The sequence below is a fragment of the Bradyrhizobium sp. WBAH42 genome (genome assembly GCF_024585265.1).
GTDB lineage: Bacteria > Pseudomonadota > Alphaproteobacteria > Rhizobiales > Xanthobacteraceae > Bradyrhizobium.
The window spans coordinates 7,526,993-7,582,680 of the sequence record NZ_CP036533.1 but is presented as its reverse complement, the minus strand read 5'-3'; the positions used below and the strand labels follow the sequence as shown (position 1 = coordinate 7,582,680).

Genomic DNA, 55,688 nt, shown 5'->3' with positions numbered 1-55,688 from the left:
CCGATCCCGACCTGCAGCATGCGCGCCATGCGCTGGCGATGCTCGATCATCTCGTGGTGCAGGATCTCTTCGTCACCGAGACTGCGTTCCATGCCGACGTGATCCTGCCGGCCTCGGCCTTCGCCGAAAAGGACGGCTCCTTCACCAACACCGATCGCCGCGTGCAGCTGGCGCGTCAGGTGATCAAGCCGCCCGGCGATGCGCGTCAGGATCTCTGGATCATCCAGGAGATCGGCAAGCGCATGGGCCTGCCGTGGAATTATGCCGGTCCCGGCGACGTCTTCACCGAGATGGCAGAGCTGATGCCGTCGCTGAAGAACATCACCTGGGAGCGGCTGGTGCGTGAGGGCGCGGTCACTTATCCCGTCGACGATCCGAACAAGCCCGGCAACGAGATCATCTTCACCACGGGCTTCCCGACCGCGAGCGGCCGCGGCAAGATCGTGCCGGCCAAGGTCGTCCCGCCGGACGAGATTCCCGACGACGAATATCCGATGGTGCTCTCGACCGGCCGCGTGCTGGAGCACTGGCACACCGGCTCGATGACCCGCCGCGCCCAGGTGCTCGACCAGATCGAGCCGGAGGCGGTCGCGTTCATGTCACCCAAGGACATGCGCAAGAAGAAGCTGGTGCCCGGCGATTTCGTTCGCCTGGAGACCCGCCGCGGCGCCGTCGAAGTCAAGGTCCGCTCCGACCGCGACGTGCCGGAGAACATGGTGTTCATGCCGTTCTGCTACGCCGAAGCGGCTGCGAACCTGCTCACCAACCCGGCGCTGGACCCGTTCGGCAAGATCCCGGAGTTCAAATTCTGCGCGGCGCGGGCCGAGCGCGCCGAGATGCGGGACGCGGCGGAGTAGGGAGAAGCCTCGTCATCGCCCACGAGGCTTGCCACACAAACCGGTGTCATGCCCCGGCTTGACCGGGGCATCCAGTACGCCGCGGCCCATCGATTCAATCGCAAAGTCTCGGAGTACTGGATCGCCCGGTCAAGCCGGGCGATGACAGGGAATGTGTGGTGCCGACTTTCCCACGTCGCTTCGCTCCTCGCAATGACGGTGGTAAATACCGTCCATGTCCAAAGTCACCCCCGCCACACGCGCACTCGCAGCCGCCGGTGTTGCCTTCACCGTTCACACCTACGACTACGATCCCGACGCCGAGAGTATCGGGCTCCAGGCGGCGGCCGCGCTTGGCGAGGACCCTGCGCGCGTCCTGAAGACGCTGATGGCGCTGGTCGACGGCAAGCCGGTCTGCGTGGTCGCGCCGTCCGACCAGGAGGTCTCGATGAAGAAGCTGGCGGCGGCGGCGAGCGGCAAGTCGGCCCAGATGATGAAGCCGCCCGAGGCCGAGCGCGTCACCGGCTACAAGGTCGGCGGCATCAGCCCGTTCGGACAGCGCAAGCCTGCGCGCACCGTGATCGAGCAGAGCGCGCTCGCCCATGACCTGGTCTATCTCAATGGCGGCCAGCGCGGCTTGCAGGTCCGGCTGAAGCCCACCGATGTGCGGGATGTTCTGAAGGCGGCCGTGGCGGATGTGCTGGCGTGAGCGCGATGGAGCGGGATCATGAGGCGGCCGCTCCTGGCGTGGCTCGCGGTGCTGCTCGGCCTCGCGCTTCCGGCGGAGGCACATGAGGTCAACCTCGTCACGGCACGGGTGGCGCTGAGTCCCGATCGCACGGTGAGCGCCGAGCTCGGATTGAAGGGCAGCGACGTCGATCGCCTGATCGGCACGAAGATTTATGATGCGAGGCGGGATGCGGTCGATCCCGCCGCCGTCGAAGCGGCCAAGCCCGCGATCCTCGCCTATATGGGCACGCATCTGGCTGTTACAGGAGGTGCCAGGGCCTGCTCCGCCGGAAATGCAGCGATCCTGGCGGACGGTGACGGCATCGTCTATCGCAACAGCTTTGCCTGCGCGAACGTGACCGGCGACATTGTCTATCGCTCCACGGTGCTGACGGAGAAAGACAGGGCCGCGCGGCAGGTGGTGCTGATCGCGCAGGGCCGGTCCGAGACGCAGGCCTTGCTCGACGCCCACAACACGACGGTGACCCTCTCGACGGCGCCGCCGTCGCTGTCCTCTACGATGCAGCGTTATCTCATCACCGGCGTCGAGCACATCTTCCTCGGTTACGATCACGTCGCATTCCTGGTCGCGATCGTCTTGTGGGCACGCCGGCTCTTGCCGGTCGTCAAGATCGTGACCGCCTTCACCATCGCCCACTCCCTGACGTTGTCGCTGGCGGCCCTGAACGTCCTGGTCATCCCGAGCCGCATCGTTGAGCCCGCGATCGCGGCCTCGATCGTGTTCGTCGCGGTCGAGAACTTCTTTTCGCGCGACATCGACAGGCGCTGGCGTGTGGCTTTTCTGTTCGGCTTGATCCACGGCTTCGGCTTCGCCGGCGCGCTTCGCGAGATCGGCCTGCCGCCTGATGCGATCGTTTCGGCGCTGGCCGCCTTCAATGTCGGCGTCGAGATCGGGCAGATCGCGATTGTCGCGCTGCTGCTGCCGGTACTTGGCGTGTTGGACAGGCTGACCGCGGTCGGCCGGGAGCAGCCGGCGCGGGCGGCGGGGCTGGTTTACGCCATGTCCGGCGGGATCGGTCTTCTGGGCGGATATTGGCTGCTGAGGCGTGTGTTCGAGGCGTGATCGGGCAGACGACTTACTGCTTCTGCAGCAATTTCAACCGGCAGCGGAGAGCTTCGCGGATGTGTGCACGCGCCAACTTCTCAGCCTTGTCGCCGTCGCGCCCGGCGATGGCTGCAATGATGGCCTGGTGCTCGCCGTGACTCGTCTTGGGACGGCCTGCCACCGTGAAAGTGGTCGGGCCGAGCAGGGCGATCCAATCCTGCAATTCGCGCGAGGCGTTGTCGAGATAGCGGTTGCGCGCCGCGCGGCAGATGGCCTCGTGGAAGGCGCGGTTGAGCCTTGCCATCTCGGCGGCATCGGCCGCGGATGCCTCGACAAAGGCCTGCTCGATATCGCGGAGCGCGTCGATCTCCGGCGCTGAGGCGTGCTCGGCGGCGAGGCGCGCGGCGGCGCCCTCCATGATCTCGCGCATGGCGTAGAGCTCGAGCACCTCGGAGATGTCGAGATTGCGGACGATCAGCCCGCGGCCGCCGGCAGGCGCGACGAAGCCGCGTGCGGCGAGCCGGCCCAGCGCCTCCCTCACCGGCGTGCGACTGACCTTCAGCCGCTGGGCGACCTCTTCCTCGCGCAGCCGGTCGCCGGCGCGGTAGCTGCCGGCCTGGAGCGCCTCGCACAGCGAGCGGAACACGGCTTCGCCGAGCGCAACGCCGCCCCCGCGCGCGATCGTCCCACCTGAATTTGCCGGGCGTCTGGCCATTGTCCCTCGATGCGTCTTCTGCCCATGCAGATGCCGCTTGCGCGACTTATGTATATCTTTGTATACAAAGGTACGCAATGGCGAATCGGCGCGATCGAGACCGCCGGCTGGCAGAATGTCTCCAACTTCGCCGCATCGGGCAGATGGGATGAGCAGCAAATACGACGTGCTGGTGATCGGTGGCGGCAATGCGGCCCTGTGCGCGGCGATCAGCGCGCGGCGCGGCGGAGCGTCCGTCCTGGTGCTCGAAGGCGCGCCCAAATTCTACCGCGGCGGCAACACTCGCCACACCCGCAACATGCGCTGCGCCCATGACGCGGCGACCGAAATCCTGACCGGCCCCTACACCGAGGAGGAGTTTTGGGAGGACCTGCTGCGCGTCACCGGCGGGCAAACCGACGAGGTGCTGGCGCGCCACATGATCCGCGAATCCAAGGACATCCTGAACTGGATCGTGGAGCAGGGCGTGCGCTGGCAGCCTTCGCTCGGCGGTACGCTGAGCCTCGGCCGCACCAACTCCTTCTTCCTCGGCGGTGGCCGGGCGATGCTGAACGCGCTGTATCTGACCGCGGAGCGGCTCGGCGTCGCCGTCGAATACGACGCCGAGGTCACCGACCTCGTGATCGAGGACGGCATGTTCCTCGCCGCGCGCCTCAAGCGGCCGATCAAGGGCGAGACCGAGATCCGCGCCACCTCGCTGGTCGCCGCGGCCGGCGGGTTCGAGGCCAACATCGAATGGCTGAAGCAATATTGGGGTGAGGCCGCCGACAATTTTTTGATCCGCGGCACGCCCTATAACCGCGGCTCGATCCTGAAGATGCTGCTCGACAAGGGCGTGCAGGAGATCGGCGATCCCACCCAGTGCCATGCGGTCGCGATCGATGCCCGCGCGCCGAAATTCGACGGCGGCATCATCACGCGCCACGACTCCGTCGTGTTCGGCATCGTCGTCAACAAGCACGCCCAGCGCTTCTACGACGAGGGCGAGGACATCTGGCCGAAGCGCTACGCGATCTGGGGCCGGCTGGTCGCGGCGCAGCCCGACCAGATCGCCTATATCATTTTCGACTCGACCGTCGTGACCAGCTTCATGCCGACGCTGTTCCCGCCGATCGCCGGGCAGACGATCGCGGAGCTCGCCGGCAAGCTCGAGCTCGATCCGGTCGCGTTGGAGAAGACCATCACCGAATTCAACGCGGCGGTGCGGCCCGGGACCTTCGACCACACCATTCTGGACGATTGCGTGACGGAGGGCATCACGCCGCCGAAAACACATTGGGCGCGCCGGATCGAGACGCCGCCTTTTCTCGCCTATCCGGTGCGGCCCGGCATCACCTTCACCTATCTCGGCACGCGGGTGAACAAGGAGGCGCGGATGCTGATGAAGGACGGCATGCCGTCCGCCAACATGTTCGCGGCCGGCGAGATCATGGCGGGCAACGTGCTCGGCAAGGGCTATGCGGCCGGCATGGGCATGACCATCGGCAGCGTGTTCGGGCGGATCGCAGGACGGGAAGCGGCGAAACATGCACGGAACTAGAATTTTGGACGAAGCCGACCGTCTGATGACGGTCTGCAATTCCTGCCGCTATTGCGAGGGCCTGTGCGCGGTGTTTCCGGCGATGGAGATGCGCCGCGCCTTCTCCGATGGCGATCTCAACTATCTCGCCAATCTCTGCCATGCCTGCGGCGCCTGCTACGTCGACTGCCAGTTCTCGCCGCCGCACGAGTTCAACGTCAACGTTCCCGAGACGCTGGCGGTCGCGCGCGCGGAGTCCTATGCGGCCTATGCCTGGCCGCGTGCGCTATCCAGCACATTCGCGCGGAACGGCCTCGTCATCAGCATCACCACTGCGCTCAGCATGGTGGCGTTCATTCTCGGCTTCGCCGCCTTGAATGACCGCGGCGTGTTGTTCGGCGTGCACACCGGGCCCGGCGCCTTCTACAAGCTGATGCCGCACAACGCGATGGCTGCGCTGTTTGGCGCCGCATTCCTTTACGCGATCCTCGCACTTGTCATGAGCGTGCGCGCCTTCTGGCGCGACATCGGCGCGCCCATCGGCGACCGTGCCGATGGCGGCTCGATCTTTCAGGCAATCCGCGATGCCGGCGAGCTGCGCTATCTTCATGGCGGCGGCGTCGGTTGCTACAATGAGGACGACAAGCCCACCGACCGGCGTAAGCTCTATCACCACCTGACCTTCTACGGTTTCATCCTGTGCTTCGCAGCGACGTCTGTTGCGACGCTTTATCACTATCTGCTCGGCCGCGAGGCGCCGTATCCGTGGTGGGACCTGCCCGTGGTGCTCGGCACGCTCGGTGGCATCGGCCTGATCGTCGGGCCGATCGGCCTGTTCGCCGCCAAGATGCGGCGCGATCCCGCGCTGCTCGACGAGTTCAGCTACGGCATGGATGTCGCCTTCATCGCCATGCTGTTCCTGACCGGCCTCACCGGAATGCTGCTGCTGGTGCTGCGCGAGACCGCCGCGATGGGACCGCTGCTCGCGCTGCATCTCGGCGCCGTGTTCGCATTGTTCATCACCATGCCCTACGGCAAGTTCGTACACGGCATTTATCGCTTTGCCGCGCTGGTGCGTTACGCGCAGGAGCGGCGGACGGCGGCGTGACCCGCGCACCGCCCGCTCGGGGCCCGGTGAACCTCCTATGCCACGTCGCGCTCTGGCGCTGATGCCTGCTCGCGGGCCATCGTCGTCGCCGTGACGTAATCGGTCTTGCCGGTGCCGAGCAGCGGCACCTTGTCGACCACCATGATCGTCGCGGGCACGGTCAGCTCGGAGGCGCCGATGGTCTTGGCCTGGGCCTGCATCGCACTGCGTTCGGCATTCTTCTCGGTGGTCAGCAGCACGATGCGCTCGCCCTTGCGCTGGTCGGGGATCGAGACCGCGACGGATGCTGCCTGCGGCCACAACGTCGCCGCGATGGCTTCGACTGCCGACAGCGAGACCATCTCGCCCGCGATCTTGGCAAAGCGCTTGGCGCGGCCCTTGATGGTGATGAACCCGGCCGAGTCGATCGAAACGATGTCGCCGGTGTCGTGCCAGCCGTCGGGCAGCTTTTCGAGCACGCCGGGATTTTCGGCCCGCAAATATCCGAGCATCACGTTCGGGCCACGCACCGACAGGCGTCCGCCTTCCTCGATGCCGGGGACCGGATCGAGGCGGCTTTCCATCAGCGGCGACAGGCGGCCGACGGTGCCGGGACGGTTGGCCATCGGCGTGTTCATCGCCAGCACGGGCGCCGTCTCGGTGACGCCGTAGCCTTCGAGGATGCGGATGCCGTAGCGCTCCATGAACACCTGGCGGGTGCGGTCCTTGACCGCTTCGGCGCCGGCGATCACGAGGCGCAGGGTGCGGAAGTCGTAGGCATGCGCCGAGCGCGCATAGCCGGTGAGGAACGTGTCGGTGCCGAACAGGATCGTGGCGCCGGTCTGGTAGATCAGCTCGGGCACGATCCGGTAATGCAGCGGCGAGGGGTACATGTAGATCGGAATGCCCGCGAGCAGCGGCATCATCATTCCGCCGGTCAGCCCGAAGGAGTGGAACACCGGCAGCACGTTGAACACCTTGTCGTTGGCGTTGGCATCGACCCGCGCCAGCGCCTGCGCCGCGTTGGCGAGGATGTTGCGATGGGACAGCACCACGCCCTTCGGCGTTCCTTCCGAACCTGAGGTGAACAGCACGACGGCGGGATCGTTGGCCTGGCGGGGTACGCGCGGCGTGGTGCCGGCGAGCAGGCCCTTGACCTTGTCGACGGTGCCGATCGAGGCACGGACGTCCTCGAGATAGACCACACGCGCCCCCGCGGAGATCGCGGCCATCAGCTTGTCGAGCTTGCCTTTCTCGATGAAGGCCTTCGAGGTCAGCACGGTCTTGACCTGCGCGGCCTTCATGGCGGCGAGCACGTTGACCGGACCGGCCGAGAAGTTGAGCATCGCCGGCACCCGGCCGCTGTTCTGCAGCGCCATGAAGACGACGGCGACGCCCGCGGAGTTCGGCAGCAGCACGCCGACATTCTCGCCGACGGCGGTGCCGCTCTCCAGCTTCCGGCTCAGCACCTGCGCGCCGAGGATCAGCTTGCGGTAGGTCAGCTTGGTGCCGAGCGCGTCCTCGATGATGACCTTGCCGGTATCGCGGTCGCGATAGGCGTGTCCGAGTGCCTCGAACAGCGTGTGATCGAGCATGGCGTTCTTGACGAGAGCGTCGATCATGACGTCCTGCAGCGCGGCGCCGGCCGCGTTGCGGCGTGCCTTGCCCTTGAGCGCTTCGTCGACCGGAAGCTTGACCGGCGGCAGGATGGTGACCGTCACGCGCGGAAACCACGACCGCTTGATCTGGCTCGAGTTGAGATAGCTGAGATAGGAGCGCTGCGCGCCTTCGATGCGGACCGGTACGACCACGGCGTCGGCCTTGTCCGCGATCATCGCGGTGCCGTCATACACCTTCATCAGCGAGCCAGAGACGGTGATCCGTCCTTCCGGGAAGATCACGACGGGCTCGCCTGCGGCGACGAGCTTGATCAGGTCGCGCGCGGCCAGCGGCTTGGTCGGGTCCATGGTGTAGTGCTTGACGACGCGCAGGAACGGCTTGGCCCACCAGGCCTTGGCGATGCCGGTGTCGACCGCAAAGCTCGCGTCGATCGGCAGCACGGCGTGCAGCAGCGGGCCGTCGATCAGGCTGACATGGTTGGGCGCGATCAGCATGCGCGTGCCCGGAGGCGGCAGGTTCTCGAGCCCCCGCACCTCGGTACGGAACAGGGCGCGGAACAGCAGCCCGCCGGCATCGCGCACGCCTTCCTTGCCCCACTTGGTCAGCACGAACCACACCGCGCCGAAGCTGGCGACGCCGAGGCCGAAGAAGATCCAGCCGACATGGAGACCGGCCGCCTGCAGCAGCGCGACGAACAGCGAGCCGACCACCATGAAGGCGGCCTGCAGCACGTTGCCGGCGGCGATGATACGGGCGCGCTCGGAAGGTTCGGACCAGGCCTGGACCGCGGCAAAGGACGGAACGACGAACAGGCCGCCGCCGAACGCGAAGGCGACGAAGTCGGCCAGCATGCGCAAGCCGGCGAACGAGGTGGCGAAGCCGAGCGCGGTGATGTCCTGCCCCTTGGCGGTGACGCCGATCGCCCAGGCGAGATCGAGGCCGGCAAAGCCCATGATGATGGCGCCGATCGGCACCAGCGCCAGGTTCGGGCGAACATGGCTGAGGCTGGCGGCAAACAGCGAGCCGATGGCGATGCCGATCGCGAAGACGGCAAGGCACAGCGTCACCACGCCCTCGGTGCCGCCGACGACCTCCTTGATCAGCGCCGGCAGCAGCGACAGCACGATGGCGCCGACCAGCCAGAACCAGGAGACGATCACGGTGCCGTCCCACAGCCGATGATCGGCATGCAATGTCTTGAGCAGGCTCACCGTCGAGGTCCAGGGATTGGCATCGACGGGCAGCTCAGGCGCGGAGGGCGTCGTCTGCGGAATGCGGGACGCGAACGCCCAGGACAGCACGGCCAGCACGACCACGGCCGATGCGACCCAGCCCATATGCGCGGAGCCGGCCACGAACTGGCCGCCGGCGACGGTGCCGAGCAGGATCGCCATGAAGGTCGCGCCTTCGACCAGCGCGTTGCCGGTCGCGAGCTCGCCGAGCTCCAGCTGGTCCGGCAGCATGGCGTATTTCACGGGGCCGAACAGAGCGGCGATGGTGCCGAACAGCGCGAGCGCTGCGAACAAGAGCGGCACCGAATGCAGGAAGAAGCCGGCAGCGGCGAAGGCCGCGGCAAAAATCTCGGCGAATTTGAGCCGCCTTGCGACGACGGATTTGACGTATTTGTCGGCGAGCTGGCCGCCGAGCCCGGACAGGATGAAGTAGGGGAAGATGAAGACGGCACCTGCGACCGTGACCAGCGCATCGCCATGGCCGGTCGCCGCGCTGTAAAGCAGGATGATGACGAGTGCGTTCTTGAGCACGTTGTCATTGAGCGCCGAGAAGAATTGCGCCCAGAACAACGGCGCGAAGCGGCGTGACGACATCAATTCCCTGATCATGACCAGTCCTGTTCCAAAAAGGCAGCCTGAGATTGTTGCGTTGTCTGTGAAACGTCACGACCGGAAGCGCATGGGGCGAACGATTGCGCGGCACCGAAGTTGCTGGCCTGCTCTGTCCCCTCGGTTCCTCCGATCCTGTTGGTCTTCAATTGGTCTCGTTAGGTTCGCAAATATCTGGTCGAGGTCGCGGCGGACCCGGGCGGCAGCACCCTCACTCGCCCGGATATGGCGCCGGGCGATGAAGGAAAAGCTGAACCGCATCGCTGAAATCCGCCGGATCGGCCGCGCAGGTCCAGACATGGTGAGTCCATCCTTGCAGTCGGCGATTGCATTCGAACCGACCCGCGCGGGCCTCAAGTGAGATGGGCGAGGTGGCGAAACGGCGAGAGGCGGCCGAGCGGGCTGAACCGCCGCCGCTCCTGACGCGCATGGGCGCGGCTCGCTCGCCACATCCGGAAGGTCGCCCGGCGCTCGGCGAGCACGCCCGCAACGTCGCAAGCCGTGGCGATGCGATTGATCGGCGCCATGGCGAACCGCAGCAGGGCGCGGCCGAGCCCGGTTGCGAGGGCGGCGGCGTCATCGGCGAAGGTGGTGACGAGATCGATAGCAAGGGTTTGCATTTTCCAGGTCTCCAGGTTAGATTGAACAATGTTCACATGAGTAGCTTGAAAATGAACAACGTTCAAGAAGAATCGCGGCGCGACCAGAAAAAATTTCGGCGCCGGCTGCAAATCGTCGAGATTGCGCGCGGCATTATCTCAGCTAAGGGGCTGAGATCATTGAAGGTTCGGGACGTGGCGGAGGCGGCCGGCTGCTCGGTTGGCAGCATCTATAACGAGTTCGGCGACTTCGATGGGGTCATCCTGACGGTGAACCGGGAAACGGTTCAGGCGCTCACAGCCCGGCTCCGGGCTGTTCCTGCCGAGGGTCCGGTTCGCCAGCTCTATGGGCTCGCCGAGACCTATCTCGACTTCTTCGCCGCGCACGCCAATCTGCTGCGCTCCCTGTTCGAGCATCGGATGGAGGACGATCGCCCCTATCCGGACGATATCCTCCAGATGGTGATGGATGCGTTCGCGCTGATGCATCCGCCCTTGGTGCGGCTATTGCCGGATGCGGATGACGTGAAGATCGCGCTGCTGTCGCGCACGCTGTTTTCCGCCGTGCATGGCATCATCTCGCTCGGCCTCGAGGAGCGCATGGTGGCCGTGCCGTCGCAGATGCTGCGCCAGCAGATCGAACAGTTCGTCGACACCCATCTCAGAGGTCTCGGCATTCTGCCGGTCGGTGCAGGGCTGTCTCGATGAGGCGCCGCCGCTACCAGGTGTAGCGCAGGCTCGCGGTGCCGGAATAAGTGGTGCTGTGAGCCGCGAGCTCGCCGTCGAACTTGGCCGACAGGGCAACACCGTTCGAAAATTTCAGCTCGGCACCGGCGGATGCGAGGGCAGCGTCTTTCGCCGGCGTCGCGCCATTTACGATGAAGCTGGCGCCGGGCAGGGCCTGGAACGCGGCGACGAGCGTCGGATCGCTCACCCAATCATGGGCCCACGCGGCGCGAGCCCGTAGCGTCAGGACCGCACTCGGCGAGACCAGCGTCGCCCGGTCGAAGCGTGCGCCGAGCTCACTCCTCGTGTGGGAGGCCGTGCGTCCCTGATAGGTCAGGCCAAATCCGCTGCCGGCCGGATCAGTCTCGGTATAGGTCGGCGTGCGAAATGCCTGCGCCTGCGCAGCCGCGTAGGGCGTGAAGCCGCCGATCGGCGTGGCGAAGCGATAGCCGCCCTCGATGCGGCCGCCGACGGTCTGAGCATCGAACTTTGCGGTGAGCTGGTTGCCGAACGGGGCCAGGCGATCCGTCGACATCCAATGATTGGCCACGGCGAGAGAGGCGGCGAAATAGGCGGGTCCGTTGCGGACCGCGGTGTACACGCCGGCCTGGACCGCATCGCTCTTGCCACCGCCGATCGCCTGCGCCAGATCCCACTTGGTGCCGCCGCCGGAGAGCGCGAAGCCGACGACCGCGTCGCGGCTGACATGATAGTCGGCGCCGGCAGCTACGCCGCCGGCGCGGGCGCTGAGGTCGTGGCTGCCGATCACGACCGGGTCGCCGCTGGTGCGATTGGTGCCGCCGAACGCCGCGCCCCAGGCGGTCCAGCGCTCGGCAAAGGTCGGCGCCTTCGGCGGGGCGCCCAGAACCTTGTTGTAGGCGAGGGCAATATCCTCCGGCAGCGCGGCGCGCTCGGGGCTGAAGCCGAGCGCAGTGTCGCTGGCGCTCGTGGTACCGCGTCCGCTCACGAACGGATCGAGCATGAGGCCGAGGAACTGGCTGGTGAACTGGAACGCGCCCTGCTGCGCGCCGGTGGCAGCTTCGCCTGAGAGCTGATCGAGATTGTAGCGGAGCTGGGCGTCGCTTTGCCCTGCGAAAGACGAGAGGAAGGGCAGATTGGGGCCGAATGCGCTCAGCGCGCCGGCCACTTCCTTTTGGTTTTGCGTCTGTGCGATGGAGAGGAACGCGGCGTTGTTGTAGTTGAGCGTCAGGAAAACGTTGAATCCGTCATAGCTGAGGGAGGACGCGAACAGCTGCGGATTGTATCCGCTGACGGTCACGCCCGCGAAGCTGCCGGTGAGGCCAGCCGTCGTGCTGAGGATGGTATACTGTGTCGAGGGGTTGTAGGCGCCTGCAAGTGTGGTGACGGCGACGGTGCCGCCGGTCAGCGTCGCGCTCACGGCGGCAATCTTGTCTGATTGCCCGGCCGCATTGACCGAGATCGCGTAGGTCGACCCTGACTGGAACGCCGCATTGCTGTTGACGACGAGCTGACCGAGATTGCCGGGCGCGACCGTACCGCCCGACACCACGGTGAGCGATCCGATCATGCCGCTGCCACCGAGCGTGCCGCCGGTCACGACCGTCCCGAAGTTGGCCATCGTGCCGTTGACGATGAGGGTGCCGGCCTGGACGACCAAGGCGGCCGCGTCCATCGTGGTTCCGGTCAGCGTCCAGGCGGAGCTGCCGGTCTTTTCTAGAACCTCGAATTCCTGGAACTGGCTGGTGAAGCCGAATGTGGCGAGGTCGAAAGTACTGTTGACAGTCCCGCCCAGGCGCAGCGTGTCCAATCCGTTGCCGGCTTTGACATATCCCATGACGTTCGATCCGGCACGCAGTTCGAAGACGTCGCTCCCGTCTTTGAGGTCGACAGCGGTGCTGACCCCGCTGCTGCTGATCGCGCCCGAATTGACGATGGTGTCTTGACTGTTCGAGCCCGTAATTGCTGTGCCGACGCTCGAGATCGTGCCGGCATTGTTGATGACGTTGCCGTCAGCCGCGCCGCTGAGATCGATGGCAGCGACATTGCCTGACTTCACGAGGCCGCTCGACAAGATGTTCACCTGGTTGTTCGCCGCTCCAGCGCCGATGCTGATTCCGATAGCTCCGAGGGCGCCGCTTCCCACCGCGCCGGCGATCTCGACGACGTTGTTGCTCGAATTGGCGAGGCCGATGCTCGCCGAGCCAAGGGGTGTCGATGCAACCACCGCCCCGGCATCGATCGTTATGGTGTTGTTGCCTCCACCGCTCACGTCGATGCCGTCGTTGCTGCTGGATGTGACCGACGCGTTGCCGAAGACCCTGACTGCGCTGTTGGATGCGAATTGAAGAAATATGCTCGCAAAGGTGGGGTCGCTCACCGTGGTCGCGGTGGTGCCGTCCCCGATGTTGACGGTGACGCCGGTGACCACGGCTGCTGTTTTGATCTGGGTGTTGTTCCCGACGCAGGTAACTGAATCGCCCGATTGAAGCGTCGTTAGCGTGCCGCTCCCGGTCATCACACACACCGCTTGTGCCGGCGTGATGAACCCCGGCAGCGAGCTGCCCAGGGCACCGATCGTGGTGCTCAAGAGAAGCGCGCGCCGCCGGCGCGTCGTTGCACGAACGATATTGCGCGGGGCGATCAAATCATTCCAAGGCACTTCCAAGCTCCTCTCGGCGCGGTCCGGGCGGATTCGTACCCGCAGCATCGGGCGCACCCATGCTTAGCGAGTGAGGCCCCGGCCATCGTGGACAGGGGCGCAATGCGACGTGTCAGAATGCGAAGGGCGCTGCTTTTTCAGATCGATGTGGCCGCGGCGTCACAACTGTGCCTTGTCACTGCATTGTCTGGCGCGCCGAAATGGATCGGGGCGCTATCGGGTGGGCCGAGGCGAATCAACCTGATTGCGATGGTCGCTGGAGATGAATTCGAGGCCAGGCGGCAATCAGCCCCGTGCAGCGACGACCTCGCGCGGTCGGGGCGCGACCACGACGACATCCGGCCGTCCGCTCTCGACCTGGACACGGTTGCGTCCCTTTTCCTTGGCGCGGTAGCAGGCGGCATCCGCGCGCCGCATCGCCTCCTCGAGCGAGGTATCGCGGTCGGCGATGCAGGTGACGCCGACGCTGGCGGTCACCGCGAAGCAGCGATCGTCCCAGGTGAAGCTGAACAGCTCGAGCGATCGTCGCAGCCGTTCGGCGATGTCGACGGTGCTCGACGGCGAGCACTGCGGCAGGATCAGGCCAAACTCATCGCCGCCGAGCCGGGCCACCAGATCATGCGGCCGCCGGTCCCGTTGCAGGAGGCTGGAGACCTGGCAGAGCAGGCGGTCGCCCGCGAGATGGCCGCAGCTGTCGTTGACGTTCTTGAACTGGTCGAGGTCGAGCAGGATCAGTCCCAGCGGACCCGCCGCGACATTGTCCAGCTCGCCTTGCAGGCGCGCCTCGAAGGCGCGGCGGTTGCAAAGCCCTGTCAACCAATCGTGCGATGCCTGCCAGGCCAGGCGCTCCTTCTCGGCATGCAAGGCGTCTTCGAATGACTGCCGTTGCAGCACCAGCCGCCGCGTATGCCAGATCAGGAGCAGGATCAGCGTCGCGGCGGTGAGGATATTGATGCCCGTCAGCGTCAGCTTGATCGCGCGGGAGCCTTCACCGAGGACGGTGGAGAACCGCTTGGCGTGCACCGTGAACTGGGCATTGAGCTCCGACAGCCGCGACGACAGGACTTGCAGGCGGCCGTCGTCCTGAATGGGACCTTTCTCCAGCTCGGATCGGATGACCTCGCCGAACACGCTGAGCTCCAGCAGCATGGGATCGGTGGCGGCCCATTCCCTGATCGCGTCCTGGAGGAAGCTGACGCGGTTGAAATAGCGAAACAGCCAGATCAGTCCCGGAACATCGTCGGGATGGTTGCCGCCTTGCAGGAAGCCGATGCGGGCGGCCTCGACGTCGACCGGATCGCGCTCCAGCGCCCAGCGCGCGAACTCGTCGCCGATGGGAACGGCGAGTGAAGCCTGATATTGCGCGAACTGGCTCGGTTCGCCCGAATGCAGATAGAGATTGAGGAAATAGACGGCGTTCTTCTGCGAGCGTGACCAGAGTGCTTCGCCGGCGACATAGGCGCGGACCGACGACATCACCTCGAGGCTGAATCCGGCGATCGCCGCCTGCAGCAGGACGACCATCACGAAAGGCAAGACGAGCTTGATGACGTGAAGGAAGTTGCCGCCCTCCGCCGACGCCGCTGTTCTGCGAAACACACTAGTCCCCAAGTCGATCGACGCGCCCCAGAGGGCGTTGCGCCTGCAACGCAAAGTAGACGAGATGGTTGCTTAACTCGACCTGAAAGGCGCGGAGAACTCCGTACCAGGGTGAAGCCGTTGTGAAGCAGGCGCCAGCAACTCGCTTCAAATGCGGTGAACGGGGAACTGGCGCAGCATCGACGAACGTTGCCGCGCATTCGTCATTCGCGATTTACCCAATGGAGAGAATTTGGCGAGGGGCTACACCAGCACCGGCTTGCGCACGCGACCGGCGTCGCCGAACACGCGCAGGTAACGCGCGATCTCCGAGGGCAGGCCGGTCGCCTTCTCCGGATTGTCGGAGAGCTTGACAGCCGGACGGCCGTCGACCGACGAGACCTTGCAGACCAGCGAGATCGGGTCGAGGCTGATCGAGCCGTCCGGCGTGCAGCCGACGAAGTCGTTGGTGAGGTTGGTGCCCCAGCCGAAGGAGAGCCGCACGCGCCCTGCGAAGTGGCGATAGGTGTCCTCGATCGAGCCGACATCCATCGCGTCGGAAAAGACGAGCAGCTTGTCCTTGGGGTTGCGGCCCTTCTTTTCCCACCAGGCGATGATCTCCTCGCCGGCCTGGATCGGCGGCGCGCTGTCGGGGCGGAAGCCGGTCCAATCGGCGACCCATTCCGGCGCATCGCGCAGGAACGCCTTGCTGCCGAAGGCGTCGGGCAGCGCGATCAGGAGGTTGCCGCCGTAAGTCTGGCGCCATTGGTCGAGAATGCGGTAGGGCGCCCAGCGTAATTCCTCGTCGTCCCTGGCGAGCGCGGCCGCCACCATCGGCAGCTCGTGCGCGTTGGTGCCGATGGCTTCGAGATCGTTGTCCATGGCGAGCAGCACGTTGGAGGTGCCGATGAAGGAGGGGCCGAGGCCTTCCTTCACCGCCTCGACGCACCAGCGCTGCCACAGGAAGCCGTGACGGCGGCGCGTGCCGAAGTCGGAGAGCCGCAGGCCCTCGAGCTGGCGCAGCCGTTCGACCTTGGTCCACAGCTTGGCCTTGGCGCGGGCGTAGAGCACGTCGAGCTCGAAGCGGCCGCGGCCCTTCATGGCCGCACGCGAACGCAGCTCGTTGAGGATCGCAAGTGCCGGAATCTCCCACATCGTGGTGTGGGTCCAGGGGCCGTGGAAATGCAGCTCGTACTGGCCCTCGACCTTGCGCAGCTCGTACTCGGGCAGGCGGAATTCCGCCAGCCAGCGGATGAAATCCGCCGAGAACATATGGGTTTTGCCGTAGAAGGTGTTACCGGCCAGCCAGATCAGCTCTTTCTTGGTGAAGCGGATGGTGCGGGCATGGTCGAGCTGGGCGCGCAGCTCGCCCTCGTCGATGATCTCGGCAAGCCGCACATGGCGCGAGCGGTTGATGACCGAGAAGGTCACCTGCTGATCCGGGTAATCCTCCCGAATCATCTGCAACATCAATAGTTTGTAGAAGTCGGTATCAAGCAGGCTGCGGATGATGGGATCCAGCCGCCAGCTGTGATTGTAGGTCCGGCTCGCAATGTCAGTCACTGTCATGCGGGGATTTTAGCGCGGCTCTCCCGGCGCAACCAGTGGGTTTGGGAAGAGCAGTCCCCACGAAGCGCGGCACCTGATATCAGGACTTGAGAACTGGAGGTCAGGACTTAGCGGCCGTCGCAGCGACGGCCTCGAGCTGGCTCCTGACCCAGCGATGGGCCGGGTCCTTCTGGTAGCGCTGGTGCCAGACCATGAACATCGGCAGCTCGGCCAGGGTCTTCGTGCGGGACGCCAGCGGGATCGGTGTTTGCGCAAAGCCTCGCATCACGCCGGAGGCGAGCAGGCTCGGCATGCTCGCCAGCATCTGCGAGCCGCGCAGGAAGGACGGCACGCCGGAGAAGCTCGGCACCGAGATCGCGATGTCGCGGTGAAGCCCGTTCGCTGCGAGCCGGCGGTCGAAGTCGAGCCGCTCATTGTCCGTGTAGACCACGGTGATGTGACGCGCCGCGAGATAGGCATTGCGGCTGGCCGGCGCGGCACGTGCCTTGGCATCGTAGTAGCAGACATAGTGATCCCTCAGCAGCCGCTTCTGCACGATGTCGACGCCCGATGGCGGCAGCGGTGTGATCAGGAGGTCGCAGCGGTTCTCGCGCAGCATCGCCGGCGAAGGCGATTGCGAGGGGATCACGCGCAGGTTCAGGCTCTTCACTTGTGCGGCGACGTGATCGAAGAACCGCGGCAGCAGCAGGTCGCGCTGGAAGTCGTTGGCGGCGATCGTCAGCGACAGCTGAGCCTCCTCCGGCGCGAAGCTGACGCCGCCGGCAAAGCTGCGCATCTCGTCGATCAGCGCGCGTGCCTTGCCGGCCAGCGCCTGTGCATGAGCCGTCGCGACGATGCCGCGGCCTGACTTGGCGAACAGCGGATCGCCGGCGATCCGCCGCAGCTTGTTCAGGGCGTGGCTGACGGCCGATTGCGTCAGGCCGAGCCGCGTCGCCGCCGCCGTGACCGATCCCTCCTCCAGCACGGCCAGGAACAGTTCGAGGGCGTGGCCATCGAGGGCCAAATGATCGATTTCCTTCATGTAATTCATTATAATTCATCTATTTATCTTGAGAATAGGGTGGCTCATGCTCTCCCGATAAGCCGGGCCCGACCCCGGGCTCCCAGGGAGAGACAACGCCGATGAATGCCCAGGCGCCAGCCTTGCGGGATCCCCGCCTCAACCGTCCCGAGCCGTTCACGCCGCCGCTCGGCGACGGCGGCTTCTTCCAGCGCGACCGCGCGATCCATCCGCCGGCACATGCGCCAGGCTACAAGTCCTCGGTGCTGCGCTCGCCGCGCCAGTCGCTGCTGTCCCTTGAGAACTCGATCTCGGAGATGTCAGGGCCGGTGTTCGGGCACAATGATCTCGGCCCGCTCGACAACGATTTGATCCGCAATTACGCCAAGGACGGCGATCCCGTCGGCGAGCGGATCATCGTCCACGGCCGCGTGCTGGACGAGACCGGCCGCGGCATTCCGAACACGCTCGTCGAGTTCTGGCAGGCCAATGCGGGCGGCCGCTACCGGCACAAGAAGGACACCTATCTGGCGCCGATCGATCCGAATTTCGGCGGCTGCGGCCGTGCGCTCACCGACGACACCGGGTACTATTATTTCCGCACCGTGAAGCCGGGCCCCTATCCCTGGCGCAACTACGTCAACAGCTGGCGCCCCGCCCATATCCACTTCTCGGTGTTCGGCTCGGGCTTTGCGCAGCGGCTGATCACGCAGATGTATTTCGAAGGCGACCCGCTGATCCCGGTCTGCCCGATCCTGACGACGATTCCGGACAAGGATGCGCTCGACCGCCTCGTCGCGCCGCTCGACCTCAACGCCTCGACGCCGTTCGACTCGCTCGCCTACCGCTTCGACATCGTGCTGCGCGGCCAGCGCTCCACCTATTTCGAAAATCGCACCGCGGGGAACTAAGCCCATGCCGCAGCCGCTCAACTATCTCAAGGAAACCGCCTCGCAGACCGCCGGGCCTTACGTCCATATCGGCCTGATCCCGGCCATGGCCGGCTTCGACATCTTCGAGAAGAACTTCTCCAACGTGCTGGTGACGCCGAATACAAAGGGCGAGCGCATCACGCTGGAGGGCAAGGTGCTCGACGGCGCCGGCACGCCGCTACGCGACGTGCTGCTGGAGATCTGGCAGGCCAATGCGGCCGGCCGCTACAACCATCCGGCCGATCGCTCGGCCGGCGCGCTGGACGACGAGTTTCGCGGCTGGGGCCGCGCCGGGTCTGACTTCGACAGCGGCCTCGTCACCTTCGAGACCATCAAGCCGGGCGCGATCACCGACAGGGCGGGACGCAAATGCGCGCCGCACGTCAATATCTGGATCGTCGCGCGCGGCATCAACATCGGCCTCAACACCCGGCTCTATTTCTCGGACGAGGAGGCCGCCAACGCCGCCGATCCCGTGCTCAACCTGGTCGAGCAGCCGATGCGCCGCAAGACATTGATCGCAACCCGCAGCGAGCGCGCCGGCAAAATCGTGTACGCCTTCACGATCAATCTGCAGGGGCCGGAGGAGACGGTGTTCTTCGACGTGTGAGACGCCGGGGCGGCCGTCCTCCGATCATTCCACCCGGTCGTCGCGCTTGATCGTTCCGCGCGCGAGGAATTGCGGCGGCTGTCGCACCTCGCGCGATCCCGGCCGATCGGGTGGATCGCGCCCCACTTTTGGTTTCAGCTCCACCAAATCAATGAATGCGTCCGCCTGCCGGCGCAGGTCGTCGGCGACCATGGGCGGCTGAGTGGAGAGTGTGGAGACGACGGTCACGCGGACACCGCGGCGTTGCAAGGCCTCGACCAGCGAACGGAAGTCACCATCGCCCGAGCACAACACGATCTGATCGACGTGCTGGGCGAGCTCCATCGCGCTCACGGCGAGGTCGACATCCATGCTGCCCTTCACCTTGCGGCGGCCGGTAGCGGGGTCGACGAATTCCTTGGTGAGCTTGGTGACGACGGTGAACCCGTTGTAGTCGAGCCAATCGATCAAGGGGCGGATCGACGAATATTCCTGATCCTCGATGATGGTCGTGTAGTAGAAGGCGCGTAACAGCGTAGCGCGGCTTTGAAATTCACAGAGCAGGCGTCTGTAATCGATCTCGAAGCCGAGCGCCTTGGCGGTGGCATGGAAATTGGAGCCGTCGATGAAGAGCGCACTCTTCCCAAGCGAAGACATTATCCACAACTCCCGGGTTCGGCGCGAAAGCCGACCGTCCAGCTGAAATGGCGCGGCGTGTCGGCAGGAAAATACCTCAACGCGCCGTTGGTTTGCCGAAAAAGCGGCGCAGACGACCGGACAGGGTTGGCCGCCTTGCGCCGAGGGTAGGGAGGTTGCATGCCACCAGCGCCAGGGCGCCGAATGCCGTCACGCTAGGGCCTGGGCATGCCCCGCTCAATTGTACGGAGGTAAAGCGCCTCTATCCAAAGGATGGGGCGCTATATACGAAGGTAGTGGCAACGAGAGACATCGCGGTTCCGCGGCGCGTCAGCCTTCGCCGCCATGGAGCCGCGCGCGAAACGCGCGTGGCGACACGCCCGTGGCGGCGGCGTAGACCCGGCTGAAATAGGCGGGGTCGTCGAAGCCGAGGGCGTAGGCGATCGTCGAGACCGGCAGGTTGGTGTAGACGAGGTTGCGCCGCGCCTCGCGGATCAGGCGGTTGAGGATCAGATGCGAGGCGGTGTCCCCGGTCGCCGCCCGCGTGATCCGGTTGAGATGCGTCGGTGTCACCGACAGCGCTCTGGCATAGTCGGCGACGCTCCAGCGCTCCAGATGATGCTGCTCCAGCAGCGCCTCGAAGCGGCGGAACAACCCGCTTTCCGCGGTGCCGTTGCCGCCGCTCTCGCCCGTGAGCGCGCGCGCCACCAGCCCGATCATGGCCGACGACAGGGCGCGGAGCACATGCGCACGGCCGAAGTCGCGCGCGGCGTGCTCGGCGAAAATCTGCTTCATCGTGGCGCGGATCTGCGGCGTGCCGCGCACCACCGCCGACCGCGACAGCGCCCCGCGCAGGCCCTCGGCGGCGAGCAGCGCTTCGTCGAGAATCTCCGCGGCGATGGTCAACACCCATCCTTGCGTATCGGGCTCGAAGCGGAAGCCGTGGACGTGGCCGACCGGCACGTTGACGATCTGCATCGGCCTCAGCGGCACCACGCGCCCGTCGAGTGTCGCCTCGCCGCCACCGCGCTCGATCAGCAACACCTGGTGCAAGCGGGCATGGCGGTGCACGGCCAGCGTCCAGTCGTGCAGCACCGAACGCGACGCGATCGTCTCGCAATGCACGACGTCAGGCAGATCGCCGGACTCGCCGAACAGATTGTAGACCCGGATTGCCGGGGCGGGGGCCGCGCTGCTCATGTTCGAATAGTACAAGACAAAGGCGAAACCCTCCATCGGTCTGCGGCGTAGAATATGCAAAAAAATGCCGACGGGAGGACGCAAAAATGAAAGTTCAGGTCTGTATCATCGGCGGTGGGCCGTCCGGGCTGCTGCTGTCCCAGCTGCTGCACCTCAAGGGCATCGACACCATCCTGCTGGAGAAATACAGCCGCGACTACGTGCTGGCCCGGATCCGCGCCGGCGTGCTCGAGCACGGCTTTGCGAAGCTGATGCGCGAGGCGCAGTGCGGCGAGCGGATGGACCGCGAGGGCGAGATCCACAACGGCTTCGAGATCGCCCATGACGGCGTGCTGTCCCATATCGACCTGCACAAGCATTCCGGCGGCAATTCGGTGCTGGTCTACGGCCAGACCGAGCTGACGCGCGACCTCTACGAGGCGCGCGACCGGGTCGGCGGCAAGGTCGTGCACAATGCCGAGGACGTCACGCCGCATGATCTGACGTCGGATCGGCCCTACGTGACGTATCGCTCGAACGGGCAGACGATCCGCGTCGATTGCGACTACGTCGTCGGCGCCGATGGTTTCCATGGCGTCAGCCGCAAGTCGATCCCGAAGGACGTGCTGCGCGAATATGAGAAGGTCTATCCGTTCGGCTGGCTCGGCGTGCTGTCGCGCACGAAGCCGGTATCGCCCGAGCTGATCTACGTGAAGCACGAGCGCGGCTTTGCGCTGTGCTCGCTGCGCTCGCAAGTGCTGAGCCGCTATTACATCCAGGTGCCACTGACGGACAAGGTGGAGGACTGGAGCGACGATGCGTTCTGGGCCGAGCTGAAGCGCCGCCTGCCGGACGAGGTCGCAGGCCGCCTGATCACGGGGCCGTCGATCGAGAAGAGCATCGCGCCATTGCGCAGCTTCGTCGCCGAACCGATGAGCTACGGCCGCCTGTTCCTCGCCGGCGATGCCGCGCACATCGTGCCTCCGACCGGCGCGCGCGGGCTGAACAGCGCTGCGTCCGACATCTATTATCTCTATCACGCGCTGCTCGCGCATTATCAGAGCGGCGACGATGCCGGTCTCAAGGGCTATTCCGCCAAGGCGCTCGCGCGGATCTGGAAGGCACAACGCTTCTCCTGGTGGATGACGATGATGCTGCACCGCTTCCCCGACCGCATCGAATATGAGGATCGGCTGCAGCAGACCGAGCTCGACTACCTGCTCTCGTCCGAGACGGCGCAGCGGCTGCTCGCGGAGAACTATACGGGGCTGCCGTTTTAACGCGGCCTCTCTTCACCCTCCCCTGGAGGGGGAGGGTCGATCGCGCGAAGCGCGAGCGGGGTGGGGTGATCTCTCCACACGGGCACTGCCTCGGTGGAGAGACTGTCACCCCACCCCGTCTCACATTTCGCTGCGCTAAATGTGAGCCGACCCTCCCCCTCCAGGGGAGGGTAAGGGGCCACGTTACTTTCCTTCCAGCGTATTGACCGGTGTCCAGTCCGGCGGCGGCGGAGTCTCCGTCAGCACTTTCGCGCGCTTGGCGAACCGAGCTGACGCAGGATCGATCTTCGCGACGCCGTCGAACGCATCGGCCGCCTTCGCAAACTCGCGTGCCCGCCAGCACGCCAGCCCTTCCGCATATGCTGCGGCCACCTTCGCCTGCTCGGCGCTCTCCGCGCCGGTTTCCGCCAGCGGCTCGAACACCCTGATCGCCTCGCCGCGGCCCTGCACCCTGATCGCATCGAGCTCGCGCCAGGCGAAGCTATCGCCGGTCTGCGCCATCGTGGTTTCGGAGGCCATGATCGCGGTGCCGTAATATTTGTTGGCGCCCTCGAGGCGTGAGGCGACGTTCACGGTGTCGCTCATCACCGTGTAGTTGAAGCGGCGCCGCGAGCCGATATTGCCGACCACGGCCTCGCCGCTGTTGAGCCCGATGCGGTGCGACAGGTCGTGACCGGCGAAGGCGGGATGGCCGGCATTGAGCTCGGCGAGCTTGTCGTGGCACTTCAGCGCGGCACGCACCGCGTTGCGCGCGTGGGCGGGATCGTCGGCCGGTGCGCCGAACATGGCGACGATGGAATCCCCGATATATTTGTCGACGTAACCGCCATGGCCTTCGATGATGTCGGTCATGGCGGACAGATATTCGTTCATCAGCGTCACCAGCTCGCCCGGCGTCATCGTCTCGGCGATCGACGAGAATCCGCTGAGGTCGGAGAAGAACATCGTGACGTTGCGAGTCTCGCCGCCGAGCGCCGGCATCTTGCCGGAGGCGACCATGGTCTCGATCACCTCGGGCGCGAGGTAAAGGGCAAAGCTCTTGCGCAGGAATCGCTCGTCGCGATCGGCCAGCACGTAGCGATAGCCGATCATGATCGCGAGCGCGGCAAGGCTGGCGAGCGCCGGCTCGGTCAGCGGCAGCGCCAAGGCATGGACGAATGCGCCGACGGCAGCGACCAGGTAGACGATGGTGAGGCCGAGCCAGGCGATCAGCGCGCCACTCGGTGCGAGCACGCCGGCCGCGCAGGCGATGATGGCCGCGAACGCGATCGTGAGAAGGGTCCGCGCGGGGAAGCCGAGCTCGGTCACGGCATCGCGCTCGATCAGGTTCCGGACCGCAGCGGCGTGCACGAACACACCGGCGACGTCGCTGCGGGCCTTTTGCGCGATGCCGGCGGGCGCGGGCAGGGCACATCGTGCCGACGGTGTGCCGTCATGGCCGCCGGACAGGCGCATCGAGGTGAGCTTGCGATCCTCGAAGTTGAGGACGGTCCCGAGCAGAACGACCTTGCCCTCGAAGGCGCGCCGGAAGAAATCGCGGTCTCCTTTTTCGACGCAGGCGCGCAAGTCGGCAAAGGAGAAGGTCGGTACGTCGCGGCTGAGGCCGCGGAAGTTGAGCGTCAGCGTGTTCGGCACGGCGCTCGGGATCGCGTAGCCGGATAGCTCGGCCGCACCGGATGGCGCAATCTCGAGCTTTGCGCCGAGCGCGCGGGCGGCGAGCTCGACCGCCATTGCGGGCACCGGCTTGCCGTCGATGTCGAAGGTGAGCGGCATCCGCCGGATGACATCGTCCGTATCGGTGTGGACATTGAGCGCACGGACGTTGTTTCGCACCGCCAGCTGCTGCGCACGGTAGGGCGGTTCTGGATGGTCGTTGCTCAGGATCTCGCCGAGCACCAGCTTGCCATTGTCCGAGATCTGCCGCAGCGCGATCAGATAGTCCCGGTCAAATCCCCTCACACGGCTGCCAAACGATGTGTCGCCAAAGGGAATCTCGGACTGCTCGATCGAGTTCTTGAAGATGACGTCGAAGCCGATCACCTTGGCGCCGCCGTCGCTGATGCTGCCGAGCACCCGGCCGATCTCGCGCGTCCAGGTCTGCGTCGGCGATCCCTTGAACGGCGGAGTTTCGTAGGTTTCGCCGTCGATGGCCACGACGACAACCGGCGATGTCGCGGGATCGCGGCGCTCGCCGATGATCTTGCCGCGCAGCGCGGTGAGGATGTCGAGCGAGAGGCCTTGCAGCGTCTGCAGCGGCGGGGACGTGAAGATCGCGCCCGCGAGGAACGCGATCAGAATCGCCGCAACGATGTCCCGTCCCCCGATCCGCCGCATCGCCCCGTCGCTAGGTCCGCCTATTCGAGCCGCAGCAGGCGGCCGATGATCGGGGTCGGCGAGGAGGTGGCGCTGGCGTCGATCTGGAAGGTGTAGCGCTTGGCACCGAGAATGGCGAGGTAGCTGCCGCCCGGGGTTAGTGTCTTCCCGGCCTTGGCGAAATCATAGAACTTGCCGCCGACCATGGCATCGCCCTTGAGCGGCACGCTGATCGTGGGCTCCTTGCCGTCGGTGCGTTCGATCACCAGCGTGCCGCCGGCTTTGGCTTGCACCAGTGGCGAGACGCCGTAAAGCGTCGGCAGCTTGGCCGGCCCGCCCTTGGCGTCCGAGCGCATGGTGCGGAAGGTCGTCGCGGCGCTCTGGTTCGCTTCGCGCTCCGACAGTTTTGCCGCATTGGTATCGCACGGCACCTTTTCCCGCTTGACCTCGCCCAGCTGCACGGTGCTCTGCTCAGCGCCGACCAGGACGACACCCTCGCTGATGGTCTCGCGCTGGCAGGACTTCAGGTAGCTGAGCGTGATGCTCGCCTTGGGCCCGAGCTTGATGATCTTGCCCGGCGCCACGTAGTCCATGAACGCGATGCCGTCGACCTTGCCCTGGATGTCCTCGACGATCGCAGCGGGAGTCTCCGCCAAAGCGGGGGCCGCAAGGCAGAATGCGCCGACACAGGCGCCGATCAGGCTTTTCATGGGAATTCTCATCCAATTCGACGATGCTCTGGTGCCCCGTCCTGGTTCGATGCCTAGCAGCACGGCGCCGGGGCAAGTGTGACCAGAATCACTCATAGGTCTTGGTGCCACTTTAGCAGGAACAGGTTCAAGCCGGCGACCGGAGAAACAATGTCAAGCCGCGGCAAGATGTTGGCGGATTGATCGGCTCAGGCGGTCGGGACGGCCTCGGTCGGGGTGTCCTCGTCTGAAGAGATTTCCGCCGCACTCTCCTGACTGGGAGCGAGAAGGGCCTCGGCGCTCGGCAAAGGAATCGTTCGCGGAGCGCCGGCGATCTCGACCACCTCGTCCCAGCGCGACAGGAAGGCCGTCACGCAGGCCGGATCGAACTGGCGCCCTGCGTTCTCGACCAGGTAGCCGCGCGCGACGTCGAGCGGCATCGGTTCCTTATACGGCCGCCGCGTCGTCAGGGCGTCGAAGACGTCGGCGACCGCCACTACGCGCGCGGCGATCGGGATTTCATCCGCCTTCAGGCCGCTCGGATAGCCTGCGCCGTCCCAACGTTCGTGATGGCCTGCAGCAATTTGCGCGCCGAGCCGAATCAGCTCGCAGCTGGAATCGGCCAGGATGCGCTCGCCGATCGTCGCATGCGTCCGGATCACCGCCATCTCCGCCTCGGTGAGCCTGCCCGGCTTGAGCAGGATCTTGTCGGGAATGGCGACCTTGCCGACGTCGTGCAGGGGGGCGGCGAGATAGATGTCGCGGCAGAGCCGGGCCGGCAGGCCGAGCTGCTCGGCGATGATGCGGCTGTAGCGGGCGACCCGCAGCGTGTGCTCGCCGGTGTCGTTGTCGCGGTATTCGACCGCGAGCGCGAGCCGCAGGATGATCTCCTCCTCGCGCTCACCGAGCTTTCGTGTCGCGACCGCGACTTCGCTGGCCAGGTGCGCGGCGCGGTCGTTCAGCTTGCGTACGGCTGCACCAAGCTGAACCAAATTCCGCAGGCGCACCGTCATCTCGACGCTCTGCGGCTGCTTGGGCAGGAAATCGGTTGCACCGGCCTGCAACGCTTCCATCTTCACGTCATCGGTCTGACGCGAGGTGATCATCGCGATCGGGATGTCGGCGCGGCCGGGAAGCCTGCGGAAGGTGCGGATGAAGCTGATGCCGTCCATGTGCGGCATCTCGTAGTCGACCAGCACCAGATCGAAGGCGCGCTCCTGGGCGCAGGCCAGCGCCTCCACAGGATCGAGGAAGGTGGTGGCCTCGACCAGACCTTCAGCCTCGATGTGGCGTTTCAGGAAGTTGAGGACGGAGCGGCTGTCGTCAACCAGGAGCGCTTGGGTGAGCATCGGGCTCTGTTCGCTGGCAAAGGCACGAACCCAAGCCATTACCGAAGCGGATTTAACACGAAGCAAATTCGACGCGGATGTGCGTGTCCAGCCCACGATGTGGGCAGGTTGTGCACGTCTGCATGCGGTTGCGCGAATTCCGGAAGAATGTGACCCGTAGTTGTACGGATGCCCGCGTTAGGAGTTTGCTCACCGGATTCGCGTCAAACGAGTAGTGGAATTTTAGCAAAGGCGGATGCTGCGATGTCGCTCAACCCCACCGAGCCGAAGTGGTCGCTGCGGTTGCCCGCCGATTGCAGCATTGCGGCCATCCGCAACGTCTATGGTCTCATTCGCGAGGCATTCGGCCGCCAGGAGCGGCTCGAGATCGACTGTTCCAGCGTCGACAAGGCCGACGTGACCTCGATCCAGCTTCTGCTGTCGACCGCCAAGACCGGCGAGGCCCAGGGCCGTCCGGTCGTCCTGACCTCCTTTTCACAATCTTTGCGCAACACCCTTCGCCGCGCCGGCTTCGCCAGCGAGGCGATGATCGATCAGCATTTCCCGCAAAAGAAAGATGGCACCTGATGGCCACGATTTTGACCGTCGATGATTCTCCCAGCATTCGGCAAATGATCAAGGTCGTGCTCGAGCCGGCCGGTCACAACGTGATCGAGGCCGGCGACGGCGCGCAAGGGCTCGCCAAGGCGCAGGCTGGCAAGCTCGACCTCGTCATCACCGACCTCAACATGCCCGTCATGAACGGGCTGGAGCTGATCCGCGCATTGCGCAAGCTGCCGAGTGCGGTCGGCATGCCCATCGTGTTCCTGACCACCGAATCCAACGACACGGTGAAGCAGGAAGCCAAGAGCGCCGGCGCCACCGGCTGGATCACCAAGCCTTTCAAGCCTGAACAATTGCTCGCCGTGGTCGGCAAGCTGGTGCGCACATGAGCGCAATGGACCCGACCGAGGTCTTTCGTCAGGAAGCCAGCGAGCTCTTCGAAGTTCTTGAAGGCGCCTTGCTCGATCTCGGCCAGCGTCCAGACGACCGCGAGCTGGTCGATTCCGCCTTCCGCGCCCTGCACACGATCAAGGGGTCGGGCGCCATGTTCGGCTTCGACAAGGTCGCCTCCTTCACCCACGAATTCGAGACCGCCTTCGACCGCGTCCGCAAGGGCGAGATCAAGCCGACGCAGGAGCTGATCTCGGTCGCGCTCGCCGCCAAGGACTACATCCGCGCATTGATCGAGGATCCTCAGTCGACCGACGACATCATCGGCGAAGCCATCCTCGACGACCTCAAGCGCTTCGTCGCGGCCGACATGCCCGTCGCCCTTGAGGCCGAGGCCCCTCCGCTGGCGCCTGCCGAGAGCAAGCAGGCCGGCTGGCACCTCTATCTGGAGTTCGAATCCCACATCCTGCGCAACGGCTCGAATCCGCTCGACCTGTTGGAAGATCTCTGCAAGCTCGGTCCCTGCTTTGTCGTGCCCGTCACCGACGGCATCCCGTTCCTCGACGAGATGGATCCGGAAGACTGCTATCTGAAGTGGGACGTCAAGCTGCACGCGGCCTGCGACAAGGATGCGATCGACGACGTCTTCATGTTCGTCCAGGACGAGATGAAGCTGACGCTCTCGCCTCTGGAGCATGTCGAAGCCCCCGCGCCGGCCCCGCTGTTCCAGCTGCTCGACGAAGAGCCGGCGATCGCCGAAATGGCTGCGCCTGTGGTGGAGGCCATCGCCGAGTTGCCCGCCGCAAGGGCCGAGCCCGAGTTCGAGGCCAAGCCGGACGTCAAGCCGGAGGTCAAGCGCGAGGCGGCACCCGCCCGCCGCGAGGACGCCAAGCAAGAGCGTAGCATCGCCACCGTTCGCGTCCAGGCCGAGCGCCTCGACGAGCTGATGGACCGCGTCGGCGAGCTCGTCATCGCCCAGGCGCGGCTGACCCAGCTCGCCGCCTCCGGCTCCGACCTCTCGATCAAGATGATCGCCGAGGAGATCGAGCGCCTTGCCTCGTCCCTGCGCGACACCACGATGGGTGCGCGCATGGTGCCGATCGGCTCCTTGTTCGGCCGCTTCCGCCGCCTCGTGCACGATCTGTCGCGGGATCTGTCAAAGCCGGTCGAATTCGTCACCTCGGGCGAGGATACCGAGCTCGACAAGACCATGATCGAGGCCCTGGCCGATCCGCTGGTGCATCTGATCCGCAACGCCATCGACCACGGCGTCGAGGACACCGCAACGCGCGCCGCCAGTGGCAAGACCGAGCAGGGCCGGATCGAGCTCGCCGCCGTGCATTCCGGCGCCCAGGTGCTGGTCACCGTGAAGGACAATGGCGGTGGTCTCAACACCGCGCGCATCCGCGCGAAGGCGGAAGAGCAGGGGCTGATCGCAGCCGGTGCCGTGCTCAGCGATCACGAGATTCACCAATTCCTGTTCCACCCGGGCTTCTCGACCGCGCAGACCATCTCGGCGCTGTCGGGCCGCGGCGTCGGCATGGACGTGGTCAAGCGCACCATCGAGAACATGCGCGGCTCGATCGACCTGTCGACCCGCCCGGGCCAGGGCACCACCGTGACGCTGCGGCTGCCGCTCACGCTCGCGATCATCGAGGGCCTCCTGATCCGCGTCGGCGAAGGCCGTTACATCATTCCGCTGTCGGCGGTCGAGGAATGCGTCGAGCTGACGGCCGAGGACGAGCGTTCGCGCGGCCGCAACTTCCTCAACGTGCGCGGCAATCTCGTGCCCTTCCTGCGCCTGCGCGAGCTGATGGCCGCCTCCGGCGCGCCGGACCGGCATCAGAAGACGATCATCATCTCGACCGGCGAGACCCGCGTCGGCCTCGTCGCCGACCAGATCATCGGCAACCACCAGACCGTGATCAAGTCGCTGTCCAAGCTGCACTCCGACGTCACCATCTTCTCCGGCGCGACGATTCTGGGTGACGGCACGGCCGCGTTGATCCTCGACGTCGCGCAGCTCGTCGCAATGGCGCAGTCGAAGGTCGAGAAGCAGCATATCAGCGAGGCGGCGTGATGAACGACGGTTTGGCGGGCGAGCATCAGTCCGGCGCGATGCAGGTCGTGATGATCGGCCTCGGTGAGGAGAAGTTTGCACTCGACGCCGGTCTCGTGCGCGAGATCATCGATCCCGTCCCCGTGACCAAGGTGGCCGGCGCGCGCGCCTTCGTTCCCAGCGTGATCAACGTGCGCGGCAACGTCATTCCGCTCGCCGACCTGCGCATTCGCTTCGGCATGCCGCAGCTCGACAACTCGGCCGACACGCGCATCGTCGTCATCGAGCTCGAGCTGGACGGAGAGCCGGTTCTGGTCGGCGTCACCGCCGACAAGGTCTACGAGGTCACGGAGATCTCGCAGACCGACGTGCAGCAGACGCCGCGCGTCGGCATGCACTGGAAGCCGGAATTCATCCGCTTCATCGCGAAGTGGCGTGAAGAGTTCGTCATCGTTCCGAACATGGAACGCATTCTGAATTGAAAGCAAATCCAATCGCAAGATTGAGGGGCTGAGGGGCTGCACATGCGATTTACGGTCAAGGCTAAGCTTGCAAGCGCGTTTGGCGTCGTCCTGGTGCTGTCCATGGCCGCAGGCGGCGTTGCGTACGTGAAGCTCAACGACATGATCGTCGCCGCGGAGGGGCTGGTCTCGCGTGCTTCACGAATAGCGCATGCCGCCGACCTTGAAAAAGGCATCCTGTTCCAGGTCCGCGCGGAAAAGAACGCGATCCTTGTGCCCGAGTCGGAATCCGAGAGGTTCCTCGCGGAGATCGCCAAACTGCGCAGTGGTGTCCTCAAGACGAAGGACGAGATTTACGCGGTGGCGACGCCGGAAGGAAAGAAGCTTCTGGAACGGTTCGGCACCGCCTACGCCCGCATGAACGTGGTGGAAGACGACACGCTCAAGGTCGCGAAGACCGACAAGGTCAAGGCGACGGAGCTGTCGATGACGTCCGTCCGCAGCGCCGTTGGGGAATCGATGGAGGCTGCCGAGGCCTATATCGCTTACGTGAAGACGGCGATGGACGAGCAGACGGCCCATGCCCGCGAGGAGAGCAGCAGAGCGCAGTTCATGCTGATCGCATTCGTTCTCGGCTCGCTCGCGATCGGCATCATCGCGGCAGTCTGGATCTCCGTCAGCATCGCCCGCGGGCTTGGCCGCGCGGTTGGTCTCGCCGGCGCGGTCGCGGCGGGAGATCTGAGCCAGACCATCAACACCGGCAGCAACGACGAAATCGGAGATCTCGTCAAATCGCTCAACCTCATGGTCGAGAAGCTTCGGCAGATCGTCTCCGAGGCGCTCACAGCCGCGCAGAACGTCTCCGCCGGCAGCCAGGAGCTCTCGGCAAGCGCCGAGCAGCTGTCGCAGGGCGCGACCGAGCAGGCCTCTTCGGCGGAAGAGGCGTCGTCCTCGATGGAGGAGATGGCGTCCAACGTCAAGCAAAACGCCGACAATGCCAACCAGACCGAGAAGATTGCGGGTCAGTCGGCGAAGGACGCGGAAGCCAGCGGCGCTGCGGTGAGCCGCGCGGTCGAGGCCATGCAGACGATCGCGGAAAAGATCACGATCGTGCAGGAGATTGCGCGGCAGACCGATTTGCTCGCGCTCAACGCCGCTGTCGAGGCCGCGCGCGCCGGCGAGCACGGCAAGGGCTTTGCCGTCGTCGCCTCCGAGGTGCGCAAGCTTGCCGAGCGCAGCCAGGCCGCGGCCGCCGAGATCGGCACGCTGTCGAGCGAGAGCGTGAAGGTCGCGCAGGAGGCGGGACAAATGCTGTCCAAGCTCGTGCCCGACATCAAGAAGACCGCGGAGCTGGTGCAGGAGATCACCGCGGCCTGCCGCGAGCAGGACGTCGGCTCGGCCCAGATCAATCAGGCGATCCAGCAGCTCGACAAGGTCGGTCAGCAGAACGCCAGCGCCTCCGAGCAGGTATCCTCGACCTCCGAGGAGCTCGCTTCGCAAGCCGAGCAGCTCCAGTCCACCATCTCGTTCTTCCGCATCGAGCATGCCGGGCGGGAGGAAGCTGCTTCGCCCGCGCCGATCGACCGCGCCGTCAGCCAGCTGCGGGCCAAAGCCGCGCACATGGCGGCGGCGGATCGCGGCACCAGGAAGCCGGCCCCCGTTCGCAAGCCGGCCCGTGCAATGAAGGTCGCCGGTGGCGGTGGCTTCGCCTTCGACATGCATGACGGCGAGGACGAGCGCGACGCCGAGTTCCAACGCTGATCAGCCGGTCGGGCTCTCATGCCGGGCCGCATTCATTTGCAACCATCGGATCTCTGGACTGCATCATGGCCGCAACCTCGCAATATCTGACGCTCGGGCTCGCCGGCGAGACGTTCGGCATCAGCATCCGCAACGTCCGTGAGATCCTCGACATGCGTCCGATCTCGCGGCTTCCGCACGCCCCGAACTTCCTGCTCGGCATGATCGACGTGCGCGGCAGCGGCTATCCGATCGTCGACCTCCGGACCAAGCTCGGCCTGCCGAGCGTGCCGGCCACCGAAGCCACCCGCATCATCATCCTCGACGTGCCGATGAAGGACCGCCTGGTCGGCGTCGGCTTCGTCGCCGATTGCGTATTCGAGGTCACCGACATCGACGAGCAGGCGATCGAGCCAATCCCCGAGGTCGGCGGCAAATGGCAATCCGATTATGCCGCCGGCATCGGCCGCAAGGGCGAGAAGTTCGTCGTCATCTTCGACCTCGCCAAGCTGATGGCGAACGACAAGATTCCGGAAGGGCGCGACGCCGGTGCGGATGCGCCTCGCGCCGCCTGAGTTTGCGAGAGTGAAGCGTGGTCAAGCGTAAGCACCCCAATTCGAACCAACGAGACTGACATGAGATTCACCGTCAAAGCCAAGCTTGCCAGCGCGTTCGGCGTCGTCATCCTGTTATCCATCATCGCCGGCGCGGTCGGTTACATGAAGCTGGCCGACATGGTCGGCACCACCGAAAGTCTGGTGAGCCGCGCGGGCCGCATGGAGAAGGCCTCCGGGCTCAAGGAGGGTATCCTCTTTCAGCTTCGCGCCGAGAAGAACTCCATCCTGGCTTCGGACGCCGAATATGACCAGTTCGTCGCGGACCTCGCCAAGACCCGTGAGCAGCTGCTGAAGCTCAAGGAGGAAATCCACGCCGCGGCCTCGGAAAACGGCAAGAAGCTGATCGACGGCTTCTCTGCTGCGTATTCCAAGATGAACGCCTATCAGGACGAGACGGTCAAGCTGGCCAGGACCGACAAGGCCAAGGCGATGGATCGTTCGATGCATGACGGCCGCAAGGTTGTCGCGGACGCGCTGGACGCGGCCAACGCTTACATCCTGAACGTCAAGAAGAACATGGCGGACCAGGCCGAGCAGGCAAGGCAGGACGGCTCCCGCGCGGAGATCATACTGATGAGCCTGGTTCTCGCCTCGCTCGTGATCGCTGCCGTTGCCGCGACCTGGATCGCGCTCAATATCAGCCGCTCGCTGGGGCAGGCCGTCGGGCTTGCCGATGCAGTTGCGATCGGCGATCTCAGCCGCAAGATCGAGTCCTCCAGCAATGACGAGATCGGCGACCTCATCAAGTCGCTGAATGCGATGACGGTGAACCTGAATGCCACGGCGGCGGTCGCCAACGAGATCGCACAAGGCAATCTCATGGTCGAAGCCAAGCCGCTGTCGGACAAGGACACGCTGGGCCTGGCGCTCGAGCGCATGGTCGAGAAGCTCCGGCAGATCGTGTCGGAAGCCTTGACCGCGGCGCAGAACGTCTCCGCCGGCAGCCAGGAGCTCTCCGCCAGCGCCGAGCAGCTGTCGCAGGGTGCGACCGAGCAGGCCTCGTCCGCCGAGGAGGCCTCCTCCTCGATGGAGGAGATGGCCTCCAACGTGAAGCAGAACGCGGACAACGCCAACCAGACCGAGAAGATCGCCGCGCAGTCCGCCAAGGACGCGGAAGCCTCCGGCGCCGCCGTGGGCCGCGCCGTCAACGCGATGCAGACCATCGCCGAGAAGATCACGATCGTGCAGGAGATCGCGCGCCAGACCGACCTGCTCGCGCTCAACGCGGCGGTCGAAGCCGCGCGTGCCGGCGAGCACGGCAAGGGCTTTGCAGTGGTCGCCTCCGAAGTGCGCAAGCTCGCCGAACGCAGCCAGGCGGCCGCGGCCGAGATCGGCACGCTCTCGGCCGATACGGTGAAGGTCGCGCAGGATGCCGGCGCGATGCTGGCGAAGCTCGTTCCCGACATCAAGAAGACGGCCGAGCTGGTCGAGGAGATCACCGCGGCCTGCCGCGAGCAGGACGTCGGTTCGGCCCAGATCAACCAGGCGATCCAGCAGCTCGACAAGGTCGGCCAGCAGAACGCCAGCGCATCCGAGCAGGTGTCCTCGACCTCGGAGGAGCTCGCCTCGCAGGCCGAGCAGCTGCAGTCGACCATCGCCTATTTCCGCATCGAGCAGGGCGCAAAGAGCCAGGCGGCCGCGCCGATCGACCGCGCGGTCAACCAGCTGCGCGCCAAGGCAGCGACCATGGCGGCGGCCGAGCGTCCGGCCAAGAAGCCGCAGGCCAAGCCGGCCCGCGCGCTGAAGGTCGCCGGCGGCGGCGGCTTTGCTTTCGACATGAACGACGGCGAGGACGACCGGGACGCCGATTTCCAGCGCTGATTGTCTTTGTGGGATCGGCCTCCCAACTGGGGGCCGATCCATCTTCAGTCATTGCGTAGACGTGTAGGATTCAAGATGGCCCGTTCGGCCCGACATTCAGTGCAGGCGGTCATCCTGGACCGGAGCGTGTGGCCATGATGCCCGCCCTGCAGGATACGGCCGTGCATCTGTCCGACCGCCATTTCCGGACCATCGCCGAATTGATCGAGGGTCAGGTCGGCATCAAGTTGCCGCAGGGCAAGCGGCTGATGCTGGAGGGGCGGCTGCACAAGCGCGTGCGTGCGCTGAACTTCTCCGGCCTCAACGAATATGTCGAGAACCTGTTCGAGGTGGATCATTTCGAGACCGAGTTGACCCATCTCATCGATGTGGTGACGACCAACAAGACCGACTTCTTCCGCGAGCCGCAGCACTTCACTTTCATGAGGGACGTCGCGGTCCCCGCTTTGCTCAGATCGCATGGACGCAAGGATGCCAACCTGAAGATCTGGAGCTCGGCGAGCTCCACCGGCATGGAGGCCTACACCACCGCGATGGTGCTGGACGACATGGCGCGGAACGGCGCGCGCTTCCAGTACCGTATCCTCGGCACCGACATCTCGACCGCGGTGCTACGCCTCGCCAGGACCGCGATCTACACCCGCGACGTGCTCGCGCCGGTGCCGGAGCCGTTCGTGAAACGCTATTTCTCGTCCTCGCGCGACAAATCGCGCGGCGAAGTGCGGATCATACCCGAGCTGCGGCGCGTGACGCACTTCATGAGGATGAACCTCATGGACAAGTCCTATCCCGTCGATCGTGACGTCGACATCATCTTCTGCCGCAACGTCCTGATCTATTTCGAGCGCGAGACCCAGCGCAAGGTGGTGGAGCAATTGTGCGGCCATTTGCGTCCGGGCGGCTATCTGCTGGTCGGGCATTCGGAGTCGATGATTCACAGTGCGGTGCCCGGGCTGAAGCAGGTTCAGCCAACCATCTTCCAGGTCTAGGCGGAGCGCAACCACAATGCCGAGGGAGAAAGTTCGCGTGCTGATCGTGGACGATTCGGCGTCGGTGCGCCAAATCCTGCTGACGATCCTGTCCGAAGATCCCGAGATCGAGGTGATGGCGACGGCGTCCGACCCGTTCGTTGCAGCCAGGCGGCTCGAGAAGGAGCTGCCCGACGTCATCATCCTCGATCTCGAAATGCCGCGCATGGACGGCCTGACCTTCCTGCGCAAGATCATGGCGCAGCATCCGATCCCGGTGATCATCTGCTCCTCGCTGACGGAAGCGGGCTCGAACGTGATGTTCGAGGCGTTCGAGGCCGGTGCCGTCGACATCGTGCCGAAGCCGAAGATCGACACGCGGCAGGCGCTGCTCGAATGCTCGACGCGGCTGCGCGAGGCCGTGAAGTCCGCCGCGCGCGCCCGGGTGCGTCCACGGGCGGAGCGCCGCGCCATCGAGAAGAAGCTGACCGCCGATGCCATCATCCCGCCGCCGGTGCAGGGCAGGGTGCGGCCGACCACGGAACGCATCGTGTGCATCGGCGCCTCGACCGGCGGCACCGAAGCACTCAACGACGTCCTCGAGATGCTGTCGCCGCATTGTCCGCCGCTTCTCATCGTCCAGCACATGCCGGCGGGCTTTACCGCAGCCTTTGCCAAGCGTCTCGACGGCGTCTGCCAGATCCGGGTCAAGGAGGCCGAGGACGGTGAGCCGGTGCTGCCGGGTTGGGCCTATATCGCGCCGGGTGCGCGGCACATGCTGCTCCAGCGCATCGGCCTGCGCTACCAGATCGCGATCAAGGACGGCCCGCCGGTGTCGCGGCATCGCCCTTCCGTCGACGTGCTGTTCCGCTCCGCCGCCCAGCATGCCGGCGCCAACGCGCTCGGCGTGATCATGACCGGCATGGGCGATGACGGCGCGCGCGGCATGCTGGAGATGAAGAAGCTCGGCGCCGCGACGCGCGCGCAGGATGAAGACAGCTCCGTGGTATTCGGCATGCCCAAGGAAGCCATCGCCCATGGCGGTGTCGAAAAGGTCGTCTCGCTGCACCAGATCCCGCGCGAGATCATGTTCTGGTATCAGGCCGGGCATCCCGCGGTGGCAGGCTGACGGCAATGTCGCTCATTCCAGCCAATACGCTCACCGAGGCGATCGCAGGGATCGAGGGCGTCTCCTCGCGTATCGAGGACGTGTTCGCGCGCGTCGGCCACGAACTCGGACGCGGCCATCTCATCTTCAAGGAGCTGAACCAGGGTCTCGCGGCGCTTTCCGCCGAGCTCTCCGGCGCGGAGATCGAGGGCGCCGCGACGGCGCTGCAGGAGATCGCTGCGCGGCTCAGCGAGCTGGCGCAGGCGCTGCCGGCCGAGACCGCCCTGCTCGAGACCATCGGCAAGAGCACGGCGGAGGCGTCTGCTCTGCTCAAGCCGCTGTTCAAGCACATCCAGATGATCACCATCATCGCCCGCAGCGCGCGGATCGAGGCGGCTTCGCTCGACGGCGATCGCGAGGGCTTCCTCGCCTTCACGCAGGAGGCTTACGATCTCGGCAAGGCGGTGCAGGGCGCGATCGAGGGCTGCGCGCGCGATCAGCAGCGGCTGTCCGAGGCGGTCGCCACCGCATCCGGCCGGCAGAAGGAGTTCGAGGGCCGTTACCGCAATCAACTGGCGGCGGAGAGCGCCGAGCTCGGCTCCGCCTATGCCGAATTGCGCGATCAGCGCGGCAACAGCAGCCATCTCGCCGATCTCGCGAGCGCCAGCACCAGGAAGATCGCCGAGGCGGTCGGCAGCGCGATCATCTCCTTGCAGGCCGGCGACAGCACGCGCCAGCGCCTGGAGCATGTCGCTCACGGCCTCAGCCTCGTTTCGGGGCCCGCCCCGAGCCTCGTTCCCGAACCTGTCGCGAGCGAGGACGGCGCGCGCACGATCTGTCAATTGCAGGCGGCCCAGCTCAGGGATGCCCAGCGCGAGTTCGGCGGCGACATCGGCCAGATCGTTCGCGCGCTGACCGCCATCCTGCACGATGCGGGCAGTGTCGTCGGTCATGGCCGCACGCTGTTCGGCGGCGAGGACGGCGGCGCGTCCTCGTTCCTGGCGCGCATCAAGCAGACGCTGGCGCACGCCTCGACGCTGATTACGACCTGCGAAGGCGCCGGCCGCTCGGTCGATGAGGCGCTCGCGATCGTCGAGGACACGCTGACGAAATTCCGTCAGGCGATCGCCGGGCTCGCCGAGGCGACCGTCGACATCACGCTGATCGGCATGAATGCGGGTCTCAAGGCCAGCCATCTCGGCAGCCGCGGCAGCGCCTTCGTCGTCATCGCCAACGAGCTGAAGGCCACCTCCGACCAGGTCTCGCTGGGCGCGGGACGCTTGAGGCCCGTGCTCGACGGTATCGAGCGCTCGGCGAGGGAGCTGAAGCAGCTCCGCGTGCAGGGCGATACCACCCAGCTCACCCAGCTCGAGCCGCAGATTCTCCAGGCGCTGCGCGAGGTCGAGGCCGGCAATGAACGGCTCGGCAAGCTGATGAGCCGGCTCGTCGATGAAGGTGCGGAATTCGAGCGGCTGATCAATTCGGCGCAAGGCCTGATGAGCACGCTCGGCGAAGGTTCCGCGGCGTTGCCCGCGGTCGCTGCGCGGCTCGAGACCGCGAGCGCGGGCGGCCAGAAGCCGCGGCCGCAAGCGCAGGACGAAGCGACGCTCGATGCGCTGTTCGCGCGCTACACGATGGAGCGCGAGCGGGACGTCCACCGCCAGTTCCTGCAGACGCTCGGGCTGACCTCGGTTGCCACCGCATGCCGGGCCGAGGCCGTCGAGGCTGCCGACGACGGCATCGAATTGTTTTGACGGTGCTGCGGGCACCGCCTCGCGGCGCCCTGCAGCAATTGACGGATTGGTTTTGCAGGGCATTAACCGTGGCGGAATGCTCGCCGTGTCGGTCATTGTCGCGCCTCGAGCTTCGTTGCAAATACGCATGGAAATCACGGGTGGATGTTTCCATGCTGAAAGAGGGCAAATACGCGGCGTGGTTCAGAACCGCGCACGCGCAAGGCACGGGTATCGTGCATCTGGCCCAGGGACGAATCTCGGGCAGCGACAGCTTCTTCAACTATGGCGGCTCCTATCAGTTCGAGGACGACCGGCATTTCACCGCCGTCCTGACCACGCGGCGACATGCGGACGGGCCGCCGACCGTGTTCGGGCTCGACGAGGTCGAGGTCGAGCTCTCCGGCGTCTATAGTGGTGCGATGGCGACCTGCTCGGGAACGGCCCGCGAAGCGCCCGACGTGAGCTTCGAAGTAACGCTGATCTACAGCCAGGAAGAGGCGCCGGCTCCCGACGCCCGGGGCGCGGTCGTCAAGCTCAAGGCCGACAAGCTGCCCAAGAGGCTCGACAGCCGTTCACGGCCGCGGCATCGGTTCACGACGGGTTCGCCGAAGTAAAACCGGATCGGCAACAATTCCGCGCAATTCCATTCGCGCCTGCCGCCCGGTTAGCATCGCATTGACGTTGTTGTCTCGAATTCGCGCTGCAGCAACTCTGCCTTTAGAAGCGAGAGCTATCCAGTCCGCGATCGATCGAGTGTGGTGGAAGAACATGCCTCAAATCTGGATGACATATGACGAGCTCGGCGCGCTTTGCGGCTGCGGTGCAACGGAAGCCCGGAACCGCGCCATCCATCTGTCGCTCGATCGTCGCAAGAGCCGCGACGGCGCAACGCGCGTCAAGCTCGATCTGGCACTGACGGCCAAGTTCTTCGCGTCGGTTCGCGAGGCGGATTTCGATCTCGACTGCGCCATTGAAGCGCTGCACGACACCCACCGCCAGATGGCCGAGCTCCTGGTTCCCTCCGGGCGTCACACGAGGCGCGGGGCGGCTTGAGCCGACGCGTGATGCGCTTGTGAAGGTCTAATTCCCGCAAGCGTTGTCCCGAATCAGCATAAGCTCTGTGTGGAATGTCCGGCAGTCCTCGGTGTTTTCATCGCGGGACGAGCAGAATCCGCAGGAGGAAGTGCATGAGCAAAGCCGTGTGTCGACGGTCCGTGGCACTGTTGGGAGCGCTGGCGCTGGTCGGAGGCGTCAGCGCGACGAGCGGAACGGCCGGTGCGGAGGTCGTGAAGCTGCAAGCGGAACTCAAGGGAAGCAACGAGGTGCCGCCGAACAGCTCGACCGGATCGGGCAAGGCGGAGGCAAGCTACGACACTGAAACGAAGGTCCTGACCTACGTCGTCACCTTTACCGGGCTGACGGGACCGGCGATGGGAGCGCATTTTCACGGTCCCGGCGAGGCCGGAAAGAATGCCGGCATCGCCCTGCCGTTCAAGACGGCGCAAAGCCCGATCCAAGGCAGCGCCACCCTCACCGACGCGCAGGCGGCAGATCTGTTGGGCGGAAAATGGTACGCGAACATTCACACCGCCGCGAACCCAGGCGGTGAGTTGCGCGGTCAGATGATGAAGTGAGGAGCGTGGCGCCCGGTCATTGCGCCGAGGCAAAGGCTCGCCGCTTCAGGACGGTGGTCTGGGCAGGAACGCCAGGATCATCTGTGCGAGCATGACGCCCACGGTGCCTCCTGCCGCCTTCTGCAGCACGTCGAGAAAGCCTGGATCGCGGTCGGGTATGAACGCTTGCATCAGCTCCAGCCCCATGGCGACCGCGATGACGAGCGAGCATGCCAGGCTGAACCGTCCCGGCAGCAGGAACGACAGCAGGAAGCCGAGCAGGCCATAGGCGCTGAAGCGCTCGATCACGACGACCCAATAGGCCTCGTGGTGTCCCAACAGCGCGGGCCGTCCCGACAGCTTCGCCAGCGTGGCATAGACGATCAGCGCCAGACAGATGCTCGCGGCTGTTATGAGGTGGCTCCTGCGCATGGCCCCAACATACAAGCTTGCTCGCCGCTCCGGTTTGAAAGCGGAAAATATCGTTAGAAAGTATCGTTAAAGCCTCGGCGGCTATGAGCACCGGCCAGTCAGGCCACCAAAGCCGTCGTACCGGATGTCGCCGCGCCCGACTGCGCAACCCGGCGCGACTCGAGGAGCTCATTGAATTTTGCGGCGGGCAGGGGCGGCGCAACCAGATAGCCTTGGCCTTCCTCGACGCCGGAGGCGAGCAATGCGCGCAGCTGCTCCTCGGTCTCGATGCCTTCCGCGACCACGCTCATATTGAGGTCTTTCGCGAGCGCCACCAGCATTTCCACGATCGTGGTCGTCGATGCGTCCACCGTGATCGTGTCCACGAAGAACTTGTCGATCTTGATCGTATCGGCGCCGAGGCCCTTCAGCCGCGACAGTCCGCTATGGCCGACGCCGACGTCGTCGATGGCGACGCGGAAGCCGCGGTCCCGCAGCTCGGCCACGACCGAAGCGGCGCGCGCAAGATCGTCCAATTCGTCGCGCTCGGTGATCTCGACCACGATCTGGCGCGCGGAGATGCGTGCGGTCAGAACCGTGCGCCGCAGCGTTTCGACGAAGCCCGCACTCAGGAGGTGCTTGGGCACGACGTTCAGCGACAGCTTGAAATTCTTGTCGGCCCTGAGCAATGGCCTGAGCTCGGTGAGCGCCGATCCCAGGATCTGCCAGGTCATCGCCTGGATGCGCCCGCTGGATTCGGCGAGCGGAATGAAATTCATCGGCGGGATGACCGAGCCATCGCGGCGCAGCCAGCGAACCAGAATCTCGCAACCCTTGATCCGACCGGTCCGGAGGTCGAAGATGGGTTGGTAATATGGCTTGAATTCGCCGGCCGTCAGCGCCCGGTCGAGATCGGCGACTGGCCCCTCCATGCGACGGCTGCGTGCCAGCAGAATACCGAAGATCGCGCCAAGTCCGAGGGCCACTGCGAGCGTGGGCCAATAGGCCTCGTTATTCCAGCTCGACAGCACCGCGTGCTCGAGCTGGATCGTGGCATGAAGCGGAAGCCGAGCGGACGTCCGCTCGAAGCTGATCGGCGCCGGCAGAGACTTGCCGGCGTCGGTCTGGAATTCGCCGAGCTTCTCGCCATTGCTCAAGGCGAGGATCACCTGGCTGTGCGCGCGCAGCTCGGCCGGCATGATATCGAACAGGCTGGCATTGATGCCGACAATGGCGACCAGAGCGGAGCTGCCATCGACGTCCCTGAGCACGCCCAAGGCGTCGCCGCCGAACTGCTCGACGCGGAACAGCGAAAGTGTCTTGTCGCGCGAAGGCAGCATGTCGCGGCGGTCCACCCATCCCTTGTCGAATTCGAGCGTCTCGGAATAGGCCGAGCAGATCACCGAGCCGTTCGGCTTGACCAGGCGGACGTCCTTGATCGCCGAGCGCTGGTAGACGTGCAGACGGATGGCTTGCAGCGCCGCCGGCTCGCAGCTGGCGAAATTGCGCCGCGCGAGTTCGTCCAGGCTGCCCGCGGCAAAATCGACGGCAAGCTCCGATCGGCGCAGAACGACCTCGGTCAGCTCGTTGAGCTGATGCGCCTGTTGATGGCGGATGACGGCCTCCGCGGCGAAATGGCCCGCCAGCCCAAACGCCAACATGCTCGCAAGCACGAGCGCCGCAAACGGAAGGCTTGGTCGCAGCAATCTCATCCGGTTTCAGGCGAATTAGGGCAAGGCGAAAATACGAGCAGGCTTGGAGATTGATCCTAGCCAGCGGGGGCTAAGATAGGGTTTAACGGAGGGACCAGCCCGAATGGGCCGCCGCGCAATGCCCTGGCCAATGGTCAGGCGGCTCAGGGCTAGAAACAAGCAGGGAAAGTTGAGCAGTATGATCAGGACGTTAAGCCTCGTCGTGGCGTTGACAATCGGAAGCTCCGTGGCCTCGGCGCAAGGAACCAAGGACCAGCCATCGGGTACTCAGCCCACGTCCGCGACCCGCAGCGGCACGGGCACCAACTCCGGATCGGATCCGATGGGCGGAGCCTTCAAGGGAACGGGGACGCCCAGCTACGGAACCAGTCCCGGGATGGGGTCCCAGAAGCGGACGCAGAATTAGGTTGCGGCGGCTGGGCGGGCCACCGCAGGCAACCCGCTCAATCGACCCTCACTGTCCGAGACGATGGCGGACGGGAACGACCCCGGGATAGGGGCGGCTGGGCCTGTCGATGCGGGGCGTTGCGGACTCGCAGGCGGCCCGCAGCCGGAGCACCACGAAGGCGATGTTGAGCGCCAGCCAGACCAAGACTGCGGAAATGGCAAAGTGGAGCACTGCCAGACCTCGCTGTGAGAGCCGGACCAACATCCCAAGGTTGATTTGGTTCCTCCCACCGCGGCGACGGCTGTGCCGCGCTGCCTGACGCTCCACCGAACGTCCGAAAGATCTGTCTTGGCCGGCGGGCTGAAGAAAGCTCAGCGCAGGAATTTGCGAAGCCGCTTTTGCGCTTTGGCCTCCATGACGGCCCGTTGTCTCATCGGCGACATCCCTGGACGTTCACTGCAGCGGCCGGCCACGAAGCCGAGGCGAGCGCCGCTGCACTGCTGCGATCAGCTCTTCTTAGCCGCCTTCGACTTCAACGAAAGACCAAGCCGCAACGCCATGCGCTTGACCGCATCAGGCGAGCGCCCGAGAGCTTTTGCTGCCTGCTCCAGCGAGGCTGCAGACTTGGCCAGCTCCATGAGCCGGCGATCTTCCTTGAACGACCAGGGCCTGCGCGCCATAACCGAAATGATCCTCTCGTCGACACAACGACAAAGCCGCCAAGCGGACCCATGTTCGCTCGACGGCTTTGCTTGGGTGGGGCCGAGCTTGGGGGAGCCCGGTGAGAGATGGATAAGCAATCGCTGAGAGTTCGCAACAAACAACGCGGGTTAAGCTAACCTCTCAACCTTACCGCGATGAAGTTGCCGCATGACGCTCCGTAGAACAACGGATGCTACGTCGGCACTGGCTTCGCGATGGCAGCCAGATGCCGTTGACGAGGTGTCAGTGCCTGTTCTGCAGATCGCGGCATGCCCCGAGTACCGCGCATTCCACCGTTTCGTTCGAGGCTGCTGCCGCAGTGAACACGGGTTAACATCGTGGGCTGGATATCGCCCTCGAACGATGAGAGATTTCGTCATCCCCTCGGGCTCGTGGTTCTTGCAACGACCAAACTTCAAGCATCACGTTGCACAAACTTCATGTTCCTCTGACAAAACTTTCAGCGCCGATGATCTTGAAGTCGTCACAACATCACGTTGAAATGAGCCGGGAGGAGCGTTCCGATCATTGGGAACATTCCAAATGTTTGCAATTCTGGTTTTGATTTCGATCTTTGCAGCCGGCTTTTGCTGCGGCTATGGCGTGCGGGCATGGCGCTCCCGCAAGCGGTCGGCACGATATCGTCTCTATGCGCCCTACACGCCGGCAGCGATGGGCGCCAAGCAGAGCGAGCATCCATCGTAGTGGCTCGGCCATGGGCGGATGTGAGAGCAAGCTGATCTCGCCGTGCGGCCCGGTCGGATAACCATGCGCAGTTAGGTTAACGTGATGCGGTTCTTGAGAGCTTCGGAAAGGCAACCTAGAACGTAGCAATTCATGGCGAGACTTTACTTTAGCCGCCTCCATATTTTCGCGGCTCGCATAGGTGGGCGTGAATGGCGTATTTGATTGCGTTGCTGGGCGCGACCTGCGTCCTCGTTTTGATCGCGTTTGTTCGTAGCTTTGAGCGGCGGCTGAAGGATCGCCCAGGGCCATGGATCATGAATGAGGGCCCTGCGCATGACTGATCCAAGGCACAACGCGCCGCGCAGATATTTCGTCGACGCCCAAGGGCATCGTGTGCTGATCGGCCTGTCTCCGGAGGAGACGGCGGAGTTCGAAGCACTGGACCTCGCATCGAACGAGACAGGACAATTCACATCCGAGGTCCGCGCACGGGTAGGCGCCGCTGCGGACGGCGAAGTCCGCTGGCTCGAGCTCTATGCCAGGCACGAGGGAGCTTGGCGGGCATGGATCGCACAAAGCCAGACCGGACGGGCGCCGGATTCAGGATTTGTTAACTACGTCTGACCGATGGTACCCGCCTGGATCTCGTATGTGGGATGGCCCGGATGTTTCAGCTGTTCCTGAGAGCGCGCGCACACAATCTCCTCGGCTCCCGCCGCGAGGACAAAACCTTCAAGGCCCGCTCGGCCGAGCGCGATGCGGAGACCGACCGCGTGCGGATCGGAGCTGTTTTGGCGGCGATCGAAACCGCCTTGCAGGAGGCGGAGAGGGAGCAGGCCGGGCTCAACCGGCGTGTCGACGATGCCCTTGCGCGTGCTTCCGTGACCTTCGGAAACGGCACCGATGAATATCTCGAGCGGGAGGCGCTCGATAATTATCATCAGGATCTCTTCGCGGCCGACATCTCGAACGGCCAGCGCCGGCTCAAGGAATTGGCGAGCACCATTGCTCACTTGAAGTTCGTCAAGACCGCAATGCTCACGCGCTTTCCGGATTTCAAGCCGCCGCAGCTCAACAGCTAGGAGCGCGTCCGCGGCCATCCTTCGAGACGCCCGCTTTCAGCGGGCTCCTCAGGATGAGGACGGAGCGCGCGGCAGCGACAGTTTCAACGGGCACCGTCGCCGATCAGCCTCATCCTGAGGAGGCGCGTTAGCGCCGTCTCGAAGGATGAGGCGCGCGCTCGGATGGTGCACAGCCCTGCCGGCACGCAGGGCAAACCGCGTGACAAATCGGCGCGGTTTGCCGTTTGGCGCCTCGTTCCTTTTTGGTATGGTTCGGCAAGCATTCACCGACTGAAGGAGCGACGAGGTGCCGGTCAAGAATTTGCGGACATTGGTTGGGCTGGCATGCGCTTTGACCCTGGCGGTGCCGGCGACGGCCTCGGCCATTACCGTCGAAGTGGCGCGGGCATGCGATGCGGCCGTGGCCAAGGCCTTTCCGCCCAGACAAATAGGCAACCCCGCAGCGGGGAGCACCAAGGGAACGGGCAAGGACCAGCGCGAGTACTTCCGGAAATGCGTCGCCAACAACGGCAAGGTCGACGACATGCCGGCGGATGCGCCAAAGGACAACAAGCCGGCCAAGTAAAACGGGAAGGCTGCGTTATCGTCGCGGCGGCGGGCAGGGCGAATAGAACGCGCCGTTGATCGCATTGATGCGCTCGACGCATTGGTTGGGATCGGTGATCGTCCCCGCAACCGTGAAGTCGTAGCCCATGCCCTTGACCAAGACGATGTAGCGGCCGGGCGCGAGCGTGAAGCCGTCCTGCTCCGGTTGCAGCAACAGCATTCTCGACTGGTCGTCGATCGGTCCTACCTTGTAGGGGTAGGACATGCTGCGGATGACCCAGGAATCGCCGGCGCTGACCATGGCCGCTTTCCCGGTCGCATCGACGCCCATGGCGCGGGAGACTTTCGCGATCACCCGAACTTCGGTTCCGCCGGCCTCGACACCCCCATCGGGCCTGAACACGATGAATTTGACATCACCGTCCGGCACTGTGGTCACGCTCGGCGTGTTGATGGCGGCCGAGATCGCGACGCGCCGGTCCGGAATCTTTCCGGGTACCGGCTTCAGCTCATGGAGCTGGCCCTCGCTCAAGGCGTAGACGCCGAACGTCGTCGGCAAAGGCATCGAGGGGTGCGCCGCCGGCGCCGGGCTCTCCGGCGTCCGTTCCGGGGTCTCGCCCGCCGCGGGAGTCGGGGTCGCGGTCGGTTGAGGCTCGGGACTTCCAGGCGTGCGCTCGGAGAGCGGCGCCACCTGCGACAATGCGCTCAGTTGGGTCTTCAGCCGTGGCCAATAGACGATCGCGGTGCCGGCCCCGGCGATCAGCAGCAGGATGGCGCTCAATCGCACCAGCGAATTGAAGGCTCTGCTCCGTTTGGACTGGTCAAGCGAACGTGGCGGTGCGGCAGGATGGCCCGGCGTCTCGGGAGCCGTCGGAATGGGCGGAGGAACAGGGACGTCGACCAGCGGAGAATTCGCCGCGGAAACTGCGGCAGCCTTTGGCGGTGATGATATTCCGCTTCGCTCAAAGGACCGTTCGACCTCCCGGATGGCGTGTTCGAGGACTTGCTGGAGCTCTCGCGCTTCCCGCGCATCGGCGTGGGTGAATTGTTCCAGAAGCTTGACGCGAGCCAGCTCGTAGACGACATCCCGCATCTGCCTGGGGTCGCCGGAGACTTCGCGGATCCGCTCCGATAACAGGCGGACGAGTCCGGCCTTGATCTCTTGCGCCTGCGAGGCGTTGGCTGCTGTGTCGCCGGTCTCGGTCATCAAGGCCGATCAACTAGCCCGGATAGTGCCGTTCTGCTAGGCTTTTTCACCCCGGACCCCGTTGGTCGCGGTGAAACGCGCTGATGCTCCGGCCCCGCAAAGGTCCTGTGCGATCGTCTCGTAGAGCTTGCTTTTGGGCAGAAACCTGTGACATTTCGACCAGCTCCTTCATCCGGTGTGTGACCATGCGCGGCATTTTGACAGCAATCATGTTTTTGGCCTTTCTGGTTCAGTCTGCTTCGGCACAAGGGACCAAGGACCAGGCCAACACCACGAGCTCCAGCATCGTGACGACACCTGAGAAAAAGAAGCAGACCACTCAGGCTGCCTCTCGACCTACCGCCGTCCGGAACGTGGGGAGCCTTCCCACCGGAAAGGCGGCCCAAGGTGTCTGGAGAGATGGCAAGCTGATTGCCGTGCGCCGATGAGGTCGCGCAAGGAACCGTGATGCCGCCGTGAAGGAACGGTGTTCGCCTCCCTGACGTTCTTGCTCGGGAGATCTGGCATGAAACGCTTAGTCTTGATCACACTCGCGCTTGTGGTGCCTGCCGGCGCCTGGGCCCAGGGCGTCAATGACCCCTCGAGCCCCAATCGCAACGTGATCATCGTCAACCCGTCGCAGCCCGCGCCGCCCAACGCGACGCCGAATATTCCGAGCCGGATCGAGCCGCCTGTGACGAGGGGCGGATACGCCCGTCCCTATTACGGGAATAGAACCCGGGGCAGCGGGTCGAGCCGCCGTTAGTCGCGCTGAACATCCGCCACGAGGCGGAGCGGGCTATTGCGGATTGACCTCGACCTCCAGGGTCGATGTCCCCGGAGCGTGACGGTTCTTGCCCGAGATCAGCAGCGTGAAATTGTCGCTGCCGCGCGCCCCGGCTTCTGCCGAATAGCGGAAGCCGGACCCGACCACCGCCAATTGCCCCCGTGATGGCCCGCTCACGACCGATACCTTGAAGATCTGCATGTACGACCAACGCAGTCCCTGGATGCAGTCGGCTCCAGGCGCGATCGACATCGTCCATTTCACGGTGTCTTGCGACAATTCAAACGGTGTACGCTCCTTGACGCAGGCGGGACTGGCGTGAGCCGTAAGGGCAGGCATGGCGGACATCGCAACGGTAACACTCAACAGCAATACCGGTCCTACATGCATGCACGGCAACTCCATCAGCGAATGCCGAAATCTAGCAGCGATGACCTAACGAGGCCTTGGGACCAAGTTATTGTCTTTGAGGCGCTCATCCGAGGCTGATCGCAAATAGGCCGATTATCGGTCGGCCTCTCTCCAGATCATGCCATCCTACCCCCGTTTTGCCCGACGGACCAAGTCGGATTTCGGGAAATTCGTAACCCATTGATTTGGCTGGGGTCGGCTACTGTGCATGGGGTTGTTTTTTCGCTTTTTTGATGGGACGGCCGCGGCGTTCCGAAAATGTTGCAATTGGCAGCCGTATCGGCTGAAGTCGCGGCGCCCTCTGGCTGCCGCTCGGCCCGCTTTGGAGTCATCGGAGTGCGCTCCCTTCGCTGCAAGTCCCTGTCAGACCGCCGGACACTGGCGCGCGCGCCGGCTCAGGCGGCCATGGCGGCCGCTGTCGGATTGGCCCTCTATGCCTGCCCGCTCTCATGCCGTGCCCAGACCGAGCCGGAGCCGTCCATCAACGACTATCTTCCGTCGAGCGAGCCGGAAGTCTCGCGCGGCGAATGGCGGCAGCGCATCGAGGATGCGCGGCGCCGTGCCAAGGAGGTTGCGCGCGAGCGGCGCGAGCATCCGGAGCTCTACAAGCCGATTCCGGAAGATCCGGACCTCGTCGCGACCGAACGCCTGCTTCGCGACGACAGCCTGCAGCCAGGCGACATCGTCGCCACCAAGAAGGGCATGTTCGTGTACCAGGGGCGATCCGACCAGCCGCGCCGCGATCAGGATTTCGTGCCGGTCACCCCGAAATCGGTGCGCTGACTTAGTACCGCCGCAAGATCTCGTTGAATTTGGGATCGGTCACTTTCGTCGTCTCCAGCAGCAGCGACTTGCCTTGCGGAGTTGCCTGCACATAGGCCGCGATCAGCAGCGGCTCGTAACGCGAGCGGTTGGCCAGCGCCGACCGGATGTCGGATTGCGCCAGCAGCTTGATCTCTTCGTCGGTTGCAGCGGCGCTCGAAGTCACGGTGCGGACGCGTGAGAAGGCAACATCGATCGGCACCGACCCGGTCAAGTAGGACATCTTCACCGCGGGCGTGACCGCTTCGCCGGCCTGGGCCTGGAGCGTGCCCAGCGTGAGCCAGAGCGCCGGCCTGATCGGCGAGACTTTCAAGGCCGCGACGACAGCGGCTTGGACCGCCTTGCTCTCGCTGGCCCTTCCGCTTGCGTCGGTCGACGGACGGTGCAGAACGTCGGCGGCCATCGCCGCTGCATAATTTGCCAGGAGGTCGCCATCCCACGAGAAAGACGTCAGGCTGCCTGCGGCCTTAAGCTTGGTCTTGTCCGGCGGAATCTCGCCCGAGAACAAGTCGCGGGCGCGAAAGTCCGGCCGCACCAGATCGCCATAGAACGTCATGCCGGCGTGGAGCGCCAGCGCGATCGCGGTCAGGATACCAATGGCGCGAAGCGTCATCACCGAAGTTGCGGCCTAAGCTTTCAAATTGCGAGAAGACTATCGCCTTGGATCGTCAACAGCGTCAAGTTGCCGGTCGCATACGCGCCGGTGTCGATGTTGATGCGGTTCGGTCGGATATCGGGCGCGCTGACCGGCGTGTGACCGTGAACGATGTATTTGCCGAACCGCTCCTCGGACGCCAGGAATTCCTCGCGGATCCAGAGCAGGTCCTCATCCTTCTGCCGATCGAGCGCGACGCCAGGCTTGACGCCGGCATGGACGAAGAAGAAGTCGCCGCAGGTAAAGGACGAGGGCAATTGCTGCAGGAAGGCGAGGTGCTCGGGCGGGATCGCGCGCCTCAGTCCTTCGATCAGCTCGACCTGCTGTTCTGCGGACGGATTCATGGTCGGCGTGACGCCGTAGGAGACCAGGGTCAGGAGGCCGCCATAGTGGCGCCACTCCTGCAGGCGGGCGGGGTCCTTGAGCACCTCGAGCAGGAAGACCTCGTGATTGCCCTTCAGGCACACGGTCTCGTGCGACTTCGAGCGTTCGATCAAGAGATCAAGAACGCCGCGCGAGTCCGGGCCGCGGTCGACAAAGTCGCCGAGAAAGACCTGAATGGCGCGTTGGGGGGCCGAGCGGGCCAAGTCGGCGTCGATCACGGTTAACAGCGATTGAAGCAAGTCGGCACGGCCGTGCACGTCGCCGATCGCATAGACGCGAACGCCGTCGGGAAGCCGCGGCTTGGTCTTCTTGCGAAAGCGTGAGGAAAGGCCCATCAGGTCGGTCGAATCGCATCCAGCGTCACGAGCGGAACGTCGTGACCGCTCTTAGCAGAACAAGTCACGCATCGGTATTCTTAATTGTCCCTGACCGAGGCGCCCGCATTTTGATTAAAGCACCGCGCGGCCTTTGAGCCGTATTTCAAGAGGTCTCGCGTAGCGTCTCCCCAACAAGAACGGGGAGCGCGACATGCGCAAAATTGCAAAGTTCCTGGCGGCCGTCGCCGCCATCGTCGTCGCTGCGGGGATGCAGCGGAGCGCGGAAGCCGCCTTTGTCGGCGCGCCCCTGGGGCTGCGCGGCGCCATCCAGTACATCAAGTTCGACCAGCCGACGCTGGCGCCGATGGCGTTCACGCTGTTTTGCCTGAAGTACAAGGACGAGTGCAAGCCGCGGCCGCAGCAGATCGTGTTCCGCGGCGGCCGCCTGAAGCTCACCGCCGAGCGCGTCGCGCAGATGCAAGAGGTCAACCAGCGGGTCAATGCCGCGATCCGTCCCGAGCCCAACCTGGAAGGCCTGCGCGGCGAAAAATGGCTGCTGCATCCGGCAAGCGGCGACTGCAACGACTATGCCGTGACAAAACGCCACGATTTGATCGCCAAGGGCTTTCCGGCGCGCTCGGTTCTGCTGAGCGAGGTCGTCACCACCTGGGGCGAGCATCATCTCGTGGTCGTGGTGCGCACCTTCTCCGGCGATCTCGTGCTGGACAATCTCTCCGGCCACATCATGCCGTGGTCGAAGAAGCCCTATCGCTGGGTCCGCATCCAGTCGCCCAAGAACCCGAACTACTGGGCCTCGCTCGGCGACCGCGCGGTCTAATAACCCGCGCGCTACCGCGATCCGGATTGGCTGACGCTCTGCGACAGTCCGAGGCCCACGATCACCGAAAGACAGAGGATTGCTGCCGGGTGCAGCAATCCGGGACCTGCAAAGCTCTGAACCAGTGCGAAGAGGACGCAGGCCGCGGCCGAAGCGGGAAAGAACGAGTCGCGTCCGCGCTGCAGGGCGCCGAAGAACAGGCGAACCAAAGCCAATAGGCTCACCGCGATCATGGCGATCAAGCCGACCCACCCCATCCCTGCGAACACGGAAATGGCCGCCGAGGGCGTGGTCAGGACGGCGCTGGCATCGCTCTGATAGATCCTGCCCACCGCAGCAAAAGTCCCGGCACCGGCGCCGAACCATCGTGTGTCGGCCAACATCCGCTCGAACGCGGCCTTCGTTTCGGCCCCCATCTCCGGGACGAGCCGCAGGAGGATCGGTCCGGAGCTCTTCTCGAACAGGAAGGTCAGCACGATCGCCGCGCCGGCCAGGGCTGCTATCGACAACGCGCTCGCGGCCAACCGCGACAGATCCAGTCTGCGGATGACGAGAATCAGCAGGATCAGCACGACGCCAAAGGCCGCTGCGATCGCGCTGTTCGTCCCTGATAACCCGAAGATCGCAGCGGCACTGACCAAGGCTCCGACGAGACCGCAAAGCCCGATCGCGATCGACCGACCGATCGAATGATGCGTCTCCGCCCGTTCCGCGGCGAGCTGCATCACCGCCAGATTGAGCATGAGGCCGAGCCCGGCCAGGCTCGCCGTGAGGTCATGGGGGACGGTTGCAGCAAGCGCCGGCGAGAGCCGATGCAGGTCCAACATCAAGGCGGAGATCGCGGTTACCCCGCTCAGCACGAACAGAACGAGCTCGGCACGGATGCGGTTGCGGACAACCAGGATCGCGACGCCGAGCAACGAGATTGCGGCAAGCGCCAGCAGCAGCGCATTCACCGTCAAGCCGATATCGGCCGTGATCGGTCCGAGCGAGAGGCCACCGATCACCTCGTGGGCGCTGGCCCAGATCGGATGAGCAAAGCGCAGCGGAAGCGGAGCAAGCTGGGCCGCGATGCACAGCGGAATGGCCACCAGGATCCAGCGGCCCCAGGAGGTGGCACGGACATAATGCTCGTAGTCGGCCTTTCGCGCGCTGAAGGCGGCCGCCAGCAAGCCTAGCGCTGCGGCCAGCGTCCCGAGCTGCGCCCCGAACGTGGCGCCGGCGATGTCGAGAGCGGAAGCGGAAACGACGGAGACGATGAGGGCAAAATAAGCGAGGGACAAACGGCGCGCTCGAAGGAATCCTGAAACGGTCAGGTCACCATACAAGCGGGCGGTGCGTTTTCAAACAGAGGCCTGCGCCGTGATCAGCGGGTGGCCTTGACCGCTCGACCGAAGACGCGGGTGGCGCGTGCGGCGGCAAGGGCAAAGCGCGCCCCCGAACCGAAGAGGTAACCGCCCTGGAGGGCGATGGCGGCGAACACCGCAGCCTTCATGCCTTCGAGGAAGCCAAGGCTGGTCATCATGCTGACCGGCAGCATGGTGAGCACCAGTGCAAATGTGACCGGCAGGAGCACGAACACGCGAAAGCGCTGGCCCAGCACGGCACCTACTAGAAGGCTGAAAATCAAAAAGGCGGTCATCCGAAACACTCCCCCGTGCTTCGGACCCTAGGTTCCCCACCTTAAAAAGACCCTTAAGTTGTATGGCTAAATTTGGCCTATTGGCCGCAATTTGCCAGCAGCGAATTGTAGGCTTCGCGCAAGCCATTCAGCGCCACCAGTCCCTTGATCTCGCTGTCGCTTTCCCTGACCACCACGGACAGTGAGGCCGTGGTCTGCCACTTGCCCGCGGCAAAGGCCGAGACCTCGTCCGGCAACAGCACGGCGGCGCCCGCGGCCGCCATGCTGCCCTCGGAGCTCAAGGTGCCGCCGCCGCTCGCGGCGATGGTCACCTTGGGGCGGCTGCGGGGCGGGAAGGGCCGGATCAAGGCCACCAGCACATCGACCTTGCCCTTCGCCGCGCAGCGGACGATCAGGCCGGCGAAGTCCGGGTCCGACTGGGTCGTGTCCGCGGTCTTCATGATCGCGGCGAAGCTCTCGCCGTCCTTGGCCCCCTGGGTCCGGGTAAATTTCCAAACGGAAGTGGACGCAGACCCGGCGACCTCAACCACCGCCGCGCCGCGACACCACCCCACGGCGCTGCCAGGGCAGGCGACGGTGGGGCCGGATGCGCGATCGGCGGCGCCAAGGAGGGAGCCCGCCAACAGCGGGATCAGAAGGAGGCCAGACACGGGGAGTTCCTATCTTCAACACCCCAGAGTTAGCAGAGGGCGGAGCGGTCAAGAAGCCTTGCGCTCGACACACTGAGCCCTCGACTGGGGCGATCTGCTCTCGAACTGAGCACACGAAATACAACAAATAGTCACAAAGGGTTAAACCAAGCCCCAAAGAGTGGCCCACACGCAACACTGGCCGACGGATTGCTCCGTTAACCACCGGGAACACTTGTCGCACCACCCCCTAGGCCGTACCAATTTACGTCAATTGGGGACCCTCGGGCGCGATTCATGTCATCTATTGCCAAGACCTATGTGTTGAAGCCAGCGTTCCTGGCCGCCGCTTTAGCGCTCGGGGCCTGCTCGACCAATCCCGGCTCGGGGCCGCTCACCGACGACGTCAACAACAAGATCCAGACGGAAAACGCGCCGGCCTACGAGCTGGTGCCGCTCAATCCGGCCACCGTGAAGATCCTGCACACCCATGAGCCCAAGGGACTCGCCGGCGTGTTCACCGATCGTCGTCCGCCCGCCAGCATCGTGTTCGGCATCGGCGACGTCGTCAGCGTCACCATCTTCGAAGCCGCGGCAGGCGGTCTGTTCATCCCGGCCGAAGCCGGCGTCCGTCCGGGTAATTATGTGACGATCCCGGATCAGTCGGTCGACAATGACGGCTTCATCACCGTGCCCTATGCCGGCCAGATCAAGGCCGCGGGCCTGACGGCGGTCCAAATCCAGCGCGCCATCGTCGAGAGGATCGGCAACCGCGCCATCGAGCCGCAGGCGGTCGTGGCGATGTCCTCGCAGCGCACCCAGCTGATCAGCGTGCTCGGCGAGGTCAATTCGCCGGCGCGTTATCCGGCGAGCGCGGCGGGTGCGAAGGATCGCGTACTCGATGCGATCACCCGCGCTGGCGGCATCAAGGGCCAGGGCTTCGAGACCTGGGTCATGCTAGAGCGTGGCGGACGGCGGGCCACCGTGCCGTTCGAGAATCTCGTGATGGCGCCCGAGAACAACGTCTATGTGCGCCCCGACGACAGCATCTACGTCTATCGCGAGCAGCAGAAGTTCATGGCGTTCGGCGCCAGCGGCCAGAGCGGCGAGTTCAACTTCGACGCCTGGCGCATCAACCTCGGCGAAGCCGTCGGCAAGGCCGGCGGTCTCCTGGACGGCCAGGCCGATCCGGCTGCCGTGTATCTCTATCGCCGCGAGCCGCGCGAGGTTGCGGCCCAGCTCGGCATCGACGTGAGCAAGTACACCTCGGAGACGATCCCGGTCATCTTCAACGTGAACTTCCGCGATCCGGGCGGCTTCTTCCTGGCCACCAAGGTCATGATGAAGAACGGCGACATCATCTACGTCTCGAACTCGCGCAACGTCGAAGTTGCCAAGTTCCTGCAGTACATGCGCGTGATCATGGCGACCGGCAGCGATGCCATCAATCTTGGCAACGACGCGCTGATCTTCCGCAACAACATCAAGCTGGCGCCGTAAGACGCCGACTTGACCGACCTAAGACGATGGCACCGGGGCTTTGTCCCGGTGCCATTTTCGTTTAGCGATCCAATCGGTATTGTCGCCGGGCCGGCGGGCAGGTTCGGATGAAGGCGTCACCGAGTAGGACGCGCCCGCCACTGGTCTCCGCGCTGCTGCAAGGGGCTTCATGCGCTTTCGAAGATTTTGCCATCTTCTGGCTCTCGTCCCGCTCGCCTTCGCCCTCGCACCGGCCGAGCCGGTGCTCGGCGCTGCCGCCGAGATGGGCGTCCGCCATCGCATCGACGTGATGGTTTCCGCCGAGCCTGACGCTCCCGTCCTGTCGCGCCTCAAGGGAGCCAGGGGCGAGCTGTCCTTCACCGTCCGCCTCTCGGCGAACTCCAAGGAGAGCAAGTTCTTCGGCATGCTGCGCCCGTCCTTCCCCGACATCGTCGTGCCCGATGGCGCTGGCAAGCCGCTGGTGCAGCAGACCAAGCTGTGGGAGGAGGACGTCTGCCATCAGCGCCGCGGCCTGCCGAAGGTCACCGTGACCCAGCTCGGCGGGCATTTTGCGCAAGGTGAGGGGCGGATCGAGATTTCCGCCATCAACCGGCACATCGGCGTTCTGGTCCCGCCCGACGAATTAACCCCCGGAATAAAACTCGATCAGGGGAGTGATAGCTTTGGACTATTCTATGCGTTCCGCGCGCAGACCCGGAACAGCCGCCTCAACGTGGATCTGAAGATCTATCCGATCGATTGCTTCCTCTAGGCGCGAGCAAGGCTCGCAAGACATGACGATGCGCCTTTGGCTTCCCAAGATTCGCTGGTCATGGAGCTTGCCCGCGGCCTTCATCCTGTTCTTCGTGGCCGCCGCCGCGCCGTTTCCGTTCGGCTCGACCAATGATCTGTCGATCGCGTTCTGGTGCCTGTGCCTCGGGATCGCGGTGATCTTCGCGACGACGCGTGATCTGCGCCGGCCACATCTCTGGCTGCTCGCCGGCATCGGCGTGATCGTGGCCGCCTATGCCTTCGTGCTGCACGAGCAGCTCTCCGACCATCCCTTCCTCGCGCCGTTCCAGCCGATCTGGAAGCAGGCCTCCGATCTGCTCGGCGTGCCGATCGCCCCGTCGGCCTCGATCGTCAAGAACGAGGCGTTCTTCGCGCTCGGCGCGCCGCTCGCCAACATCCTCGCCATCGTGCTCGGCATCACCGTCGGCGCCGATCGGATGCGCGCGCGCCGCCTGCTCTGGGTGATCGCGATCTCGGGCGCGGCTTACGCGCTCTATGGCGTCGCTTCGTTCCTGATCGAGCCGACCATGATCCTGTGGCGAGACAAGACGGCGTATCTCGGCAGCGTCACCGGCACCTTCATCAACCGCAACACGGCGGCGGCCTATTTCGGCTCGGCTGCGGTGATCTGGATGCTGCTGATCCTGGAGGACGTCCGCCGCCGCTTGC

The 55,688-nt window shown here is 64.9% G+C and carries 56 protein-coding genes (2 of these 56 running past the window's edge); 33 read left to right on the top strand and 23 right to left on the bottom strand.

Annotation, left to right across the window (positions count from 1 at the left end; all coding sequences use genetic code 11):
- The 3 genes from fdhF to DCG74_RS35650 all read left to right on the top strand — a co-directional run.
- On the top strand, window positions 1-857 hold the end of the coding sequence (gene fdhF, locus DCG74_RS35660) for a formate dehydrogenase subunit alpha (protein WP_172785704.1). It extends 1,912 nt beyond the left edge of the window; the window shows 857 of its 2,769 coding nt (coding positions 1,913-2,769); the start codon falls outside the window, past its left edge; its stop codon occupies window positions 855-857.
- Window positions 858-1,071: 214 nt separating this feature from the next.
- Window positions 1,072-1,545, top strand: coding sequence for a Cys-tRNA(Pro) deacylase (ybaK, locus tag DCG74_RS35655; protein ID WP_172785705.1), 474 nt, complete (start codon window positions 1,072-1,074; stop codon window positions 1,543-1,545).
- Between the two features lie 18 nt (window positions 1,546-1,563).
- Window positions 1,564-2,649, top strand: a complete 1,086-nt coding sequence (locus DCG74_RS35650) for a HupE/UreJ family protein (protein ID WP_172785706.1) — start codon at window positions 1,564-1,566, stop codon at window positions 2,647-2,649.
- A gap of 13 nt (window positions 2,650-2,662) precedes the next feature.
- On the opposite strand, the gene DCG74_RS35645 is transcribed toward DCG74_RS35650, so the two are convergent.
- Window positions 2,663-3,346: a GntR family transcriptional regulator gene (locus DCG74_RS35645; RefSeq protein ID WP_172785707.1), complete on the bottom strand. Its 684-nt coding sequence runs from the start codon at window positions 3,344-3,346 to the stop codon at window positions 2,663-2,665.
- Window positions 3,347-3,494: 148 nt separating this feature from the next.
- Between DCG74_RS35645 and tcuA the strand changes: the two genes are divergently transcribed.
- Window positions 3,495-4,886 carry an FAD-dependent tricarballylate dehydrogenase TcuA gene (gene tcuA / locus DCG74_RS35640; RefSeq protein WP_172785708.1) on the top strand — a complete coding sequence of 464 codons (1,392 nt, stop codon included), beginning with the start codon at window positions 3,495-3,497 and terminating at the stop codon, window positions 4,884-4,886.
- Window positions 4,873-5,973 carry a tricarballylate utilization 4Fe-4S protein TcuB gene (gene tcuB / locus DCG74_RS35635; RefSeq protein WP_172785709.1) on the top strand — a complete coding sequence of 367 codons (1,101 nt, stop codon included), beginning with the start codon at window positions 4,873-4,875 and terminating at the stop codon, window positions 5,971-5,973. The genes tcuA and tcuB overlap by 14 nt, the downstream gene beginning before the upstream one ends.
- A 35-nt stretch (window positions 5,974-6,008) precedes the next feature.
- Here tcuB and DCG74_RS35630 read toward each other — a convergent pair whose 3' ends face one another.
- Window positions 6,009-9,413 (bottom strand): acyl-[ACP]--phospholipid O-acyltransferase, encoded by a 3,405-nt coding sequence (locus DCG74_RS35630; RefSeq protein WP_172785710.1) that lies wholly within the window; start codon window positions 9,411-9,413, stop codon window positions 6,009-6,011.
- Window positions 9,414-9,651: 238 nt separating this feature from the next.
- On the opposite strand from DCG74_RS35630, the gene DCG74_RS35625 reads away from it, so the two are divergent.
- Complete coding sequence (locus DCG74_RS35625; RefSeq protein WP_257187488.1) at window positions 9,652-9,774, top strand: hypothetical protein; 123 nt, start codon at window positions 9,652-9,654, stop codon at window positions 9,772-9,774.
- Here DCG74_RS35625 and DCG74_RS35620 read toward each other — a convergent pair.
- The gene (locus tag DCG74_RS35620; protein ID WP_172785711.1) at window positions 9,767-10,033 is read right to left on the bottom strand and encodes a hypothetical protein; all 267 of its coding nucleotides are present in this window, start codon (window positions 10,031-10,033) and stop codon (window positions 9,767-9,769) included. The two genes, DCG74_RS35625 and DCG74_RS35620, sit on opposite strands and share 8 nt — an antisense overlap.
- 51 nt (window positions 10,034-10,084) lie before the next feature.
- Between DCG74_RS35620 and DCG74_RS35615 the strand changes: the two genes are divergently transcribed.
- Entirely contained in the window at window positions 10,085-10,720 is a 636-nt protein-coding gene (locus tag DCG74_RS35615) for a TetR/AcrR family transcriptional regulator (RefSeq protein ID WP_172785943.1), read from the top strand.
- 10 nt (window positions 10,721-10,730) lie between these two features.
- Here the strand turns inward: DCG74_RS35615 and DCG74_RS35610 are convergent, their stop codons facing one another.
- The 4 genes from DCG74_RS35610 to DCG74_RS35595 all read right to left on the bottom strand — a co-directional run bounded on the left by DCG74_RS35610 (window position 10,731) and on the right by DCG74_RS35595 (window position 17,556).
- Complete coding sequence (locus DCG74_RS35610) at window positions 10,731-13,379, bottom strand: autotransporter domain-containing protein (protein WP_257187487.1); 2,649 nt, start codon at window positions 13,377-13,379, stop codon at window positions 10,731-10,733.
- Window positions 13,380-13,664: 285 nt separating this feature from the next.
- On the bottom strand, window positions 13,665-14,978 hold the full coding sequence (locus DCG74_RS35605; RefSeq protein ID WP_172785712.1) for a GGDEF domain-containing protein: 1,314 nt from the start codon (window positions 14,976-14,978) through the stop codon (window positions 13,665-13,667).
- 243 nt (window positions 14,979-15,221) lie between these two features.
- Window positions 15,222-16,526 carry a nicotinate phosphoribosyltransferase gene (gene pncB, locus DCG74_RS35600; RefSeq protein ID WP_172785713.1) on the bottom strand — a complete coding sequence of 435 codons (1,305 nt, stop codon included), beginning with the start codon at window positions 16,524-16,526 and terminating at the stop codon, window positions 15,222-15,224.
- A gap of 100 nt (window positions 16,527-16,626) precedes the next feature.
- Window positions 16,627-17,556 carry a LysR family transcriptional regulator gene (locus DCG74_RS35595; RefSeq protein WP_172785714.1) on the bottom strand — a complete coding sequence of 310 codons (930 nt, stop codon included), beginning with the start codon at window positions 17,554-17,556 and terminating at the stop codon, window positions 16,627-16,629.
- Window positions 17,557-17,648: 92 nt separating this feature from the next.
- On the opposite strand from DCG74_RS35595, the gene pcaH reads away from it, so the two are divergent.
- Window positions 17,649-18,437 (top strand): protocatechuate 3,4-dioxygenase subunit beta, encoded by a 789-nt coding sequence (pcaH, locus tag DCG74_RS35590; RefSeq protein WP_172785715.1) that lies wholly within the window; start codon window positions 17,649-17,651, stop codon window positions 18,435-18,437.
- A gap of 4 nt (window positions 18,438-18,441) precedes the next feature.
- Entirely contained in the window at window positions 18,442-19,068 is a 627-nt protein-coding gene (pcaG, locus tag DCG74_RS35585; protein ID WP_172785716.1) for a protocatechuate 3,4-dioxygenase subunit alpha, read from the top strand.
- Between the two features lie 24 nt (window positions 19,069-19,092).
- Here the strand turns inward: pcaG and DCG74_RS35580 are convergent, their stop codons facing one another.
- Entirely contained in the window at window positions 19,093-19,704 is a 612-nt protein-coding gene (locus DCG74_RS35580) for an NYN domain-containing protein (protein ID WP_172785717.1), read from the bottom strand.
- Between the two features lie 309 nt (window positions 19,705-20,013).
- Window positions 20,014-20,919 carry a helix-turn-helix domain-containing protein gene (locus tag DCG74_RS35575; RefSeq protein ID WP_172785718.1) on the bottom strand — a complete coding sequence of 302 codons (906 nt, stop codon included), beginning with the start codon at window positions 20,917-20,919 and terminating at the stop codon, window positions 20,014-20,016.
- A 50-nt stretch (window positions 20,920-20,969) separates the two neighbouring features.
- Between DCG74_RS35575 and pobA the strand changes: the two genes are divergently transcribed.
- Complete coding sequence (pobA, locus tag DCG74_RS35570) at window positions 20,970-22,142, top strand: 4-hydroxybenzoate 3-monooxygenase (RefSeq protein ID WP_172785719.1); 1,173 nt, start codon at window positions 20,970-20,972, stop codon at window positions 22,140-22,142.
- A 183-nt stretch (window positions 22,143-22,325) separates the two neighbouring features.
- Here pobA and DCG74_RS35565 read toward each other — a convergent pair whose 3' ends face one another.
- The 3 genes from DCG74_RS35565 to DCG74_RS35555 all read right to left on the bottom strand — a co-directional run bounded on the left by DCG74_RS35565 (window position 22,326) and on the right by DCG74_RS35555 (window position 26,493).
- Window positions 22,326-24,476 carry an adenylate/guanylate cyclase domain-containing protein gene (locus tag DCG74_RS35565; RefSeq protein WP_172785720.1) on the bottom strand — a complete coding sequence of 717 codons (2,151 nt, stop codon included), beginning with the start codon at window positions 24,474-24,476 and terminating at the stop codon, window positions 22,326-22,328.
- A 20-nt stretch (window positions 24,477-24,496) separates the two neighbouring features.
- Window positions 24,497-25,165: a hypothetical protein gene (locus tag DCG74_RS35560; protein ID WP_172785721.1), complete on the bottom strand. Its 669-nt coding sequence runs from the start codon at window positions 25,163-25,165 to the stop codon at window positions 24,497-24,499.
- A 188-nt stretch (window positions 25,166-25,353) separates the two neighbouring features.
- On the bottom strand, window positions 25,354-26,493 hold the full coding sequence (locus tag DCG74_RS35555) for an HD domain-containing phosphohydrolase (RefSeq protein WP_172785722.1): 1,140 nt from the start codon (window positions 26,491-26,493) through the stop codon (window positions 25,354-25,356).
- A gap of 243 nt (window positions 26,494-26,736) precedes the next feature.
- Here DCG74_RS35555 and DCG74_RS35550 point away from each other — a divergent pair, with 243 nt between their 5' ends.
- From DCG74_RS35550 to DCG74_RS35490, 13 genes are all read left to right on the top strand, one after another.
- Complete coding sequence (locus DCG74_RS35550; RefSeq protein WP_172785723.1) at window positions 26,737-27,060, top strand: STAS domain-containing protein; 324 nt, start codon at window positions 26,737-26,739, stop codon at window positions 27,058-27,060.
- Window positions 27,060-27,425, top strand: a complete 366-nt coding sequence (locus tag DCG74_RS35545; RefSeq protein ID WP_100231554.1) for a response regulator — start codon at window positions 27,060-27,062, stop codon at window positions 27,423-27,425. Before DCG74_RS35550 ends, DCG74_RS35545 begins: the two co-directional genes overlap by 1 nt.
- On the top strand, window positions 27,422-29,506 hold the full coding sequence (locus DCG74_RS35540; protein WP_172785724.1) for a chemotaxis protein CheA: 2,085 nt from the start codon (window positions 27,422-27,424) through the stop codon (window positions 29,504-29,506). The genes DCG74_RS35545 and DCG74_RS35540 overlap by 4 nt, the downstream gene beginning before the upstream one ends.
- Window positions 29,506-29,967: a chemotaxis protein CheW gene (locus DCG74_RS35535; RefSeq protein WP_172785725.1), complete on the top strand. Its 462-nt coding sequence runs from the start codon at window positions 29,506-29,508 to the stop codon at window positions 29,965-29,967. Before DCG74_RS35540 ends, DCG74_RS35535 begins: the two co-directional genes overlap by 1 nt.
- Before the next feature lie 42 nt (window positions 29,968-30,009).
- Window positions 30,010-31,707: a methyl-accepting chemotaxis protein gene (locus tag DCG74_RS35530; protein WP_172785726.1), complete on the top strand. Its 1,698-nt coding sequence runs from the start codon at window positions 30,010-30,012 to the stop codon at window positions 31,705-31,707.
- Between the two features lie 65 nt (window positions 31,708-31,772).
- Window positions 31,773-32,261, top strand: a complete 489-nt coding sequence (locus tag DCG74_RS35525; protein ID WP_100231558.1) for a chemotaxis protein CheW — start codon at window positions 31,773-31,775, stop codon at window positions 32,259-32,261.
- 60 nt (window positions 32,262-32,321) lie between these two features.
- The gene (locus DCG74_RS35520) at window positions 32,322-34,124 is read left to right on the top strand and encodes a methyl-accepting chemotaxis protein (protein ID WP_172785727.1); all 1,803 of its coding nucleotides are present in this window, start codon (window positions 32,322-32,324) and stop codon (window positions 34,122-34,124) included.
- A gap of 134 nt (window positions 34,125-34,258) precedes the next feature.
- Window positions 34,259-35,113 (top strand): protein-glutamate O-methyltransferase CheR, encoded by an 855-nt coding sequence (locus DCG74_RS35515; protein ID WP_172785728.1) that lies wholly within the window; start codon window positions 34,259-34,261, stop codon window positions 35,111-35,113.
- 16 nt (window positions 35,114-35,129) lie between these two features.
- Window positions 35,130-36,221 carry a chemotaxis response regulator protein-glutamate methylesterase gene (locus tag DCG74_RS35510; protein WP_172785729.1) on the top strand — a complete coding sequence of 364 codons (1,092 nt, stop codon included), beginning with the start codon at window positions 35,130-35,132 and terminating at the stop codon, window positions 36,219-36,221.
- A gap of 5 nt (window positions 36,222-36,226) precedes the next feature.
- Window positions 36,227-37,954 carry a chemotaxis protein gene (locus DCG74_RS35505; RefSeq protein WP_172785730.1) on the top strand — a complete coding sequence of 576 codons (1,728 nt, stop codon included), beginning with the start codon at window positions 36,227-36,229 and terminating at the stop codon, window positions 37,952-37,954.
- Between the two features lie 152 nt (window positions 37,955-38,106).
- Window positions 38,107-38,550 (top strand): hypothetical protein, encoded by a 444-nt coding sequence (locus tag DCG74_RS35500; RefSeq protein ID WP_172785731.1) that lies wholly within the window; start codon window positions 38,107-38,109, stop codon window positions 38,548-38,550.
- A gap of 154 nt (window positions 38,551-38,704) precedes the next feature.
- Window positions 38,705-38,989, top strand: a complete 285-nt coding sequence (locus DCG74_RS35495; RefSeq protein WP_172785732.1) for a hypothetical protein — start codon at window positions 38,705-38,707, stop codon at window positions 38,987-38,989.
- Between the two features lie 134 nt (window positions 38,990-39,123).
- Window positions 39,124-39,570, top strand: a complete 447-nt coding sequence (locus DCG74_RS35490) for a CHRD domain-containing protein (RefSeq protein WP_172785733.1) — start codon at window positions 39,124-39,126, stop codon at window positions 39,568-39,570.
- 45 nt (window positions 39,571-39,615) lie between these two features.
- Here the strand turns inward: DCG74_RS35490 and DCG74_RS35485 are convergent, their stop codons facing one another.
- The 4 genes from DCG74_RS35485 to DCG74_RS35470 all read right to left on the bottom strand — a co-directional run bounded on the left by DCG74_RS35485 (window position 39,616) and on the right by DCG74_RS35470 (window position 42,698).
- A complete protein-coding gene (locus DCG74_RS35485) occupies window positions 39,616-39,981 on the bottom strand; it encodes a VanZ family protein (protein ID WP_172785734.1) in 366 nt (121 codons plus the stop codon).
- 98 nt (window positions 39,982-40,079) lie between these two features.
- Window positions 40,080-41,672 (bottom strand): EAL domain-containing protein, encoded by a 1,593-nt coding sequence (locus tag DCG74_RS35480; RefSeq protein WP_172785735.1) that lies wholly within the window; start codon window positions 41,670-41,672, stop codon window positions 40,080-40,082.
- Window positions 41,673-42,126: 454 nt separating this feature from the next.
- Window positions 42,127-42,291: a hypothetical protein gene (locus DCG74_RS35475; protein ID WP_172785736.1), complete on the bottom strand. Its 165-nt coding sequence runs from the start codon at window positions 42,289-42,291 to the stop codon at window positions 42,127-42,129.
- A gap of 275 nt (window positions 42,292-42,566) precedes the next feature.
- Window positions 42,567-42,698, bottom strand: coding sequence for a hypothetical protein (locus DCG74_RS35470; RefSeq protein WP_257187612.1), 132 nt, complete (start codon window positions 42,696-42,698; stop codon window positions 42,567-42,569).
- Between the two features lie 607 nt (window positions 42,699-43,305).
- Here DCG74_RS35470 and DCG74_RS35465 point away from each other — a divergent pair.
- The 4 genes from DCG74_RS35465 (at window position 43,306) to DCG74_RS35450 (ending at window position 45,096) form a co-directional block, all read left to right on the top strand.
- Window positions 43,306-43,467: a hypothetical protein gene (locus tag DCG74_RS35465; protein ID WP_172785737.1), complete on the top strand. Its 162-nt coding sequence runs from the start codon at window positions 43,306-43,308 to the stop codon at window positions 43,465-43,467.
- 300 nt (window positions 43,468-43,767) lie between these two features.
- Complete coding sequence (locus DCG74_RS35460; RefSeq protein WP_306557961.1) at window positions 43,768-44,073, top strand: hypothetical protein; 306 nt, start codon at window positions 43,768-43,770, stop codon at window positions 44,071-44,073.
- 41 nt (window positions 44,074-44,114) lie between these two features.
- On the top strand, window positions 44,115-44,531 hold the full coding sequence (locus DCG74_RS35455; protein ID WP_172785739.1) for a hypothetical protein: 417 nt from the start codon (window positions 44,115-44,117) through the stop codon (window positions 44,529-44,531).
- A 286-nt stretch (window positions 44,532-44,817) separates the two neighbouring features.
- A complete protein-coding gene (locus DCG74_RS35450; RefSeq protein ID WP_257187486.1) occupies window positions 44,818-45,096 on the top strand; it encodes a hypothetical protein in 279 nt (92 codons plus the stop codon).
- 15 nt (window positions 45,097-45,111) lie between these two features.
- Here the strand turns inward: DCG74_RS35450 and DCG74_RS35445 are convergent, their stop codons facing one another.
- On the bottom strand, window positions 45,112-46,284 hold the full coding sequence (locus DCG74_RS35445) for a hypothetical protein (protein ID WP_172785740.1): 1,173 nt from the start codon (window positions 46,282-46,284) through the stop codon (window positions 45,112-45,114).
- Window positions 46,285-46,789: 505 nt separating this feature from the next.
- Here DCG74_RS35445 and DCG74_RS35440 point away from each other — a divergent pair.
- Window positions 46,790-47,029: a hypothetical protein gene (locus DCG74_RS35440; protein ID WP_172785741.1), complete on the top strand. Its 240-nt coding sequence runs from the start codon at window positions 46,790-46,792 to the stop codon at window positions 47,027-47,029.
- Window positions 47,030-47,062: 33 nt separating this feature from the next.
- On the opposite strand, the gene DCG74_RS35435 is transcribed toward DCG74_RS35440, so the two are convergent.
- Window positions 47,063-47,389, bottom strand: a complete 327-nt coding sequence (locus tag DCG74_RS35435; protein ID WP_246708834.1) for an Ig-like domain-containing protein — start codon at window positions 47,387-47,389, stop codon at window positions 47,063-47,065.
- Between the two features lie 477 nt (window positions 47,390-47,866).
- Here DCG74_RS35435 and DCG74_RS35430 point away from each other — a divergent pair, with 477 nt between their 5' ends.
- Entirely contained in the window at window positions 47,867-48,244 is a 378-nt protein-coding gene (locus tag DCG74_RS35430; RefSeq protein WP_172785743.1) for a hypothetical protein, read from the top strand.
- Window position 48,245: 1 nt separating this feature from the next.
- Here DCG74_RS35430 and DCG74_RS35425 read toward each other — a convergent pair whose 3' ends face one another.
- Window positions 48,246-48,896: a hypothetical protein gene (locus DCG74_RS35425; protein ID WP_172785744.1), complete on the bottom strand. Its 651-nt coding sequence runs from the start codon at window positions 48,894-48,896 to the stop codon at window positions 48,246-48,248.
- Window positions 48,897-48,919: 23 nt separating this feature from the next.
- Complete coding sequence (locus DCG74_RS35420) at window positions 48,920-49,657, bottom strand: metallophosphoesterase family protein (protein WP_172785745.1); 738 nt, start codon at window positions 49,655-49,657, stop codon at window positions 48,920-48,922.
- 193 nt (window positions 49,658-49,850) lie between these two features.
- Between DCG74_RS35420 and DCG74_RS35415 the strand changes: the two genes are divergently transcribed.
- Window positions 49,851-50,477 (top strand): transglutaminase-like cysteine peptidase, encoded by a 627-nt coding sequence (locus DCG74_RS35415; protein ID WP_172785746.1) that lies wholly within the window; start codon window positions 49,851-49,853, stop codon window positions 50,475-50,477.
- An 11-nt stretch (window positions 50,478-50,488) separates the two neighbouring features.
- Here the strand turns inward: DCG74_RS35415 and DCG74_RS35410 are convergent, their stop codons facing one another.
- From DCG74_RS35410 to DCG74_RS35400, 3 genes are all read right to left on the bottom strand, one after another.
- Window positions 50,489-51,760, bottom strand: coding sequence for a hypothetical protein (locus DCG74_RS35410; protein ID WP_172785747.1), 1,272 nt, complete (start codon window positions 51,758-51,760; stop codon window positions 50,489-50,491).
- An 83-nt stretch (window positions 51,761-51,843) separates the two neighbouring features.
- On the bottom strand, window positions 51,844-52,119 hold the full coding sequence (locus DCG74_RS35405) for a hypothetical protein (protein WP_172785748.1): 276 nt from the start codon (window positions 52,117-52,119) through the stop codon (window positions 51,844-51,846).
- A gap of 77 nt (window positions 52,120-52,196) precedes the next feature.
- Window positions 52,197-52,769, bottom strand: a complete 573-nt coding sequence (locus tag DCG74_RS35400) for a hypothetical protein (RefSeq protein ID WP_257187485.1) — start codon at window positions 52,767-52,769, stop codon at window positions 52,197-52,199.
- A 276-nt stretch (window positions 52,770-53,045) separates the two neighbouring features.
- Here DCG74_RS35400 and DCG74_RS35395 point away from each other — a divergent pair, with 276 nt between their 5' ends.
- The 3 genes from DCG74_RS35395 to DCG74_RS35385 all read left to right on the top strand — a co-directional run.
- On the top strand, window positions 53,046-54,248 hold the full coding sequence (locus tag DCG74_RS35395; protein WP_172785749.1) for a polysaccharide biosynthesis/export family protein: 1,203 nt from the start codon (window positions 53,046-53,048) through the stop codon (window positions 54,246-54,248).
- 169 nt (window positions 54,249-54,417) lie between these two features.
- A complete protein-coding gene (locus tag DCG74_RS35390; RefSeq protein WP_246708835.1) occupies window positions 54,418-54,999 on the top strand; it encodes a hypothetical protein in 582 nt (193 codons plus the stop codon).
- Window positions 55,000-55,021: 22 nt separating this feature from the next.
- Window positions 55,022-55,688, top strand: the 5' portion of a protein-coding gene (locus tag DCG74_RS35385) for an O-antigen ligase (RefSeq protein ID WP_246708836.1). It continues 827 nt past the right edge of the window; 667 of the gene's 1,494 nt are visible here — the first part of the coding sequence; the start codon lies at window positions 55,022-55,024; its stop codon lies off the right edge, out of view.

Coding starts and splice junctions, on each gene's coding strand:
- ybaK (WP_172785705.1), top strand. CDS start 1,072: ATGTCCAAAGTCACCCCCGCCACACGCGCACTCGCAGCCGCCGGTGTT.
- DCG74_RS35650 (WP_172785706.1), top strand. CDS start 1,564: ATGAGGCGGCCGCTCCTGGCGTGGCTCGCGGTGCTGCTCGGCCTCGCG.
- DCG74_RS35645 (WP_172785707.1), bottom strand. CDS start 3,346: ATGGCCAGACGCCCGGCAAATTCAGGTGGGACGATCGCGCGCGGGGGC.
- tcuA (WP_172785708.1), top strand. CDS start 3,495: ATGAGCAGCAAATACGACGTGCTGGTGATCGGTGGCGGCAATGCGGCC.
- tcuB (WP_172785709.1), top strand. CDS start 4,873: ATGCACGGAACTAGAATTTTGGACGAAGCCGACCGTCTGATGACGGTC.
- DCG74_RS35630 (WP_172785710.1), bottom strand. CDS start 9,413: ATGATCAGGGAATTGATGTCGTCACGCCGCTTCGCGCCGTTGTTCTGG.
- DCG74_RS35625 (WP_257187488.1), top strand. CDS start 9,652: ATGAAGGAAAAGCTGAACCGCATCGCTGAAATCCGCCGGATCGGCCGC.
- DCG74_RS35620 (WP_172785711.1), bottom strand. CDS start 10,033: ATGCAAACCCTTGCTATCGATCTCGTCACCACCTTCGCCGATGACGCC.
- DCG74_RS35615 (WP_172785943.1), top strand. CDS start 10,085: ATGAACAACGTTCAAGAAGAATCGCGGCGCGACCAGAAAAAATTTCGG.
- pncB (WP_172785713.1), bottom strand. CDS start 16,526: ATGACAGTGACTGACATTGCGAGCCGGACCTACAATCACAGCTGGCGG.
- DCG74_RS35595 (WP_172785714.1), bottom strand. CDS start 17,556: ATGAATTACATGAAGGAAATCGATCATTTGGCCCTCGATGGCCACGCC.
- pcaH (WP_172785715.1), top strand. CDS start 17,649: ATGAATGCCCAGGCGCCAGCCTTGCGGGATCCCCGCCTCAACCGTCCC.
- pcaG (WP_172785716.1), top strand. CDS start 18,442: ATGCCGCAGCCGCTCAACTATCTCAAGGAAACCGCCTCGCAGACCGCC.
- DCG74_RS35580 (WP_172785717.1), bottom strand. CDS start 19,704: ATGTCTTCGCTTGGGAAGAGTGCGCTCTTCATCGACGGCTCCAATTTC.
- DCG74_RS35575 (WP_172785718.1), bottom strand. CDS start 20,919: ATGGAGGGTTTCGCCTTTGTCTTGTACTATTCGAACATGAGCAGCGCG.
- pobA (WP_172785719.1), top strand. CDS start 20,970: ATGAAAGTTCAGGTCTGTATCATCGGCGGTGGGCCGTCCGGGCTGCTG.
- DCG74_RS35565 (WP_172785720.1), bottom strand. CDS start 24,476: ATGCGGCGGATCGGGGGACGGGACATCGTTGCGGCGATTCTGATCGCG.
- DCG74_RS35560 (WP_172785721.1), bottom strand. CDS start 25,165: ATGAAAAGCCTGATCGGCGCCTGTGTCGGCGCATTCTGCCTTGCGGCC.
- DCG74_RS35555 (WP_172785722.1), bottom strand. CDS start 26,493: ATGCTCACCCAAGCGCTCCTGGTTGACGACAGCCGCTCCGTCCTCAAC.
- DCG74_RS35550 (WP_172785723.1), top strand. CDS start 26,737: ATGTCGCTCAACCCCACCGAGCCGAAGTGGTCGCTGCGGTTGCCCGCC.
- DCG74_RS35545 (WP_100231554.1), top strand. CDS start 27,060: ATGGCCACGATTTTGACCGTCGATGATTCTCCCAGCATTCGGCAAATG.
- DCG74_RS35540 (WP_172785724.1), top strand. CDS start 27,422: ATGAGCGCAATGGACCCGACCGAGGTCTTTCGTCAGGAAGCCAGCGAG.
- DCG74_RS35535 (WP_172785725.1), top strand. CDS start 29,506: ATGAACGACGGTTTGGCGGGCGAGCATCAGTCCGGCGCGATGCAGGTC.
- DCG74_RS35530 (WP_172785726.1), top strand. CDS start 30,010: ATGCGATTTACGGTCAAGGCTAAGCTTGCAAGCGCGTTTGGCGTCGTC.
- DCG74_RS35525 (WP_100231558.1), top strand. CDS start 31,773: ATGGCCGCAACCTCGCAATATCTGACGCTCGGGCTCGCCGGCGAGACG.
- DCG74_RS35520 (WP_172785727.1), top strand. CDS start 32,322: ATGAGATTCACCGTCAAAGCCAAGCTTGCCAGCGCGTTCGGCGTCGTC.
- DCG74_RS35515 (WP_172785728.1), top strand. CDS start 34,259: ATGATGCCCGCCCTGCAGGATACGGCCGTGCATCTGTCCGACCGCCAT.
- DCG74_RS35510 (WP_172785729.1), top strand. CDS start 35,130: ATGCCGAGGGAGAAAGTTCGCGTGCTGATCGTGGACGATTCGGCGTCG.
- DCG74_RS35505 (WP_172785730.1), top strand. CDS start 36,227: ATGTCGCTCATTCCAGCCAATACGCTCACCGAGGCGATCGCAGGGATC.
- DCG74_RS35500 (WP_172785731.1), top strand. CDS start 38,107: ATGCTGAAAGAGGGCAAATACGCGGCGTGGTTCAGAACCGCGCACGCG.
- DCG74_RS35495 (WP_172785732.1), top strand. CDS start 38,705: ATGCCTCAAATCTGGATGACATATGACGAGCTCGGCGCGCTTTGCGGC.
- DCG74_RS35490 (WP_172785733.1), top strand. CDS start 39,124: ATGAGCAAAGCCGTGTGTCGACGGTCCGTGGCACTGTTGGGAGCGCTG.
- DCG74_RS35485 (WP_172785734.1), bottom strand. CDS start 39,981: ATGCGCAGGAGCCACCTCATAACAGCCGCGAGCATCTGTCTGGCGCTG.
- DCG74_RS35480 (WP_172785735.1), bottom strand. CDS start 41,672: ATGAGATTGCTGCGACCAAGCCTTCCGTTTGCGGCGCTCGTGCTTGCG.
- DCG74_RS35470 (WP_257187612.1), bottom strand. CDS start 42,698: ATGGAGCTGGCCAAGTCTGCAGCCTCGCTGGAGCAGGCAGCAAAAGCT.
- DCG74_RS35465 (WP_172785737.1), top strand. CDS start 43,306: ATGTTTGCAATTCTGGTTTTGATTTCGATCTTTGCAGCCGGCTTTTGC.
- DCG74_RS35460 (WP_306557961.1), top strand. CDS start 43,768: ATGAGGGCCCTGCGCATGACTGATCCAAGGCACAACGCGCCGCGCAGA.
- DCG74_RS35455 (WP_172785739.1), top strand. CDS start 44,115: ATGTTTCAGCTGTTCCTGAGAGCGCGCGCACACAATCTCCTCGGCTCC.
- DCG74_RS35445 (WP_172785740.1), bottom strand. CDS start 46,284: ATGACCGAGACCGGCGACACAGCAGCCAACGCCTCGCAGGCGCAAGAG.
- DCG74_RS35440 (WP_172785741.1), top strand. CDS start 46,790: ATGAAACGCTTAGTCTTGATCACACTCGCGCTTGTGGTGCCTGCCGGC.
- DCG74_RS35435 (WP_246708834.1), bottom strand. CDS start 47,389: ATGCCTGCCCTTACGGCTCACGCCAGTCCCGCCTGCGTCAAGGAGCGT.
- DCG74_RS35430 (WP_172785743.1), top strand. CDS start 47,867: ATGGCGGCCGCTGTCGGATTGGCCCTCTATGCCTGCCCGCTCTCATGC.
- DCG74_RS35425 (WP_172785744.1), bottom strand. CDS start 48,896: ATGACGCTTCGCGCCATTGGTATCCTGACCGCGATCGCGCTGGCGCTC.
- DCG74_RS35420 (WP_172785745.1), bottom strand. CDS start 49,657: ATGGGCCTTTCCTCACGCTTTCGCAAGAAGACCAAGCCGCGGCTTCCC.
- DCG74_RS35415 (WP_172785746.1), top strand. CDS start 49,851: ATGCGCAAAATTGCAAAGTTCCTGGCGGCCGTCGCCGCCATCGTCGTC.
- DCG74_RS35405 (WP_172785748.1), bottom strand. CDS start 52,119: ATGACCGCCTTTTTGATTTTCAGCCTTCTAGTAGGTGCCGTGCTGGGC.
- DCG74_RS35395 (WP_172785749.1), top strand. CDS start 53,046: ATGTCATCTATTGCCAAGACCTATGTGTTGAAGCCAGCGTTCCTGGCC.
- DCG74_RS35390 (WP_246708835.1), top strand. CDS start 54,418: ATGCGCTTTCGAAGATTTTGCCATCTTCTGGCTCTCGTCCCGCTCGCC.